We start from the raw sequence: 57,014 nt of genomic DNA, 5'->3' as shown, positions 1-57,014 counted from the left end.
CCCCAGCCACTACTCAGCAGGGCGGGCCGGGGGCGTGGGCGAGCCCACCTCGAACTCGCACCACACGCTCTTCCCACCGCCCCGCGCCTGCACGCCCCAGTCGGCCGCCAGACGGTCCACCAGCAGCAGTCCGCGCCCGGAGGTGCCCCAGTCATCGGCCTGCCGCCGGCGCGGCAGAGCACTGGAGCTGTCGTCCACCTCCACCCGGATCCGCCCCGCCGCGGTGAGCCGGGCCGTCAGCCGAGCCGCGCCCTCCGTGTGCACCAGAACGTTGCTCATCAACTCGTCCGCGGCCAACACGATCTCGTCCGCACTGCCACGGGCGCCCCACGCCGAGGCCGCCGCCCTCAACATGTGACGGGCGGCCACCGGCCCGGCCGGGTCTCCGGGGATCAGCCGCATCTGCAGAGGTCCCCCTCCCTTGATGGTGGAGGGCCCCCGTCGGCGCAGCAGGAGCAGTGCCATGTCATCGGCACCGCCCTGGTCACCGGGCAGGGAGCACAGGAGCTCGGCGAGCGGCTCCAGTTCGACGGGGGCCGCCTGCACCGTGTCCATCAGGCGCTGCAGGCCCACGTCGGGATCGTCCCCCGGGACCTCCACCAGGCCGTCCGTACACAACAGAAACGTGTCACCGGGGTGGAGTTCGATGGTGGTCACCGGATAGCCGGTGGCACCGGCACCGCCCGGCCCCGTATGCAGTCCGAGCGGGAGCCCGCCCGCCACCGGAATCCGGTGACACGAGCCGTCCCCCCGCCGCACCAGCGGGTCGAGGTGCCCCGCCCGCACCACCTGGAGCATGCCGGTGGTCGGATCGGCCTCGGCGTAGGTGCAGGTGGCGAAGCGTTCGGTGTCGAGGTCCCGCAGGAAGGCCGAAGCCCGGGCCATCGCCGTGCCCGGCGTGTGGCCTTCGGTGATGTAGGCGCGCAACACGATGCGCAGCTGCCCCATCACGGCCGCCGCGTTGGTGTCATGGCCCTGGACATCACCGATCATCACGCCGACCCGGCCGTCGGCGAGGGGGATCACGTCGTACCAGTCCCCGCCGATGTCCCGGCCGAGGCCGGCGGCCCGGTAGCGGACGGCGATCTGTACGCCCGGCACCTCCGGAACCGCGCGCGGCAGCATCGCGCGCTGGAGTCCTTCGGCGAGGTCGTGCTCCTGTTCGTAGAGCATCGCCCGCTTGAGGCTCTGTGCGATACCGCTGCCAAGGGCGAGCAGCAAGTTTCGCTCCTCCCGACTGAACTCCGCGTCCCTGGAGTAGAGCAGGCCGAGTGCGCCGATCGGACGCCCCTGAGCGATCAGCGGCAGGTACACGCCGCTGCACACGGAGAGCGGCTCGATGTAGGGCCACAGGCGCGGGTAGCGGTACTGGAAGTCGTCTCGGGTCCGCAGGAAGACCGGCTGCATGGTGCGCACGGCCTCGCTCATCGGGAACCCGTCTTCGATCCTCGTGTACTCGATCTCGGGCGCGTACGAGCCCAACCGCCCTTCCGCCACCAGGTGGATCCTCCCGCCCTCCACCACGCCCAGCATCACGCTGACCGCGCCCAGGTGCCCCAGTGCCTCGGGGTCCTTCAGCACGTCGGTGACGTCGGTGACCGTGCGGGCGTGCGCAAGGATCGCGGTGGTCCGTTCCACCACTCCGGTGAACCTGCGCCGGGCCTCGTGCTGGTTGTTCTGCGGGCCGTGCAGGTTCGGATCCACGCGGTCCAAGGAGGCGTCCCGGACGATCCCGATGATGCGGTACGGGCGGCCGGCAGCGTCGCGCAGGATGTGTCCCTGGATGTGTGTCCAGCGGGAGCTGCCGTCGCGGCGACGGATGCGGAAGTAGGCCCCGTACTGACTGCGGCCCGACTTGAGGGCTTGCGAGACCCGTCCGTCGAGTCGGGCGTCCTCCGTGGGGGAGATCCGCTGGCGCAGTCCGGCGGGGGTGCCGCCGTACTCCCGCTCGGTCAGCTCGAACACGTCCAGGGCAGCGGGGTCCAGGTGCATCTGTCCGCTGTCGAGGTCCCAGTCGAAGGTGCCCATCCGGTTGAGCGCAAGGCTACGGTCCGGCGAGGCGGGCCACTCGTCCGGCGGCGGGGCGGAGGCCGGCGGCGCTCCCTGGTCGGCCATGGAGCCACTCTCTCACCGATCCGGTGCGCTGCGCGCGCGAGGCGACCTGCCGAGGGCATCAGCCCCCGTGCCGGCCGGTGGACCGCGCGGGGGCACCAGGCCGGGCGCATTGGAATCGCCCGGTGACGCCCCTACGACGGTGTGTGCGCACCGGCCCGCGAGCGCGCTCGGGGTGGGCCGAACGGGCCGCCGAAGGAACGTCCACCGGGGACGGCGCGCAGTCGGCGCCGCCCCGCGAGGTCAGTTCGGGGATCGGGGTCCTTCCAACACCGAGCCGAAACGGCTGCCCCGGGCGCTCAACCGGACGGTGGCGCGCTCTGCGCGCTGACCGGTACCGAGGCAGTGGCCGGCTGGCCCTGGCTGGAAGCCGCTGAGCTGGACGCGTCAGCGGCCTGCGAGGACACGGGGGCGGATCCGGACGACGGCGGGGAGGCGGACTGGGTGGTCGGTGCGGAGCTCGATTCGGACGGCGGTGCGGACTCCGACCGGGAAGTGGGCGGCGGCGAGGTCGTGTCCGAATCTGAGCGTGAAGGAGACTGCGAAGCGGACGTAGTCCCGGTGGGTTGCGAGGGCGTCATGGAGGTCAGCCCCGGCTCGGGCTGCTCATGGCGCTTCGGCTCCGGCACCACGCGGTCCATGTGCCCGTCGTGGTCGCCGCTCTCGCGGGAGACCCACTGCCCGTCCTGACGGTCGTAGATGACGAAGTCCGTCACCGGCTGCGGAGCCGGTGCGATGACGACGGTCTGGGTGGGCCGGTAACCGGGCCAGGCCGTGCCCGCGGGTTTCGGCGTGCCCTGGACGGCCACCGGTTGGCCGAGCGGGTTCCCGCAGGCGCAGCGCACCCGCGGCACACCCCGGTCGTCGACCAGCACGGCCGTGCCGGCTTGGAGGACGGCCTGGTACGTGGTTGCTTTCCCGTCCTGGTAGCCGTGGTTGGTGACCCTGGTGTCCAGGCTCAGTAGCAGGGGGGTCAAGGAACGCAGGTAGCTCTGGACGCCGGCTGGTTGAATGCCGAGCACCGAGGCGAAGGCGCGGTTCTTGGACGGCTCCGCTAGCAGGGCCCTGATCTGCTTCTCCACATCGCAGGCCGCCACGTTCATGCTGCCGCCGTACACACCCGCCGTGGCACCGCTCACGCTGCGGGTCGTCTGGTTCCCGGTGGGCTGCGCCGGAGGGGGACTGCTGCCGGAAGCCGACGGCTGCTGCTCCTGCACCGCCGCGTCGTTCGCGGAGGAAGAGGTGTAGGGGTCCGGACCGGTCGCGGACACCGGCTCCAAGAAGATCTCGCCCGCGGCCTGGTTGGAGGACCCGCCTCCGTCGCCACTCGTTCGGCTCAGTACGAGCGCCAGCACCACGGCCACCACGACCACCGTGCCGGCCAGTGCGGCCAGACCGATCGGCGTGCGGTACCACTTCGGCCCGGGTCCACTGCCTGGCCCCTCCGGGCCCTGCGGCCCTCCGCCGCCCGGCCCTCCTGGAGGGCCTCCAGGAGGGCCCGAGGGGGGCTCGGAGGCCTGGGTGGGGGGCGGTTCGGACGACCCGGAGAGCGGGCCGGAAGGCGGCCCCTTGGGAGGAACGGACGGGGGTTCGGAGGGGCGGCCGGAAGACGGTTCGGTGGTCACGGGATCCTCTTCCGAAGGGCGCCCTGGGGCGCTGGTGTTCGGTTGCACCGGCCATTCGAGCCGGCTCGTTCGGCACCGACCATTGTGTGTGGCCTCACGGTTGCTTCCGCAACCGGGAACGCCATGGCCGTCAGCGCCTCGGCACTGCCCGGCAGGCGCCCAGGACGCGCGCTGCCTACGGTGGGAGGGTGAGCCGAATGGCAGCGAACGCTGAAGGACGCACACCGGAAACGACCGGCGGTGGCAGCTGGACAGGCTGGCGGGACGCGCTGGTGGCGGTGGTCTCCGCCTTTCTGGCGATGTTCGCGCTGGCCGCTGCGGGACTCGCAGCCGCCGGCGCGGGGCAGTTGCCCAGTGGCTCCTTCCCCAGCGTGCTGGCCGCGGTCGTGGTGATGGCGGTCGGCGGTTGTGTGGAAGTCTCCGGCAACGCCGGGTTTCTGGCCGATGCAGACGCACAGATCTCCTTCCTTCCGCTGTCGGTGACCTTGTGCGGTGCGCTGGTCCTCGCCTACTGCTTCCTTCGCCCCCTGCGGCACCACGCCACGGCCCCGGCCGGCATGCTCCTCATCCGGGCGGGCCAGTTGGCCCTGCTGTGGCTACTCGCGCTGGGCGGCATCGCAGCGGCGGCCCGCCACAGCTTCGCCATCGACACCGGTGACTCCCCGGTCGGGCAACTCGGTGAGATCTTCGGCCTCTCACCGACGGTGGGCTTTCGTACTGCCGTGCTGCCCACGCTCTTCTTCGGCCTGCTGTGGCTCCTCGGCGTACTGCTGGTGGCCCTGTTGGTCTCTCGTGGGGCACCTCTGCCGCCCCGGCTGGTGCGCTTCCAGCAGTCGGTGCGCCCGGCCGCCTTCGGCATGGTCTTCCTGTTGTTGTCCTACGTCGTGGTGGGACTCGTGGTGGGGCTGGTCGTTGCCGCAACCCAAGGCCACGGCGTCGAAACGCTCGCCGTGATCCTGCTGGGCCTGCCCAATCTCGCGTGGCCGGCACTCACCCTCGGACTGGGCGGCGCCTGGCAGGGACGGGTGGATGGCCCCTTCGGGCTGCCGATGCCGCCGGCTCTGGACGACGTGCTGCGCACTTCGGAGTTGTCGCAGTTGGACGTGGCAACCCTCGCGGACCACGACGGACGGGCGGTGTGGTTGATCGCCGTGGCGGTCGTGCTCCTCCTGGCCGCGGCGTTCCTCACCGCGGTCCGTTCCCCGGCCTCGATGCGGCCGTGGCAGCATGCTCTGCATGTCGCGGTGGCCCTCGTGCTCACCGTGCTGATGATCTGTCTGACCGGCAGGATCCACGCCCAGTTCGGCCTCTCCCTGCTGGGCATCGGTGACGTCGGTGGACTGGGTGGGGTCGTGGACCTACAGGCCCAACTGTGGCGCAACCTGGGCGTCGCCCTGCTGTGCGGCGCCGTGGCGGGGTTCCTCGGCGCCGTTGCCGCAACCAGGGTGCGGCGGCGGGGCGAGAGCACACGGTCCCGGCCGAACTGATCGCGCCAGGGCCAACCACTCACGGGCGGCCCGTGGGGCGAGCAGATCCGGTCGCGGCACAAGTGCTCGCTCAGCCCAGAACCGGAAGGGCCCAGGGGGGCGGCGGCGGTGGCCCGGTGTCCTTGGCTGCGGGCCGCTCGGCATCGCGCAGGGGTGCGGTGGCCAGTACGGTTGCGGGGTGCGGCGGCGTGCTGCGAACACTCAGCCGACGCAGCGCGGTCACGAACTCCTGGCAGGTGTCGTACCGCTGGGCGGGGCGCTTGGCCAACGCAGTGGACATCACCTCGTCTGCCTCCGGTGGGAGTTCGGGACACCCCTCGCTCAGGGCCGGTGCACTGTCGTACTGGTGCGCCCACAGGAGCGCCATGTCGGTGTCACGCTGGAAGGGCGGCCGGCCGGTCAGCATCTCGTACACCACGCAGCCCAGGCTGTAGACGTCGCAGCGCCCGTCGACGGGCGCCCCGGAGATCTGCTCCGGCGAGACGTAGTCGAGGGTGCCCACGAACTGCCCCACAGTGGTGAACCCGGTCAGGGACAGGGACTTCTTCGTCAGGCCGAAGTCAGTGAGGTACACGTGTTCGGGATGGTCGCTGTCGGTGCCCTCAGCCACCAGGATGTTCCCGGGCTTGACGTCCCGGTGGACGAGGTCATGGGCATGGGCGGCATCGAGCGCGGAGGCCACCTGCCCGGCGATGCGCACGGTGGTGGCGAACGGTAGGTGCCCGGCGCGCCGCAGCAGGGCGCACAGGTCCTGCCCGGGAACGTAGCGCATGGCGATGTAGAGCAGCCCGTCGCTCTCCCCCGCCGCGAAGATCGGCACGATGTGGGGGTGGTCGATGGCCGCGGCGACCTTGGACTCGTGGGTGAAACGACCCCGGAAGGAGTCGTTTCGGGCGAGCTCGGGGGCGAGGAGTTTCAGGGCAACGGTGCGGTCCAACCGCAGGTCGTGGGCACGGTAGACGATGGCCATGCCGCCGCGGCCGATTTCCTGTTCCACCTGATAGCCGGCGAACTCACGGCCGAGCAGATCGGCGGGTCGGGTGGGCGTTGGGTCCATCAGCGCTCATTTCGGCCAGGGCCGGCGGGGGGTGCGGGGGCATCGTCACCCGTCACGGTCAGCTCCGCGGCCCGAGCCCCGGCGCCCTGCCGTCCCGGGGGCTCACCGGATCCGTCCGCTCCCCGCGCCGCGTCAAGGTCGCCGGAGGACTCCGCGGCCCCAGCTGCTCCGGGGCCCGAGGTGACAGCGTAGGTGGCCATCCGACCGCCGTCGCTGTACATCCAGCGGCCGGCCGCTTCGTCGTAGAGCCAGATCGACTCGCCGTCGATGACCACGCCGACCCGCAGGCCGCGGGTGCCCTGGCGAAACCCTCCGGCGTCCAAGCTGCCCGAGGCCAGTTCATCACTGGCACGCCGGTAGCGGGCGAGTGCCTCGGTGGTCCGGGCGAGCAGGGGCGAGGGGTCTTCGCTGCGCGCGGCGGGCCCACTTGCTCGGGGCGGGGCCGCGGGCATGGACACCAGCAGTCGGCCGTCGACCCAGGCCGACCAGCCGTTGACACAGACGATCTGTGCCCAGGCGCCCTGCCGGGCGAGGAGCTGTACGGGCAGGTAGCGATCCAGCGGGGTGGTGGGGCGGGAGGTGTCAGGGGACTCCCAGGCGGACAGCCCGTCCTGGGGCACCACATGGGTGGGGCGGAAGTCCCAGCCCGCAGGCAGGGCCACCGACTGGTCGGTGCTCATGATCGACACCTCCGTTCCTCGCTGGGGTCATTTGCGCATGATGGCCGGTTCGTGGCCGCGCAGCAGCCGGGACACAAGGAACCAGAGAAGGGCGGAGAGGACGACGAGCATCCCCATGTTGAGCAACCAGATGCCGGTGGAATGGGCGAAGAGCGGATCGGAGGTGAGCTGGCCCGGGACGATGCGCCCCAGGTCGATGGTGCCGGCCATGGCCCCCAGGGCCCAGCGGGAGGGCACCAGCCAGGAGAACTGCTCCAGCACCGGAACACCGTCCAGTTGGAGGAGGGCGCCGCAGAAGACCACCTGGACGATGGCGAGGAGGACCAGCAGCGGCATCGTGACCTCCTCCTTGCGCACCAGGGCAGAAACGAGCAGGCCCAGCATCATCGCCGTGAAGGACAGCAGAGCCACCGCGAGGGTGATTTCAAGCAGCGGCGGCATCAGCACGCCCCGTCCGCCGGGAGCATTGAGATCGACGCCGAGGAGCCCGACCAGGGTCAGGACGATCGCCTGCGCGATCGTCACCGTGCCGAGCACCACCACCTTGGACATCAGGTAGGCCGATCTGGAAAGGCCGACCGCCCGCTCCCGTTGGTAGATCACGCGTTCCTTGACGAGTTCACGCACAGCGTTGGCCGCGCCGGTGAGCACGCCGCCGACACAGAGGATGAGGAGGGCGTTCAGAGCGGTCTCACGGGTCAGCGTGCCACCAGCGAGCGCTCGCGCCATGGCACCCATCACGAAGGGCAGGGCGATCATGATGGCGAGGAAGGTGCGGTCGGCAGCCAGGGCAGCTGCGTATCGGCGGACGAGGGTACCCAGTTGGGCGCCCCAGCTCTGGGCCTTGGGCGGGGGCGGGACGAACCCGGCCACCTCGGAGGGGCGAGAGGCCTCGCGGCGCGCGGCGGACCTGGCGACGTAGCGCTGGTGGAAGGCCGAGGCGCGGTACTCCGCCGCCCAGTCACGGCCCTGTTCGGTCTCGAAGGCTTCGAAGGCCTCGGGCCACTGCCCGTAGCCGAAGAAGCCGAGGGTCTCATCCGGCGGCCCGTAGTAGGCGATCCGACCACCGGGAGCGAGGACGAGCAACCGGTCGCACACGTCCAGGCTGAGCACGCTGTGGGTGACGACGATGACCGTGCGGCCGTCATCGGCCAGGCCTCTGAGCATATGCATGACCGAGCGGTCCATGCCGGGGTCCAGGCCCGAGGTGGGTTCGTCCAGGAAGAGCAGCGAGGGCTTGGTCAGGAGTTCCAGGGCGACCGAAACACGTTTGCGCTGCCCCCCGGAGAGGCTGTGGATGGGCTGGTCCGCGCGCTGCACGAGGCCGAGTTCGCCGATCACCTCGGTGACCCGGGCGGCGCGCTCCGCGGCGGCGGTGTCCTGGGGGAAGCGGAGCTCGGCCGCGTAGGTCAAGGCGCGGCGCACGGTGAGCTGAAGGTGCAGGATGTCGTCCTGCGGCACCAGGCCGATGCGCTGGCGTAGTTCGGCGTAGTCCCGGTAGAGGTCGCGCCCGTCGTAGAGGACGGTGCCCTGGTCGGCGGGCCGCAGTCCGGTGAGGGCTCCGAGCAGGGTGGACTTGCCCGCACCGCTGGGCCCGACGACCGCCAGCAGGCACTTCTGCCCCACCGGGAAGGAGACGTGGTCGAGGAGTACCTTGCCCTGACCGACGGTGACGGCGAGATCCTGGGCGTCCAAGGTGACCTCGCCGGTGTCGACGTACTCCTCCAGCCGGTCACCGACCAGGCAGAAGGCGGAGTGGCCGATGCCGATCACGTCCTCGGGTCCCACGGGGGCGGCGCCGTCGATGCGTGCTCCGTTGAGGAAGGTGCCGTTGTGGCTGCCGAGGTCGACGATCTCGAATCCGGCTTGTTGGACACGGAGTTCCGCATGTCGTCGGGAGACTGTCAGATCGTCCACGACGAGGTCGTTCTCGGGGGCACGCCCGATCCGGACCACCTGCGAGGGCAGCTCGAAGACCGCGGTGGGGCGGCGGAAGGTACCGGTCGTCTCCGGCCCGGCGAAGAGGAAGGTGTTCCCCCGGGCGGCGCCCGGCGGCGGTGCCGCGGCGGCGGGTGGCGGGGGCGGCGGTTCACGGCCGAGGAGTACCGCCCGGGGGCCGTCCTCGACGCTACCGAAGCGCATGACGCTTCCCGCGCCCACGTCCCGTACGTGTACGCGCTGCCCGTCGGCGAAGGTGCCGTTGGTGCTGTGCTCGTCCTCCAGCGTCCAGTGGTCGCCCTCGGGGCGCAGCACCGCGTGGTGCCAGGAGACCCGCGCGTCGTCGAGGAAGATCTCGCTCAGCGGATCCCGTCCTATGTGGTACGTCCGCCCCGGCTCCATCACGGTGGTGCCCCCGACGGTCTTGAAGACGAGTTCGGGCACCGGGGGCGTGCTGATCGGACGCGACACCATGAGCTTGATTTTAGCCGCGGCAGCGCCCGGGCGCCTGGCACCGCAGTTGCCGAGCTACTCCCGACGCCTTGATATCGCCGCAGGTCAGAGCGTTGTTATCGGAGATGACAACGGTGACCGATGCAGCCTTTGCCGTTCTTCGTCAGGTGCGCTTCACTGCACCCGTCGGGACCCCACGAGGGGCCCTGGTACGGCAGGGCGGCTCTGCGTAGCCGCAGACCGGAAGGGCGCGGGACACCATGAGCGAACACGACCACGACCACGCGGGAGCGCCCGGAACCGGCTCACACGCCGGGCACTCGCACGCCGTCGCCGAGAACGCCGACCGCCGCTGGCTGGGCATCGCTCTGACGCTCATCGCCTCCTTCATGGCGGTCGAGGTGGTCGTCGGTGTCCTGGCGCAGTCGCTGGCGTTGATCTCCGACGCCGCGCACATGCTCACCGACGCCGCGTCCATCGTGCTCGCACTGATCGCCATGCGCTTGGCGGCACGACCGGCGCGTGGCGGTTTCACGTACGGCCTCAAGCGGGCCGAGATACTCTCCGCCCAGGTCAACGGGCTGACCCTGCTACTCCTCGCGGCATGGCTGGCCTACGAGGCGGTGCGTCGCCTGATCGACCCGCCGGCCGTGGAGGGCGCTCTGGTGCTGGTCACCGCGCTCGCCGGCATCGTGGTGAACATCGCTGCGGCCTGGTGCATCTCCAAGGCCAACCGCACCTCCCTGAACGTCGAGGGCGCCTACCAGCACATCCTCAACGACCTGTTCGCGTTCATCGGAACGGCCGTGGCCGGACTGATCGTCCTGACCACCGGATTCGTCCGGGCGGACTCCATCGCCACGCTGGTGGTGGTCGCGCTGATGGTCAAGGCGGGTTACGGGCTGCTCCGGGAGTCCGGCCGGATCTTCATGGAGGCCGCACCGGCCCACCTCGACCCCGACGTGGTCGGCGACCGGCTCGTCTCGCAAGCTCCCGTGACCGAGGTCCACGACCTGCACATCTGGACGATCACCTCCGGTCAAGCGGCCCTGTCCGCACATGTGCTGGTCGCGCAGGACGGCGACTGCCACGCGGTGCGGCGGGAACTGGAGCAGCTCCTCGACAAGGAGTACGGCATCACGCACACCACTCTTCAGGTAGACCACGCACAGGAGAGCCTTTTGGCGGTGGGACGGGCCGGGGAAGCCTCCTGGGACGGCGGCCACTGCACCGACCCGCACGGGCCGGTACACCTGAACGGGCCGCACGGGCACTGATGTACGGGGAGCCTTGATGTCGAGGGCGGCGGCACTGTTGGGAAGCCTGTCCTTGCTTCCGTTCCGCTCCGGACGCGCCCACGCCTCCCTCCGGCCGCGAGCGTCACGTTGTCGCCCCTTCCCCCACACACCCAAAGGTGCACGACAGCTCCGCTGCCGGCGCGTCCGTCGGACTGCGGCGGTACTCGGACGCCCGATCCGAGCGAAAGGCGCCCACGCCTCACCAACCAGCCTGACAGCAGGTGAAGACGAAGAACCACCGGCCAAGAGCACTGCGGACCGTCCTGGGGGCGAATCGCAGCCCGTCGCCCCGCCAGGCGGGTGCTTCGTCTCCACCCCGGCCTCAAGGACGGGGTATCCACGAAGGAGAACACGATGAAACAGAAGCGCAGCGCCGGTCTGTTGCTATTCCGCCGCGAAGGCTCTGACGTGCACGGGCTGGAGGTGCTGATCGGCCACATGGGCGGACCGCTGTGGGGGCACCGCGACGCGGGTGCCTGGTCCATCCCCAAGGGCGAGTACGGGCCCGAGGAAGCCGCCGTCGACGCGGCGCGGCGGGAGTTCACCGAGGAAGTGGGTCTGCCGGCCCCACCGGGCCCCTACCTGGAGCTCGGGGAGGTCACACAGGCCAGCGGCAAGATCGTAACGGTCTGGGCCGTGGAGGCGGATCTGGACCCCGCGCTGATGGTGGCGGGCACCTTCCTCATGGAGTGGCCCCGCGGGTCGGGCGTGCGGCAGGAGTTCCCGGAGCTGGACCGGGTCGGCTGGTTCACCCCACAAGCTGCCCGCTCCCTGCTGATCACGTCACAGAGCGTGTTCTTGGACAGACTGGCCGAGCAATTGACCGGTCGTTGACTTGCCAGCGCGTCCTCGCAGGTCGACAGTGCAGTTCATGGCGATCGTGGCGTTGCTGGGGACCTTGGACACCAAGGGCATCGAATACGGCTGGTTACGGAAGCGGCTCCTGGCGGCAGGGGTGGAGGTGCTCCTCATCGATGCCGGCGTGATCGGGGAGCCGAGGGTACCGGCGGACGTACCGCGGGAAGCGGTGGCCGCCGCTGCCGGACTGGACCTGGCGCGCTTGCGCGCCGCCGGAGACCGAGGTGCAGCCGTGACGGCGATGGCGGAGGGCGCCGAGCGCACCGTCCTACGGCTGCACGCCGAGGGTCGACTGCACGCACTGCTGGCGATCGGCGGCAGCGGCGGAACCTCCATCGCGACCCGGGCGATGCGGGCCCTGCCGCTGGGCGTACCCAAGCTGATGGTGTCCTCGATGGCCTGTGGGGACGTCACTTCGTACATCGGGGCCAGCGACATCACCATGATGTACAGCGTCGTCGACATCGCCGGGATCAACCGCATCTCGGCTCCCGTGTTGGCCAATGCGGCGGACGCGGCTGCCGGGATGGCCCGCGGGTTCGCCCGGAACCCACCACCGGCCGTGTTCGGCACCGGCGGACGGCCGCTGGTGGCCGCCAGCATGGCCGGGGTGACGACCGCGGGGGTGGACGCGGCCCGTGAGCGGCTGACCGAACTCGGCTACGAGGTGCTGGTCTTCCACAGCAGCGGTTCGGGCGGGCGGACCCTGGAGTCACTCGCCGGCGAGGGGCACTTCGCGGGGGTGCTGGACCTGACGCTCAGCGAGGTGGCGGACCACCTGTGCGGCGGACTCCTGGGGTCCGGCGCGGGCCGGTTGACCGCGGCTGGGCGCCGGGGCGTACCACAGGTGGTGAGCCTGGGCGCCCTGGACATGGTGAAGTTCGGCCCACCGCACACCGTTCCCGAGCATCTGCGCGGGCCGGAGCGCCGGATGCGGGTGCACAACCCGTCGGTGACGGTCATCCGGACCACCCGGTCCGAGTGCAGGCGGCTGGGCAGGGAGGTGGCCGACAAGCTGCGGGCGGCCGTCGGCCCCACCGCGGTGTGCGTACCGCTGCGCGGGTTGTCCACCCTCGGCCGGCCGGGAGGCCCCTACCACGACCCCGACGCCGACCGAGCGCTGTTCGGCGCTCTGCGGGACGGACTGTCCGGTGGCCGTACCGAACTGATCGAGTTCGACACCCACATCAACGACCCCGCCTTCGGTCGGGCCGCCGCACAGCGACTGCACCACATGATCGCCACGGTTGCCCCCGCGGCGTAGTCGACCGAAGGCCGCGCGGCCCTCCCGCCAGCCGTCCAGTTCGACCGCGACCGGCGGGAACCGGCCGATGGCCGGGACGTGTCTGTCCTGTCAGCGGATGCGGACGGCTCACGGCACGGCGGGACAGCCCGCCCGGGGGACGCGATGAACACGTGGAAGGTCCCGGGATACACCGAAACCAGGGAGCTCGGCGCCGGCGCCGGCGGGCGCGTGGTGCTCGCCGTGCACGAGGCCACCGGTGTGGCGGTCGCCGTGAAGTACCTCGCGGAACACCTGCGCACCGACCAGAGGTTCACCGGCGGGTTCCGCACCGAGGCGGAGCTGCTCGGCGCGCTGGAGAGCCCGTACGTGGTGCGCCTGTACGAGTACGTGGAGTCCGCCCGGGGCGCCGCCATCGTCATGGAACTCGTCGACGGAGTGGCGCTGCGGGCCCTGCTCGTCCACGCGGGGAGAACGCAACCCGAACCCGCCCTGCTGGTACTGAAGGGCTCCCTGCTGGGCCTGGCCGCCGCGCACCGGGCGGGGGTGGTGCACCGCGACTACAAGCCGGAGAACGTGCTGGTGGCCGCGGACGGCTCCTCGAAGCTGGTGGACTTCGGGATCGCGGCAAGTGAGGGGAGCACGAAGGGGGTTGCGGGTACCCCCGCGTACATGGCTCCGGAGCAGTGGCGGGGCGCACCGGCCTCGGCGGCCACCGACGTGTACGCGGCGACGGCCGTGTTCTACGAGTGTCTGACCGGTCGCAAGCCTTACAGCGGGGGGAACTTCGCGGAGCTTGCCCTCCAGCACGTCAGCGCTCCGGTGCCGCTCGGCGCCGTACCACAAGCCCTTCAGCCCCTGGTGCGGCGCGGCTTGGCGAAGGACGCGGCCGAGCGGCCGGCGGACGCCGAGGCCTTCGTCGCCGAGCTGACGGCCATCGCGGGTGAAGCGTACGGGCCCCACTGGGAGGAGCGGGGACAGCGTCGACTGGCCGCGCTCGCTGCCCTGGTGCCCCTGTTGTTCCCCTCCGCGGCCGGGCCACCAGCTGGTGGGAGCAGCTCGCTGGCCGCCACCACGCTGAGGAACCCCGGACGGGGCGGTCTGCGCCCGGGGCGGCGCGGGCTGCTCGCCACCGGGGCGGCCCTGGTCACGGGCGGCCTGCTGCTGTTCGCGGCACAGGCGTCCGGCGGGGAACTCGGCGGGCGATCTACCTCCCGGTCCTTCGCCACCACCGTGGCTGGCACGGCGCGGCCCACGGACTCGCCCGCGGCAGACGTGAGCCCCCGGGACCGGCCCACGCCCTGGGGTCCGGTCGAGGAACCACCGGCTCCCACGAACTCGCCGGCCGGTGTCCCCACGGGCACCGCGCACCCCTCCGCCACACCGGGGGCAACTCCTTCGGCCCCGCCCGCGTGGTCGGTGCCCAGCCCGGCCGAGCCTGCCGCCAGTACGCCGAGCGCTTCCTCACCCACCGACACACCACCGTCGACCACCAGCGCCATCCCGTCGCCTTCGCCGCACGCCGAGCCGGCCACCCCCTCGCCCGGCGGGGGCAGTCCATCCCCGCCGGTACAGGTCCTGTCCAGCGAGGTGACCTCGCTGCGGCAGACCGGACCGAGCACTGCCGACGCCACCTTCACGGTCACCGCGAACGACACCCGCGCGGTGGTGGTCACCGTCCAGTGGTTCTCCGGGAACGCCCAGGGCGGACCCGGCGCACCGGACGGGCCTGCCACGACGTACCGCCGCAGCGGCGCCGTCCAGTACCGCCTGTCGTCGAAGCACACCTTCCGCGACGACCACTGCCACTGGGCCGTGCGGATCAGTACCGTGCCAGCGGCCGATCCGGACGCCTCCTGGGCACAGATCGCCACCAGGAGGTGTGAGCTACGTTGAACGATCCCGAGGGCTCCGCGCCTCGCACCCCGGACCCCGCTCAGGACACGGACTACAGCGCTACCGCACTGGCCAGCCACTGGATCGAACACGGCACCGCGGTGAGCTGCGCGCCGGTGCCGCCGGACGGGGCCGAGGGCCCCGTGCTGCGTTTCGGACCCGGTGTCACCGCCCACACGGCGCGCACCACCGGGCCCTACGCCACGTCCTCGGCCGGGCCCGCCTGGCCCGGCGCCACCACGGCCCCCCGGCGGCGCCCTCCGTTCGCCGCTCTGCGCCAGTACGCCCTGGCCGCCTCGGTGCTGCTCGCCGTCCTTGTCTACCTGGGCTGGAAGCACCTGGCGCCGGAGGTCGAGGTGGGCCAGATCAGCGTGAGCGCTCCGGGCGATCCGGTGGGGTGTGGTGCGACGGCCGGACTCACCGCGGTCCTGCGCACCAACGGCCGCCCCGGCACCCTGGTCTACCGGTGGGTACGCAACGACGGTTCCCGTTCGCCCTTGTTGAGCGAACGGGTGGCATCAGGCCAGCGCGAGGCCAGGTTGCGGTTGTTCTGGAGCTTCCGCGGCGAGGGCGTCTACCGTGCGCGGGCGGAGATCCAGCTGCTCTCCCCCGCCCGCCGAACGGCAACCGCCGCTTTCCGGTACCGGTGCGCCGACCCCACCGCGCCGCCCGAGGGGGGTGCCGCGGGAGCCGACGGGAGGGGATGACACGGGCCTTTCGGCCGATGCAGGCGAGGGCCGGGAGTGTTTTGCTGGTCGAGGACGGGGCGCAGGGGTGCCCCCGGCTCCGGTGAGCGGTCCTTGTCCTCGGGGACCGCGGCGCGTGCCGCCGCGCAGGGGAGCGGGTTCCACACGCGGGGCCCGCAGCGCTTTGGGGAGCGCCGCGGGCCACCGTGCGTGGCACGCCACGAGCTTCGGGTTCTTCGGCGCCACCGTCGGCGCCGACCAGCCCGATGAATTCACCGGATTCTCATCGAATCGGCGTCCTGGCGCGCTCCGGGTCGGCGAGGATGCGGCTCATGATCCGTTCGCTGAGGTCGCGTGCCTGCGGGCCCTGGCGCGCGCTGCCCACGTTGGCGGTCCTGCTCGCCCTGACCACCGCCGCCACGCCCGGACACTCGGTGGCCGGACCGGTCGGGGTCACGGTGCCGGTGCGCCAGACCGGCGTCGCCGACCGGGTAGGTGTTCTCGTCTCCACCCGCCCCGACGCGGATCACTTCTGCACCGCCTCGGTGGTGCACAGCTCGGGGCACGATCTGCTGGTGACCGCCGCGCACTGTCTCGGGGACGGCAGCGGTCTGGCCCATCTGACCTTCGTGCCGGGCTACCGCGACGGCCGGGCCCCCTTCGGAGCGTGGCGGCTGGAGCGGGCCTACCTCACACCGTCCTGGACTCTGAGCGAGGATCCGGACGCGGACCTGGCCTTCGTACAGGTCGAGGCCAGGGACGGACGGGACATCGAGGACCTGGTGGGTGGCTTCCGGGTGTCCGCGGACCCGCCGGACGGCTTCCAGGCCACGGTGATCGGCTATCCCCGCGTCCTGGAGACCCCCATCAGCTGTACCAACGACACGGAGCGGGTGAGCAGCACGCAGCGCAAGATCGACTGTCCTGGCTACAGCAGCGGGACCAGCGGCAGTCCTTGGCTCACCTCCAGCGGAACGCTCACGGGCGTGCTGGGCGGGCTGGAGGAGGGCGGGAGCACTGCGGAGGTGTCCTACAGCGCGGTCCTCGACGAGGAGGGCAGGCAGCTGTACGAGACGGCGTCCGGGAGCTGATCCCACGCTCGTCCCGGGGATGTCTCACAGGCCTGCCGGCTCGAACCAGGTCTCCTCCTGCGCCATGGCACGGCGAATCCGGTGGAGGGCGAACTCCGACAGCCCGGGCAGGGCCTTGGTGGCGAACCAGGCGACCTCCAAGGACTCCTCGTCATTCACCCGGGCCTCGCCTCCCACCGCGCGGCACCGGAAGGTGATGTCCATGTACTGGCACTCGTCACCGTTGGCGTAGCGCACCGGCCGCAGACCTTGGACGAGCACGACCCGCTCGGCCACGCATCGCACCGCGGTCTCTTCGAACACTTCCCGCACCGCGGCTTCGGCGGGCTGTTCACCCGGTTCTGGGATGCCGCCGATGACGGACCACTCACCGGTGTCGGCGCGTCGACCGAGCAGGACCCGACCGGCCGAGTCGAAGACGACGGCGGTCACACCGGGTAGCAGGAGCAGTTGGTGGCCCGCGCTGGCGCGGATGCGGCGGATGAAGTCGGGAGTGGGCATGCGTCCGAGCCTATGAGCTCCCGGGACTGTCCCGTCGCCCGCGGACCAGCGCGCCTGAGGAACAACACGAGCCCTCCGCACGCCCCGATGGCCCCGAGCGGGCCGTCCGGCGTTTCGCGCGCGCTCTTGGGAGGTATGCGCCTCGCACCTGGCGAAACCGCCCGGTTGTGGCCGCAGTGGTACGAGCGGTGCTAGAAAGGACAACGTGATCAGGCCCTTCGACCGGCCCCGGGGTGTGTCGGTGCGGCAGTTGATCCGCGGACGCCCCAAGAGCGTCGCCGGGCAGGTGTTCGTCCTCCAGGTGGCGATCGTCGGTCTGCTCGTGGTCGGTGCCATCGTGGCGTTGTTCCTGCAGACGCAGCACGACAGCGATCGGGAGGCACGCAACCGGTCCATCGCCGTCGCGGAAACGTTCGCCCACTCTCCCGGGCTCCAGGCCGCGCTGAAGCTCCCCGACCCTTCGAAGGTCATCCAGCCCCTGACCGAAGTGGCACGCCGCAAGGCCGGCGTGGACTTCATCGTGGTCATGGACACCTCCGGCATCCGCTACAGCCATCCGCAGCCGGAACGGATCAGGCAGAAGTTCGTCGGCACGATCGAACCCTCGCTGAACGGCAAAGTGATCACTGAGAGCGTCCAGGGACCATTGGGCGAGGAGTTCCAGGCGGTGGTCCCGGTCACCGCACCGGACGGCTCGGTGGTGGGCCTGGTCTCGGCCGGCCTGACCGTCGAGAACGCCACCGGCCCGGTGAACCAGCAGCTACCGGTCATCCTCGGCACCGGCGCGGCGGGCCTCGCGCTGGCAACGGCCGGCACCGCACTGACGGCCAGGTGGCTGCGGCGCCAGACGCACGGCTTGGGCCCCGCCGAGATGACCCGCATGTACGAGCACCACGACGCCGTTCTGCACTCGGTCCGCGAAGGTGTCGTCATCGTCGGCGGCGAGGGCCGCCTGCTCCTCGCCAACGACGAGGCGCGACGGCTGCTGGACCTCCATCAGGACGCCGAAGGACTCCTCGTGGCCGAGTTGCCCGGGCTGGACCCGGGGACGGCCGAGCTGCTCGCCTCCGGCCGGACGGCCACCGACGAGGTCCACCTGGCCGGGGACCGGCTCCTGGTGGTCAACCAGCGCCCCACGGACGGGCCCGGCGGCCCCATGGGCACCGTCGCGACGATCCGTGACTCGACCGAGCTCCAGGCACTCACCGGCCGCGCAGAGGTGGCCCGCACCCGGCTGAAACTGCTCTACGACGCGGGCATGGGCATCGGGACCACGCTCGACGTGCGGCGCACCGCGGAGGAACTGGCCGACGTGGCGGTCCCCCGTTTCGCCGACTTCGTCACCGTCGACCTCGCCGACCCCGTACTCAACGGGGAGGAGCCGAACGGCGCTGGTACGGAGACCGACATGCGGCGAACGGCGGTGAGCGGAATCCGGGACGATTCGCCGCTCTATCCGATCGGCAAACTGATCCAGTTCGTTCCCTCGACCCCGATGGCCGTCGGATTCGACACCGGACACGCCCAGGTCGTCCCGCTGCTCGCCGAGGCCCCGGGTTGGCAGGCCCAGGATCCGGAGCGGGCCCAAGCGATCGTCGACTACGGCATCCATTCGCTGATCGCTGTGCCCCTGCAGGCACGCGGGGTCATCCTTGGCGTGGCGAACTTCTGGAGGTCGGAGAAGCCCGGCCCCTTCGAGGAGGAGGACCTCTCGCTCGCGGAGGAGCTGGTGGCCCGCGCCGCGGTGTCGGTGGACAACGCACGCCGCTACACCCGCGAGCACGCCCTGGCGGTGACCTTGCAGCGCAGTCTGCTGCCGCGCACTCTTCCCGAGCTCAGCGCGGTCGAGGCGGCCCACCGGTACCTGCCCGCGCAGTCGGGGGTCGGCGGCGACTGGTTCGATGTGATCCCGCTGCCGGGCAGCCGGGTCGCGATGGTCGTGGGGGACGTCGTCGGTCATGGTCTGCACGCCGCCGCGACCATGGGGCGGCTGCGAACCGCCGTGCACAACTTCGCCACCCTCGACCAGCCGCCCGACGAGCTGCTGCGCCACCTCGACGATCTGGTCGGCCGGATCGACCAGGACGAATCAGGTGCCAACGGCGCCGCCGGCATGACGGGTGCCACCTGTCTCTTCGCCATCTACGACCCTGTCTCCCGAGTCTGCGCCATGGCCCGGGCCGGCCATCCGCTGCCGGCGTTGGTGCGGCCCGACGGCACGGTGGAGTTCCCCGAGCTACCGGCCGGGCCACCACTGGGCCTGGGCGGGATGGCCTTCGAGACGGCGGAGTTCGAGCTGGCCGAAGGCACCCAGTTGGTGTTCTTCACCGATGGGCTGATCGAGGACCGCAGCCGCGATATCGACGTGGGCATCGAACTGCTGCGTCAAGCCCTCTCCCACCCGGACCGCCCGCCGGAGGAGAGTTGCCGGGCGGTGCTCAAGGCCCTGCTGCCGGCCCGCCCCAAGGACGACGTGGCCCTGCTGATCGCTCGTACCCGGGTGCTGGACCCGGACCGGGTGGCCGAATGGGACGTCTCGGGCGATCCGAGCGAGGTGGCGGGCATGCGGGCGGAGGCCGAGCGCCAGCTGGACGCCTGGGGCCTTTCCGACCTGTCCTTCGGCACGGAACTGATCCTCAGCGAGCTGCTGACGAACGCCATTCGTTACGGTTCCGGGCCGATTCGCGTGCGGATGCTCTACGACCAGGTGCTGACCTGCGAGGTGGCTGACGGGAGCAGCACTTCCCCGCACCTGCGGGACGCGGCCACGACGGACGAGGGCGGGCGCGGCCTCTTCCTGGTGGCGCAGATGGCCGAGCGCTGGGGAACCCGCTACACCCCCGCAGGGAAGATCATCTGGGCTGAGCAGTCCGTCAACGGCCTCGAACAGTTCGCGGACCTGTCGCAGGCCCTGGGATCGGATGCGGACTTCGACGCCTTCGTGGTGCCGCCGGCGGTCAGCTGACCCTGCGCTCGGCCACACGACCGAACAGGGCCCAGCCGAGCCCACCGGCAGCCAGCACCAGGAGCGCGTACTCCGGGAGCGGGCCCAGTCGGGTGGCGGGGGTCAGTTCGGAGCGCAGCGGGATCCGCGCCACCAGGGCGTCCGCAGTGAACATGCGGGTCTGCTGAACGACCTCGCCGTCCGGGCGGATCACCGCGCTGACCCCGCTGGTCACCGGGACCAGGACCGCCCGGCTGTGCTCGACGGCACGAACCCGGGACATGGCCAGCTGCTGGTAGGTCATCTGGGTACGACCGAAGGTCGCGTTGTTACTGGGCACCGAGACCACCTGCGCGCCAGCCATCACCGTGTCGCGCACCGCGTCATCGAACGCCGCCTCGAAGCAGGTCACCAGACCCACCTGGGCGCCCCCCATGTCGAATACCCCGGGGGTGCTGCCACGCCCGAAGTCGCGCTGTACCCGGTCCACGTCCGAACTGAACACCCGCGCGAGGGAACGCATCGGGATGTACTCGCCGAAGGGCTGGATCTTGCGCTTGTCGTAGGTGGCTCCAGGTCCCTTCACGGGGTCCCAGAGGATCTGGGTGTTGCGCAGGGGGCCGGTGTCCGGAGCGAGGACCGCCCCGATGGAGACGGGCACCCCGATGGCCTTCACCGCTTCGTCGATGACTTCGTAGGCGTCCGGGTTGCGGTAGGGGTCGAGGTCGGAGGAGTTCTCCGGCCACACCACGAAGTCGGGCTGCTGAACCCGCCCGGCGCGTACGTCGGCCGCGAGTTGCAGGGTGCGCTTGACGTGGTTGTCGAGCACCGCACGACGCTGGTCGTTGAAGTCGAGACCGAGTCGCGGAACGTTGCCCTGGATCACGGCGGCCGTCACCGTGCCGTCCTCGGCGGCGTCACTCACCAGCGGTCGCGCCGCGAGGGCGGCGGTAACCGGCACCAGCACCGTGAGGGCGGCGACCGCGACGGCCTGCCGGACGGCGCCGGGTCCCGGCGCGCGCCGGTGAGCGAGCAGTCGACGGAGGGTCTCGTAGAGCCCGAAACCGGCGAGTACCACGGCGAAGCCGAGCACGGGGGTGCCGCCCAGGGCGGCGAGCGGCAGGAAGAGACCGTCGGCCTGCCCGAAGGCGACCTTCCCCCAGGGGAAGCCTCCGAAGGGCAGTCGGGCCCGTGCCGCTTCGGCGGCGGCCCATCCGGCAGCGCCCCACAGCGGCCACAGTGGCAGCCGGCTGACCAGCGCGATGACCACGCACCCGACGGCGATGAACAGTGCCTCCACCGTCGCCAGCGCGAGCCACGGCACCGGGCCGACCTCTTCACCGGTCCACACCAGCAGCGGCAGGAGGAAGCCCAGCCCGGTGAGCAGACCGAGGCCGAAGGCGGCCCGCGGACGGCGTCCGTGGAGGCAGCCGGCGAGCAGCGCAAGGGCGGGCGGGGCCAACCACCACAAGGGACGGGGCGGGAAGCTCAGGTAGAGCAGCACGCCGGCCGCAAGGGCGCCCGCGGCAGGACGTGGACGCCGCAGCCAGGACGCCCGCGGCGCGTCGGAGGGCGCTGTGGGCTGTGGTGGTGCGGTGCGGGTGGTGCTCATGTCGGCGGAGTCTACGGCTCCTGACGCCCACGCGTGGTTCGGGGTCGGGGGGTGCCGCACCCCCCGACCGCCCCTGGCCTCCTTCGGCGCACGGTGCCGGGTGCGGCCGGGAGCTGGCCGGCTGCTGCGGCGCCTCGCCGCGTTGCCAATCACCCGAATGCACCCGGCAGGAGGGACCCTCCGCCCCGCGACGCGCCGCATCCGACGCCGCAGGCCGATCCGCCGGGTACTGCGGGACGGCCCTCAGCCGCAGTTCAGCGGGGCGGCCCGGCCAGGCCCTCGGGAGTGGAACCGCCCAGTCGCTCGCGAATGATGCGCACGGCGGTCTCGGCGTCATCGACGGTCACTGTGAACAGCCGCCCGTCGCCCAGCCTGAGCACCACGGCCTCCCCGCGCCGCACGATCACCCCGGTGCCCTTGTCCGGGCGCCAGCGGTACCCCCAGCCGCCCCACTGTCGGGGCGTGACCCGGTCGATGAACTGGGCGTCGGCAATCTGATCCAGCAGGATCCTGCGGCGCGGCACCCCGATGTGGCCGCAGCGGACCTCCATCGCCTCGCCGTCGAGGGTGACGGCCACGTGGACGAAGGCGAGCGTCCCGTAGAGCATGAGCAGCCCGGCAGCCACGCAGCCCACCACTGACATCGCCAGCGGGGCGATTCCCGAAGTCCACGCCGAGTCCACAGCCAAGGTGATGCCCAACGCCATGCAGGCCGCGCCGGCGACCGCCAGCACCCACTGGGCCCGGTTGGTCGCCCGGCCGATCCACAAGGTCCCAGGACGCGGGCGGGAGCGATCCCTCATAAGTAACAGCGTACTCACGTTCCGCAGCGGCGGCACGGGCTACGACTGCGTCGGGCTCATCCCGAGGCCGCCGGGGCCCCCGCCAGCAGGAGTCCCTCGGGGTAGCCCAGGGACGGGGACGGCAGCTCGCCGTCCCGGCCACTGAGGAGTACCCGTAGCCCCCCGACCGCGGGCGCCTGGGGATCGGGTTCGGCCCCGATGCGGCGCAGCGCCTGCACGGCGACCGCCTCGGCCGATCCGTGCAGTTCGATCGCCGCTGCGCGGGTGCGGGCGAGGACGGCGATGCGGATCGGTTCGGCGACGAGCTCGTAGTGGGTACAGCCAAGGACGAGCGATCCGATGGTCGACGGGGTCAGTGCGGCAGCTGCCGCGACCGCCCTGGCGATGGCTGCCTCGTCGGCCTGCTGGACCGCGTCGGCCAGTCCGGGGCAGGGCACTTCGGTGACGTCGACGCCGTCGGCGAACTGGCGGATCAGTTGACGCTGGTACGGGCTGCCGGTGGTGCCCGGGGTGGCCCAGATCGCGACGGGGGCGCCGCCGGTCGCGGCCGGTTTGATGGCCGGTACCGTCCCGATGACCGGGATCGCCGGTTCCAGAGCCGCGCGCAGCGCCGGGAGGGCGTGCACGGACGCGGTGTTGCAGGCCACGATCAAGGCGTCGGGCTGGTGCGCGGCGGCTGCCCGGGCCACCGAGAGGGCTCGTTCGGTGAGGTCCTCGGCGGTCCGCGGGCCCCAGGGCATCCCGTCGGGGTCGGAGGAGAGCACCAGATCCGCGTCGGGGCGCAGGCGCCGCACCGCGGCGGCGGCCGGCAGGAGGCCGATTCCGGAGTCCATGAGCGCGATTTTCACCTGGTCACCTTAGACGACAGGGGTGGGTGGGCGGTGTGGGTCCGCCGACACGCCGATGGGTTCGGACGCCCGCGTGGAACACGCCCGAGGACACGGGCGCAGGGGCTTGCGGTGCGGCGCTGGTCCGGCAGACTTCGGCGGATGAGCGCCTTGAAGCGGATGGGGCCGGGCGGCCGGCCCGCGCGGGCGACCGGCCACGGCTGCGGTCACCCGGAAGCACGGGGCGGGCACCGCTCGACCCGCTCCCGTGTCCCCGGGCCCGCTCCGGACCGGGGGAAAGCCACCGCGGCACGGCGAACGCCGGGGGCGTGCAAGGGCCATGGGGCAGGGGGTGTCCGATGATCGAGGTCGGCGGGTGGTTCGGCTGGACGGCGGTGGCCGCGTTGGCGGCCTGGCTGTGGCTCCTGCTCGGCCAGGGGTTCTTCTGGCGGACGGACAACCGCTTACCGGTCCGCTCCGACCCGCCCTACTGGCCGTCGGTCGCCATCGTCGTACCGGCCCGCGACGAAGCGGAGGTGCTTCCCGAAAGCCTGCCCTCGCTGCTGGCCCAGGACTACCCAGGGGAGGCGGAGGTGATCCTGGTCGACGACGGCAGCACCGACGGCACCGGGGCCCTCGCCCGCAAGCTGTCGGCTCGTCACTGCGGGCTGGCGCTGACGGTGACTTCGCCCGGCGAACCGCCGTCGGGGTGGACGGGCAAACTGTGGGCACTGCGGCACGGGATCGCGTTGGCCCGCTCCGGTGGGCTCCGGGAGCCGGAGTTCCTGCTGCTCACGGACGCGGACATCGCCCACGAGCCGGACAGTCTGCGCGAGTTGGTGGCCGCCGCGGAGACCGGAGGGCTCGACCTGGTCTCCCAGATGGCCCGGTTGCGGGTGGCCAGCGGCTGGGAACGGCTGGTCGTTCCCGCCTTCGTCTACTTCTTCGCCCAGCTCTACCCCTTCCGGTGGGTCAACCGCCGGCGCGGCCGGGTGGCGGCGGCGGCCGGCGGGTGCGTGCTGCTGCGCACCGTGACCGCGGTGCGCGTCGGCGTGCCGGACGCCATCCGGGACTGCGTCATCGACGACGTCTCGCTTGCCAGGGTGGTGCGCCGCGCAGGGGGCCGGATCTGGCTGGGACTGGCTGAGCGGGTCGACAGCGTCCGCCCCTATCCCCGACTGGCCGACCTGTGGCGGATGGTCTCGCGCAGCGCCTACGCGCAGTTGCGCCACAACCCGCTGCTCCTGGCCGGCACCGCGGTCACCCTGACCGTGGTCTACCTGGTGCCGCCGCTCGCGCTCTGCGTGGGCGTGTCGACGGGTCGAGCTCCGCTGGCCTGGGCCGGCGGCCTGGCCTGGCTGGTGATGGCGGGCACCTACCTGCCGATATTGCGCTACTACCGGCAGTCTCCTTGGCTCGCGCCCACCTTGCCGGTGACCGCGCTGCTGTACCTGCTGATGACGCTCGATTCGGCCTTGCAGCACTACCGGGGCCGGGGTGCGGCCTGGAAGGGCCGGACGTACGCCCGGCCGGCCGGGACCTCCGAGGGTTGACCGACCGGCCGTGCCTGCTCCCGGGGCGATCCAGACGCCCGGGCGCGGTCGGGGGCGCTACTTGCGGCCTGGCGTCCACTGCATGCCCCACCCGTAGGCACGGTCCACGGTCACCTGGGGGCTCGCGCCCGGCTGCGGTACCAGGAAGCGGGCCTCGCGCTGGACGAGCAGGTCCGATCCCGTGTTGCTGAGCAGAGCGAGCGCGCACACCGGTGAGGGGAGGGTGCACTCCCCCAAGGAGAACTCGATGGGCGCGCCGTGTTGGGGCTTGAGGGTGACGGTGGCGTCGAGGTCGGCGAAGCTCCGCGCCCCCTCGTAGATGGTGACGAAGAAGAGCACGCGGCGGATCTCGTCACGGTGGTCGAGGTTGAGGGTGAGGTTCTCACCCGCGGCGGAGCCGCCGGTGCGGTCGTCCCCGTCGAGGTGGATGTACGGAGGCTGCCGCAGCGAGCCGTATGCGTTGCCGAGGGCCTGGACCACGCCCTTGCGGCCGTCGGTGAGCTCGTAGAGCGCGCACAGGTCGAGGTCCAGTGGTGCGGAGGGCCCGGTGAGCGACCGGCCCAGGGTGGCCGCCCAGCCGGAGCGGGGGGTGGGCGCGTCGCTGCCGGTGCGGGTCCGCCAACTGAGGTTGACGTGGAGCGTTCCGGAGGTGCCGCCCTGCTTCTCCAGCCGGACGCTGGGGGCCTCCTTGGTGAGGGTGACCTTGGTGAGGCGTACGGGTGCGGGCGGGGTCGGCTCCGGGCTCGGGCGGACCGGGGCGGGGGCCACGGGCGGTGCGGGGCGGACCGGGGCCGGGGGGTGCTGTGGTTCGTCGACGCGGATGCCGAAGTCGCCGGCGAGCCCGGCCAGCCCGGTGTCGTATCCCTGGCCGACCGCCCGGAACTTCCAGACGCCCTGACGCCGGTACAGCTCACCCAGCACGAAGGCGCTCTCCACGGTGGCGCCTTCGGGGGCGTAGTGGGCGATCTCCGCCCCGTCGGCCGCGTCGAGGACGCGTACGAAGAGGCCGGGGACCGCGGCGAAGGTACCGCCGTCGGCGGAGGCGGCCAGGACGACGCGGTCCACGGCCGGCTCGATGCGTGCGAGGTCGATCGCCAGGGCTTCGGTCACGGCTTCGCCCGCTGTGGTCCGGCCCTCGTGGCGGACCGCTCCGGAGGCGTGTGCGGGCTGGTTGTAGAAGACGAAGTCGCCGTCGGCGCGCACCTTGCCGGCGGACAGGAGCAGCGCCGAGCCGTCCACTTCGGGCACCGTGGCGCCGGTCCGCCAGCCGAGCTCGACCCGGAGGGAGGAGGCCGCAACCGCGAGGTTGCTTCCCTTGCGCATCGTCATATCTGTCACCCGTCCTGAAGTGTGCCGGAGCCGACCGCCGCCACGGGCAACCTATTACCCGGACTTCTCGGTAGCAGCCCGTGGGTAACCCATAAGCGCGACGTAAGGGTCACGTGAGGACCGGCGGCGGATCCGATGCCCCGAGGTGGAACGGAAAGACCTCGGAAAGACCTCGCCGGACCGCCGGTAACCCCAGCGCAACGTCGGCTTTCACCCCATCTTGAGGTCCCGTGACGACCGTTTTTCCCGTGTTCGCTCGCATTGGGGATCCACGACGGCTCAGGCGGCGATAAAGAACCCCCTATTCGGACTCCCCAACCGGCACATCGTGGGCTTAACTTATGTGCCATGACTCCCCCCCGCTCCACCTACGGCGGCGGTTACTCCTCCGCGCCGAGTTTTCCGGACACCCCGATCTACGACTCGCTCGTGGCCGAGCGGGGCACCCCACAGATCGCCCCGATCCGGGTCCCCGCCGCCTACGAGTCCCCGTTCGCCGTAGCGGCCCCGCAAGCGCCGTCCAACGGCTACCTGCCCGCCCGGCCGGCGGCGCTGCCGGCGCTACCGGCCGGGCCGTCCCAGCAGCCCGCCCCCGGGTACGGCTACCCGTACCCGCAGCAGGCTGCGCCACTCCAGCCGGCACCGGCACCGCAGTTCCCGCAACAGGGGTACCCGCCGCGCGGCGGGTATCCGGCGCCCCAGCAGCCGATGCCCGCGCCGGTGCCCGTGGCGACGGCCACCGCGACCGGGTACGAGGCGATGCGACCGGCTGCACCAAGGCCGATGCAGGCACCCACCCCGTCCGCGTACCAGGACCCCTACGGGAGGCCCTACCAGGGGCGCGGCTACTGAGCGAGGGCGCCCAGGTCGCAGGCACCGAACGCCGTGGTGACCAGGGGGTGGCCCCGGAGCCGGAGGGTGCTGGCAGGATGCACCCATGTCACGGATACAGCTTGCGGCGCTCCACGTCCATCCCGTCAAGTCGGTAGCGGGGATTGCTCCCGACGAGATGGCCGTGGAGCCCTGGGGGCCCGCCGGGGATCGGCGCTGGGCGGTGATCGACGCCGACCATGCGGTGGTCACCCAACGTCAGCAGCCGCGCCTCGCGCTCGCCACCGCACAACCGCTGGGGGGCGGCCGGATCAAGGTGACGGGGCCGGGTCTCGATCCGCTGGAGATCGCGGTTCCGGAGCCGACCGGCACCGTGCCGGTGGAGATCTTCGGGAAGAAGATCGAGGCGGTGGCGGCTGCCACGTCGGCACATGACTGGTTCAGCGAATACCTCGGAGCGCGGGTGCGTCTGGTCCACCTTGACGCACCCGAGCACCGGCGGCAGATCGACCCGAGGTTCTCCCTCCCCGGCGAGACCGTGTCGCTGGCCGACGGATTTCCGCTTCTCGTTGCCAGCATTTCCTCCCTGGACTCCCTCAACTCCCTGATTGCGCAGGGAGATCACGCCTTTGAAGGTCCACTCCCGATGAATCGTTTCCGGCCGAATGTCGTGGTGTCCGGAAGTGGCGCATGGGCCGAGGACGAATGGCGGCGCATCTCGATCGGCGAGATCACCTTCCGGGTGGCCCGCACGTGCGGCCGGTGCGTGGTGACCACCACCGACCAACACAGCGCACAGCGCGGCAAGGAGCCACTGCGCACCCTCGCGCGCCACCGCCGCATCGACGGTCGGCTGGTCTTCGGCCAGAACCTCATCCCCGAGCACACGGGTGTCCTCCGACTCGGCGACGAGGTGCGCGTCCTGCAATGACCGTCGGGTGAGACCAGGTGAAGCGGTCCGGCCGGAGCGCGGGGACCGCATCGGGCCGCGGCCCGGTGCCTCGGGGCGGGCCCAAGTCGGCTCCACGCAACGGTCGTAGGACAACTCATGCATCAGTGGTACGAGCGCCTGGACCCGCGGGAGGACTGGGTCCGCCGCGGCCAGGTTGACCGAACGCCGCCAGCTGAGCTGGCAACTCCCCGGCGCCGCGCGCGCTACGGTGGACGCGGCCAGATCGGTCGCGGCGGTACAAGGTGGGGGCACGACAGCACCATGGCTCAGGGCACGGTCCAGCTGACGCAGAGCGGCACTTCGCGGTGGCGACGCCGCACGGGCGAGTACCCCACCGTCACCGCCGCCCTGGAAGCGGCGAGCGACGGCGACATCCTGACCCTGCCCCCCGGCACCTACCGCGAGAACGTGGTGGTGACCCGGGCCGTGACCCTGCGGGGCCCGGATGGGTCGCCGGGGTCCGTCCGGATCGCCCCGGTGGACGGGGTGGCCCTCACCCTACGCGCCGCGGCCACCGTGGCGGACCTGCGCCTTGAGGGGCAGGACACCGCGGCCCCCGCGCTCCTGGTCGAGGACGGAGCGGCGGAGCTGACGGACCTTCGCGTGGTCACCCGCTCCGCTGCCGGCATCGAGGTGCGGGGCAGCGCCCGGCCCACGGTGCGGCGCTGCACCGTGGACAATCCGGCTGGGGTGGGGATCGCCGTGGTCGACGGCGGTGGCGGGGTGTTCGAGGAGTGCGAGGTGGTAGCGGCCGGGCAGTCCGGGCTTCTGGTCCGTGGCGGTGCGCGCCCCCGGCTGGAACGCTGCCGAATCCACCACAGCGGTAGCGCGGGACTGACCGTGACCGGGGACGGCTCCGGCATCGAAGCAGCTGGTTGCGAGGTGTACGAGGTCAAGGGCACCGGCGTGCACATCGCGAGCCGCGCCACCGCGGAACTGACCGACTGCCAGGTGCACCGTACTTCCGGCGACGGGGTCACCCTGGACACCGATGCCGTACTCACTCTGCGCGACTGCGACATCCACGACATCCCCGAGAACGCGGTGGACCTGCGCTCGCGGTCGGTGCTCAAGTTGAGCCAGAGCAAGATCCGGCGGTTCGGCCGCAACGGACTGTCCGTCTGGGACCCGGGCACCCGGGTGCACGCCGAGGCCTGCGAGTTCCACGACAGCACCGGCGACTACCCGGCCGTATGGGTCAGCGACGGCGCCTCGGTCTCACTGGACTCCTGCCGCGTCCATGACGTACCGGACGCGTTGTTCGTACTGGACCGCGGCTCCCGGGTCGAGGTCCTCGGCAGCGACCTTTCCCAGGTGCGCAACACGGCGGTCTCGGTGAGCGACGGAGCGACGGCCCAGTTGGACGACTGCCGCATCCGGGAAGCCACCACGGGTGCTTGGTTCCGCGACCACGGCAGCGGCGGTTCGCTGGCGGACTGCACGATCGACGCGGTGCAGACCGGCGTGATCGTCACCAAGGGTGCTGATCCGGAGGTCGACCGGGTGACGGTGACCTCCGCCGCCGAAGCGGGCTTCTACGTGTCCGCGGAAGGACGCGGCGCCTTTCGCGGTTGCCGGGTGACGGGCAGCGGAGGTTTCGGCTTCCACGTCCTCGACGGTTGCAGGACCGCACTGGCGCGCTGCCGTACCGAGCGGTGCACCCGCGGTGGCTACGAGTTCGCCGAAGAGGGCCCGCTGGTCGAGGACTGCACCAGTGACGAGAGCGGCGCCCGGGAGGCACCGCACGGAGTCCTCACCCAGACGGCGGTGCGTTCCACGGCCGTCTCGACGGCGGGACTGCTGTCCGCGGTACCGGACCAGCGCCCCACCACCTCGACGGAGCCGGACGCCCGCCCACCGGCCGGGCGGGACGACGTCGACCCCAAGGACCCGAAGGCGGTACTGGACGAACTCGACGCCCTGGTGGGCCTGGAGAGCGTCAAACGCGAGGTGCGCGCCCTCACCGACATGATCGAAGTGGGCCGCCGCAGGCAGCTGGCGGGCCTCAAGGCCGCGTCCGTACGACGGCACCTGGTCTTCACCGGGTCCCCCGGCACGGGCAAGACCACGGTGGCGCGTCTGTACGGGGAGATCCTGGCCTCGCTGGGTGTCCTGGAGCGCGGGCACCTGGTGGAGGTCTCCCGGGTAGACCTCGTCGGCGAGCACATCGGCTCGACCGCGATCCGCACCCAGGACGCCTTCGACCGGGCGCGCGGCGGGGTGCTGTTCATCGACGAGGCCTACGCCCTGTCCCCGGAGGACTCCGGGCGGGACTTCGGCCGGGAGGCCATCGACACCCTGGTCAAGCTGATGGAGGACCACCGTGAGGAGGTCGTGGTGATCGTCGCCGGCTACACGACGGAGATGGAGCGGTTCCTCACCGTCAACCCGGGCGTGGCCTCACGTTTCTCCCGCACCATCACCTTCGGTGACTACAGCCCGCGGGAACTGCTGCGGATCGTGGAGCAGCAGGCGACGGAGCACGAGTACCGACTCGGCGCCGGGGCGGCCGAGGCCCTGCTGACGTACTTCACGGTGCTGCCGAAGGGCCCGGCCTTCGGCAACGGGCGCACGGCCCGCCAGACGTTCGAGTCGATGGTGGAGCGCCACGCGAGTCGGGTGGCCCAGTTGCCGGACCCGGACACCGACGACCTGACCCTCCTCTACCGGGAGGACCTCCCCGCATTGGGGGCCAGCTCGATCTCCAAGTAGCGTCGGTTCTTCGGCCCCCGGTACAAGAGCGCTTCCCAGCCGAGCCGGGTCAGGACCGCGCGGCATTCGGCGAGTCGTTCGTCCTGTTCGTAGCCGGCCCCGGCACCGACCGGACCGAGCCAGTGGACCCGCACCACCCGGTCTTCTCCACGGGCCACCCGATAGCCGGTAGCGGTGCGCAGCCCCTCCACGCCGGTCGCGGAGGGCGGAATGCCCGCGGCTTCCAGGGAGAGGGCCACCGCGCGCTCGGCTTGGCGCAGCTCCCAAGGGGCGGGCACGGACGCCCCGCCCGGATGGTTGACCAAGCGCCGGATCTGGAGCAGCGACTCGAAGGCGCCGCGGACCTCGGCGTCGCGCGCAGGCCCCTTGGCGGGTGCCGGACCGTCTCCGGTCGCGATGTCGAAGCGGTCAGCGGCCATCCGCCCTCCCTCGTCTCGCCACGCACGGGATCCAACTGCGGAGCCTACCCAGGGCCGGCGCCCGAAGGCGTGCGGCCCCGGGCACCGGCTGGGCGCCACGGCGCCCGGAGGTGAGGATCAGGCGTTGACGCAGAGGTTGCCGGCGGCCGGGTTGAGGGCCCCGACGATGTTGACGCTGTTCCCGCAGATGTTGATCGGAATGTGGAACGGGATCTGGATGACGTTGCCCGAGAGCACGCCGGGCGAGCCGATGGCCACCGCGTGAGCATCGGAGTCGGCGCTGGCGGCGCCCGCGCCCGCGAGGACGGCAGCGGAGGCGAGAGCGAGGGCGGCGAAGGTCGTACGTACGCGCATGGAGTACTCCTTGTGCGGGGTCGTTGCGACGGTCCGTGGAAGTGTTGACCACCGGCGGGCTTCAGAAACCGGGGGCACGCGTTCGGGCGAGAGCGGCCGGAGCCCTTCGGAGTAGCGGCGCTCGGGCGGTGCGCCAGATCCCACAAGTGGAGCGTCAATCCGCGTCATCGGCGTCCTGAACTGCTGGGATGGCTGCAGGTCGGACCGCGGGTCGCGGTGAGCACGAGGCGGAGCGGCGGAGCTGCGGAGGTGGCACGGTGGGCCGAAGTGGTGAAACCCCGGAGGGTGAGCACCGGGCGGACGCGAGGGGGCACGCACAGCTCCACGCGTGGCAGACCCTCCTGGAGGAGGCGGTGGAGGCGATCGGCACCACGCTCGACGAACAGACCACGTGTCGGGAGCTGACTGCCTTCCTGTGTCCACGGTGGTGCGACGCGATCGCGGTGGAGCTCGTGGCCGGGAGACAGGGCGGCGACCCAGAGGGGGCGGAGCAGGGTCCGCCGTACCGAGCGGCGGCCAGGGGGCGTCTTGAACTGTTGGATCGCTGCTCCGCGACCGGACCGACGCAGGGGACGGACCCTGCTGCGGGTGCCCGGGCGACAGGCGAGGGGCACCGGCGGTGGGCATCGACCGGGATTGCCGGCGGTCTGCCGTGGGCGGCCCTGTCCGCACCTCTGACGGTACGGGGTCGTTCGTACGGAACGGTCGTGGCCGTGCGCGTGGGTGAGGAATTCGATGACGAGCATGCCGCCACCGTGCGGTTCGCCGCTCGGTTGGCCGCGGCGCACCTCGGGCACGCGCACCGTCATGCGGCGACGCACTCCACGGCGCTCAACCTCCAACAGGCGCTGCTGGCAGCACCGGGGCGTCCGCACCCGAACCTTGACCTCGCCACCCGCTACCTGCCTTCCGGCAGCGGGGTGTTGGTCGGCGGGGACTGGTTCGAAACGGTGCGCCTGCACTACGGCAGGACGCTGCTGGTGATGGGCGATGTGATGGGGCACGGGCTGGACGCGGCCGTGGACATGAACGCCTACCGCTCCATGCTCCGCTACGTGGCTGCCACGGACCTGCCCCCGCACCGGGTGCTTCGCCAGTTGGACACGGCAGTCTCACAGGAGGGTTCGCGTCGCCCGGCCACCTGCCTGCTGGCCCGTCTCGACCCGGCTCGCGGAAAGGCGGCCTTCGCCAGTGCGGGGCACCTTCCGCCCGTGGTGTTCGGCGCCGACGGCCAGGGCGAGTTGGTCGAGTTGCCGGTTGGGCCGCCGCTGGGAACCGGGATGGGTGGCTACCTCATGACCACCCGTGAACTCACCGCCGCACAGACGTTGTTGCTGTTCACCGACGGGCTCGTGGAGCGCCGGGGGAAGACATCGACGTGTCGCTGGCCCGACTTGCCGGGCAGCGGCTCCCCCCGGGCGTACGGGTGCAGGGCGCCTTGGATCACCTGCTGGCTGCCCTGGACGCCATGCACGCGGAGGACGACGTCGCCGTCCTCGCGGCCCGGATGCGGCCTCGGGTGGAACCCTCGGAGGCAGGGCTGCTCCCTCCGCACTGAGGCCGTCAGGCTCAGCCATCCGGGCCGCGGGGCACCGGCAGGTGCGGACCACCGGGTCTGAGGGAGGCCAACAGCGCGTCCCGTTCACGGGCGAAGGAGGGGTCGGCCTGGTAGTCGCCGTGGCCGAGGATGGGGGCGGGCAGCGGGTGCCGGGCGGTCCGGCCGTATACGAGGGGGTCGGTCAGCGGGCCCCGGTCCACACCCGACCCGGGGTCTGTCGGCAACACCGGACCGCCGATGGGGTCGGTGGCCCGCCACAGGTTCCGCCAGCAGTGGACCTCCTCGTGCAGTGCGGCCAACGGGCCAGGTCCGAAGTACGCCGGGAACCAACGGCCGTAGAGCCGGTGAAGCGGTGAGCCGTAGGTCAGCAGCGCCACCTGACTGCGCGCCGTCGGGGGCAGTTGCCAGACCGCCGCGGCAGCCAGCACGCTGCCCTGGGAATGTCCGGAGATCACCAGCCGACCACCGGTGCGCCGGGTCCAACTCGCCATCCGCCAGGTGAGGTCGGGTACGGCTCGCTCTGCATAACAGGGCGGCGCGAAGGGATGGGCGGCACGCGGCCAGAAGGTGCCGATGTCCCAGAGGATTCCTATCGTGCGCCGCGCGGAAGGGTCCTGATAGGCCCGCCGGCCCCAGGTGACGAAGAGGAGGAAGCCCAGACCGATCAGCCAGGACCCGAGCGCCTGCGCGGTCTGCGCGGCCCCTTCGACCAAGGGATTGCTTCCGCGCGCGGCCTCCCCGGGAACGGTCCCACTCAACCAGGCACCGAGTACGGAGGCCGCCCCGAGGAGCAGCGTGACCGAGGAGACCGCGGCGATGAACCAGGGCGTGGCGTCGGTGAGTCCGGCGGTGGCGCGGGCCCGGGCGATGGCTCTGCTGCGCGCGTGGTCGGTCGGCTCCTCGGGGTACTCGGCTTCGACGACCGTCCGCAGCCGGCGTCCGGTCAACGCGCCCCGGACGCCGAAGTGGACGGCGAGCAGGGCGAGGACCAGCAGCAGCGGGGGGAGTGTGGCCGCCTGCCAGGACAGCAGTACGGGCGGACCGGGTAAGGGCGCGTGCGCCATGCCGGGGGTGGCGCCGCCGTCCAGCCAGTCCGCGACGCGCTGGGCCACCCCGCCGGACATCACCGAGCCCAGCGCGCAGGCCAGCATGGCGACCGCCGGACCGCCCAGCCCTCGTAGCGCGGGCCGCTGGGTGAGGGGCCGCGGGGCACCGAAGTGCGCCCCGCGCCCCTTGGGTTGGGTGCGCGGCCGACTCCTGCGGTACAGGCCGGCGGCGATCAGGGCCAGCGCCACCACCAGGGCGCCTTGCCCAAGGGTGAGCGCACCGAAGGTGAGATCGCCCGGGAGACGCCCGGACGAGGTCCACTGGGGCCGCGACCAGCCCGCATAGCCAAGGCTGAGCAACAGCAGGGCCAGCGCTGAGCCGGGCATCAGGGAAATGACGGCGTGGTCGATGCGCGCGTCGAGGCGGGTCTCGGTGCGCCCGCGTCGACAGACCACCCAGACCACCGTGAGACCGGCGGCTGCCAGCAGGCCCTCGGTGAGCCTGCCGACGGCGTCCAGAGCGGGGCTGCCGCCGTCCTCGCGGTCGTATCGGGCGGCTGCCCCGGCCACCGCGGCGGCCACGGTGAGCAACCCCGCGGCGGTGTGCGCGGCGCGCAGCCGGGCCACGAGCCGTCGCCCGTACCAAAAGCCGGGGCGCCCCAGTGCGGGAACACCGCCGGTGCAGTCGTCCTCCGGCTCCGCCGGGTGCGGCTCCTCGCTCGGGAGCGGCTGTTGGGATTCGTAGGCGCTCCAGGTCCGGTTGGACAGGTACCACAGCAGTCCGGTGAGAGCAGCCGGGATCGGCGCGCACAGGGCGAGGCGTCGGCCGGGCTGCGACCACCAGCCGTGGTGCTCTGGGGCCAGGAAGCCGAGCCAGGAACGGTCCTTGGTGCAGCGTGCGGTGCCCGCGCACTGCCAGGCCAGCAGGTCGAGCGCCACCTCGCAGGCGGCGGCGACGAGCAGCACGGTCAGGCTCAGAGCGACGAGCCTGACCAGGACTCCGTAGGCACGCACCTGTCGGCCGGCCCCGGGGGGCGCGGCGGGACGGGACCAGTGGGCCAGGTTGACGACCATGAACGGCAGGAGGAGCAGCCAGAGCGCCCGGGCGCCGTTGCCCGAGGTGAGCCGTGACCAGCAGTACGCCTCGGGGATGGGACGCCCGGTGTGGCGGTGCGGGTCTTCCTCGGCGCGGGCGTCCGCGGTGCGACGGAAGACCGCGGCAGTGCCGTCTCCGGTGATCCGCAAGGTGCGTGGATCACCCAACATCTCCTCGGGGGTCGCGCCGCCGACACCGTGTACGAGGAGTTCCAGGGCGGGACCCTGGTCGGGGGCGCGATTCGTGATCGGATCGGGGTCGGGTGTCTGGTGCGGTGCGTCATACGGCACGGACCCAGCATCCCGCCCCAGGGACCCCAGGCCCAGCCCTCTCCCTCCATCAGGTGACCCCCGCTCCGCTCCCGGATGCGCGGTGCCCGGGCGTTGGCGGTCGCGGCGAGTGGGGTGGGATCAGCCGGCGTCCGGCCACACTCCGGTTTCCAGCAGCGAACTGATCGCGGTGGTGTAGGGCCCGATGTCCAGGCCCTGTTCTTCGAGCCAGCTGTCGGAGTAGTACTTGTCCAGGTACCGGTCTCCGGGGTCGCAGAGCAGCGTGACGACGCTGCCCCGGCGGCCCTCGGCCACCATTTCAGCGACGATCTTCAGGGCACTCCACAGGCCGGTACCGGTGGACCCGCCGGCCTTGCGACCGATGGCACGCTCCAGTGCCCGACAGGCGGCGACGCTGGCGGCGTCCGGAACCTTCATCATGCGTTCGATGGCGGCCGGTAGGAAGCTCGGCTCCATCCGCGGGCGCCCGATGCCTTCGATCCGCGACCCGCAGTCCCCGGTCACTGTGGGGTCCGAGGTCGTCCAGCCCTCGAAGAACACGGAGTTCTCCGGGTCGGGGACGCAGATGCGGGTGTCGTACTGCATGTAGTGCACGTAGCGGGCGATGGTCGCCGAGGTGCCGCCGGTGCCCGCGGTGGCGACGATCCAGGTAGGCTCCGGATAGCGCTCCAGCCGCATCTGCTGGTAAATCGATTCGGCGATGTTGTTGTTGCCCCGCCAGTCGGTGGCCCGTTCCGCGTAGGTGAACTGGTCCATGTAGTGCCCACCGGTCTCGGCGGCGAGGTTGGCGGATTCCTCGTACATCTTCATCGGGTCGTCGACGAAATGGCAGCGCCCCCCGTGGAACTCGATGAGCCGGCACTTCTCGGCGCTCGTGGTGCGGGGCATCACCGCGATGAACGGCACTCCGATGAGTTTCGCGAAGTAGGCCTCCGACACGGCCGTGGAGCCGCTGGACGCTTCGATGACGGGTCGCCCCGGACGGATCCATCCGTTGCAGAGCGCGTACAGGAACAGCGAGCGGGCGAGCCGGTGCTTGAGGGAGCCCGTCGGATGGGTGGACTCGTCCTTGAGGTAGAGGTCGATACCCCACTCTTCGGGGAGGGGGAAGCGCAGTAGGTGGGTGTCCGCGGATCGGTTGGCGTCCGCCTGTACCTTGCGGACCGCCTCTTTCAGCCAGGCCCGGTAGGTCGGATCGCTGCGGTCGGTGTCGACGGTCGCCAGGGAACCGCGGATGCCGTCGGTGCTGCCGGTGTCCGGCTGTCCTGTGGTGCTCATGTTGCCCGCTCCTGTGCTGGCCTGCCCGCTGGCCGGGCCCGGTGCTCCCCGGGCGGCCCTTCCTTCGGACTGTACCTCTCCGACCTGCACAAACCTTGACTTTGGGTATCCATCGGCATCGCTTGTGGCCACTCGGAACAGCCGCTGCGCGCCCTCTGGTGCCAGGGCCCGAGTGGGGGCAGACTGCCGTGAGGTCCGGGCGCGAGTTGCGTAGCGTCAGGCGCTGGGTGACGCTTGTGTGACCTCACTCAGGGTTTACCGGCGGTGACGCTGTGAACCAGCCCGCTCCGTCGGACCGAACACCGGACCCCAACAGCAGGCAGCCGCTGCTGGAACGGATCTTCGTCTTCTTCCGGACCCATTCGGGGAGTCGCAGCCGTGATCAGTAATCCGAGCAGGCACTGCACGGTGGAGCTCCAGGCCCTGCCGTCGCGGATAGGCCAGGTCCGCAGAATCGTTACTGCGCAACTGCGCTACTGGCATATGGACCCGTTGATAGACCGGGCGGCGCTCGGCGTGACCGAGCTCCTGAGCAACGTCCACCGGCACGCCCGGCCGGACAAGACGTGCACCGTGGAGATCGAGCTACTGCTCGACCGCCTCACCGTTTCGGTGCGCGACAACGATCCACGACTCCCGGTACGCAAAGACGCGGGAGGACTGGAGACCTGCGGGCGCGGGCTCGCGCTGATCGAAGCGGTGAGCGAAAGCTGGGGCGCCCGCCCCAGTGACGCCGGCGGCAGATCGGGCAAGGTCGTGTGGTTCACCCTCCCGGCCTGCACCCCGGACGCCGGCCTGGAACTCAGACCAGCAGTGGACGCCGTACCCCAGGGGCCGCCCGAACCTCTGGTGGCCCAACCACCGGCCGGGGCTCCCGAGCAACCTCCGCTCGCTCCGGCCGCCCAGCCCGCCTACGCGGGCTGAGCCGCCGGGAGCAGATCGCCCCGGGAGGGGGCCCGGGGCGCGCTTGGCACTCTAGCCAGCGGATCGGCACGTTCCATTGGAAAGTGCCGAACTGGTGAGTGAGGGACGGGTGTTCCTCACACTGGACCGCCGGACACCGGTTCACCGGAAGCAGGCGGGCACCGGTCCTCCGCACCCGCGGGCCGACCGACCGCCAGGCGTAGCCCGCCCGGCCCGTCAACTCAACGCACCCAGCGGATCGTCCAGGACGTGCTGCCAGGCCAGCTCGCCCGCACCGACCAGGCTGTTGTGGGCCAACGAGCAGGGAAGGATCGGCACTCCCCCACTGCGGCCCCACAGACTGCGGTCGGCCACCACCGCGCGCAGCCGCTCCGGATCGGCCTGAAGCAACTCGCCGTGCAGCCCCCCGAGAATGATCCGGTCCGGGTTCAGGATGTTGACCAGCCCGGCGAGGCCGAGCCCGAGGCGGTCGATGAGCTCGGCCACGGCCCGTCGCACACCGGGGTCCGCGGCCTGGGCACGAAGCAGTTCGCGCGCCTGCTGGAGCAAGGAGACCTCGGGGCCCGGATCTCGGCCCGCAGCCGTGAGGAAGGCCAACGGATCGGCCTCGACGTCCAGGCACCCGCGACTGCCGCAGTGACAGGCCCGCCCCTCCGGGTTCACCGTGAGGTGCCCCACCTCCAAGGCCAGGCCGGCGCTACCGGTGTGCAGCCGGCCATCGAGGACGAGCGCCCCACCGACCCCACGGTGGCCGGTCGCCACGCACAGCAGGTGCTGGGCACTGCGCCCGGCGCCGTGCCGGTGCTCGGCAAGGGCCGCGAGGTTGACGTCGTTGCCGGCGAGGACCGGTCCCTCGATGCCGGCCTCCCTTACCCGCTGCGCGAAGATGCCCTGCACTCGGGCACCGGCCGGCCAGGCCAGATGCAGGGGGTTGAGTGCGGTCCCCTCCGGCTCGGCCACCGCCGAGGGCACGGCGAGACCCGCCCCGATGCATCGCCGCCCACTACCGGCCAGCAGCTCCATCCCGGCGGCCACCACCTCCCCGAGCACCTGGGCCGGGTCGGCGGAGACGGTGACACAACCCGGGCTGGTAGCGACGATCTGGCCGCCCAACCCCACCAAGGCGGCCCGGAAGCCGTCGGGGTGGACCTGCGCGGCGAGCGCTACCGGGCCCGTGGCATCGACCGACAGGCGGTGGGAGGGGCGGCCCTGGGCCCCGCCGGCACCCCTTGGACTGGAGTCCACCCGGATCAAGCCCAGGGCCTCCAGCTCGGCGGCGACGGCACCGGCCGTCGCGCGGGTGACGCCCAGCTCGGCGGTCAGCACGGCCCGGGTCGGCGCGCGGCCCGTGTGGACGAGTTCCAGAGCGGGCCCGAGTGCACTGCGCCCGCGCTCCAACCTGCTCCGCGTGGACGCGTCCCCCACCTGCTGTCCAGTGGTCGCCTTGCCGTTCATGAAGGCGAGTCTCGCATGATCCCAGGATCGCCCCACACCGGCTTCCCCATCCCCACCACGGCGCTACCGTCGGAAGCGGGGGACCCAAGAGCGAACGGGCCGCAGCCGACACCGGCCGGAGGAGAACGATGGACACACTCTTCCCGCGACCGCGGGCGATCCTCGCGCCCGGGGCCGTTCACGTGCCGAAGTGGCTCTCGCCCACTCAGCAGCGCGAGCTGACCCGAGCCTGCCGCAGCTGGGCCCGCGGCCCCGTACCACTACGACACACCACACTGCCCGGCGGCGGGACCATGTCCGTCCAGACGTTGCGCCTCGGTTGGCATTGGCAGCCGTACCGGTACTCCCGCACGGCCGAGGACGTCAACGGGGCACGGGTCGCGCCATTGCCCCGGTGGCTGAGCGAGCTGGGCCGGGCAGCGGTCCAGGAGGTCTACGGCGAGCTGGCCTCGCAGTACGGCGGCGCGGACTACGCGCCCGACACGGCGCTGGTCAACTTCTACGCGCAGGGCGCTCGCATGGGCATGCACCAGGACAGGGAGGAGCGATCCGGTGCGCCGGTCGTCTCGCTCAGCCTCGGCGACCGTTGCCTGTTCCGATTCGGGAACCCACAGTCACGCGGTCGCCCCTACACCGATGTGGAACTGTCCTGCGGAGACCTCTTCGTCTTCGGCGGCCCCTCTCGCTTCGCCTACCACGGGGTACCGAGGGTGTTCCCCGGCACCGGCAGCACCGAGGAATGCGGACTGCGCTCCGGACGGCTCAACATCACGGTGCGGATGACCGGCCTCCACGATCCCGATGCGGCGCCCTCCGGCTGACCTCGCCGCGGCGGTAGGGCCCGCCCGGAGAGACCGTCGAACATCTGGTGGCACAATCCCTCCATGACCAAAGGGGAGTTGCAGCAACCATCGGCGCCCATCACCATCGACTCGTACCTCCGGTCCTTGGAGCGGGAGGGCCAAGCCCTCGCGGAGACCGCGGCCAAGGCGGGAACGGGAGCGTTCGTACCGACGTGTCCCGGCTGGCAGGTCTCACAGTTGCTCAGGCACACCGGGGTCGTCCACCAGTGGGCGGCCGGGATCCTTCGCAGCGGCGCTCCTGGGTACCAGCCGATGGGCCCTGAACCCACCACGGACGGTGAGGCGCTGGTCGAGTGGTACCGCACCGCTCACCGGCAGTTGCTGGACGCGTTGCGGGCGGCACCACAGGATCTGGAGTGTTGGACCTTCCTGCCCGCCGCGAGTCCTCTGGCCTTCTGGGCTCGCCGCCAGGCGCACGAGACGACGGTGCACCGGCTCGACGCCGAAGCGGCGCTCGGCATCGAGTACACCGACTGCGCAGCGGCGTTCGCGGAGGACGGACTGGACGAGCTGACCGCGGGTTTTCATGGCCTGGACCGCAGCAAGGTGCGCACCCCTGGACCAAGGGTGTTGCAGTTGCACGCCACCGACACCGGCAGCCGGTGGACCATGACCCTGTCCGAGGAGAAGCCCCCGCAGACGGTCCGCGGCGAAACGGCGCCGGCCGAATGCCAGTTGGCGGCACCCGCCGCGACGCTCTACGCCGCCCTGTGGAACCGGCGGCCGTTGACCGCCTTGACCATCACAGGAGACATCAGGCTGGCCGAGCTGTGGCGGGACACCTCCCCCATCGGATAGCGCTGCCACAGCCCACGCTCGCTCCCCCTCGGCGCGACAGGGCACGAGGTGGAGCGCGGCACGGATCGCCGTGGGCGGATATCGCCCACGGCGGCATCCACTCGGCCCCGCCCCTCGATCAGGCCGGGACCTGCGGCGAGTGTGGCCGCAACCCGCACCCTCGACACACCGCGACGGGCCAACCACAATCGCCGCGCGGGCCCGAGCGGTACGGCCGTGGGGGGCGGCGCCACCGACGACGCCCGCCTACGCTCAGCCGCCCCTACGCTTCTCACACTTCACCCAACAGTCCTACCGATACGCCTAGTTGGGCAGCGGCATAGGAAAAGAAGGCCTCCCGCTCCTCCACGACCCGGTGGAACTGGCCGAACACCTCGAAGGAAACCAGGCCGACCAACTGCGCCCAGGCGGCAACCAGCGCGGCCACCACCGCCGGGGGCAGGTCCGGCGCGAAGTCAGCCGCCATCCGCTGTGCCTCGGGGGCGAGTTGCTCGGGAAGCAGCGGCAGGGCCATCCCGCGGCTCACGTACGCCTCTCGGCATACGGCGATGAGCGTGAGCGCCGTACGGGAGGCCGGACCGACGGTGTCCTGCGGCGCGGAGTAGCCGGGCACCGGAGAGCCGTAGATCAACGCGTATTCGTGCGGATGATCCAACGCCCAGGTGCGTACGGCCGCCGAGACGCCCACCCAGCACGCGAGGCCGCTCCGGTGATCGGAGCGGGCGTGGGCGGCTTCTGCCGCGGCCCCGACGGCGTCGTAGGCATCGATGATCAGCGCCGTCAGCAGGTCGTCACGGCTGGGGAAGTAGCGGTAGAGGGCCGACGAGACCATGCCGAGCTCACGGGCGACGGCCCGCAGCGAGAGTCTGGCAGCCCCTTCCGCGGCCAGTTGACGGCGCGCCTCGTCCTTGATCGCGGCGGTGACTTCAGCGCGAGCGCGTTCACGGGCCCCTCGGACTGTACTCATGCGGATCAGTGTGCCAGAGATTCGGAGCACTGAACCAAAACGTAACCGGTGCTCTATTCCGTGAGCAGTGCTCTTGCGAGGGCGCGCGCATCCGTGCAGACTTAAAGAGAGAGCACCGCTCACAGATTGGAGCACCGCTCGGGTAGGTTGCACCCACGTACCTTGCCGAGCGGCTCGATACGCTGTCCTCAAAGACGCCCAGGAGGCGAAGATGTCCGCCTACTACTTCCAAGCAGGCCCGGTGGCAACACGCCTCAACAACGTCATCGGGCTCCTCGCCCGCCTCGGGGTGAGCCTCATGGGTACCGCTGAACTGTCCGTCCGTGGACGGAAGTCCGGCCAGATGCAACGCCTTCCCGTGAACCCCCACGTCCACGAGGGAGCCCAGTACCTGGTCTCCGCCCGGGGCCACTCCCAGTGGGTGCGCAATATGCGGGTGGCCGGCGGCGGCGAGCTGAGGGTCGGACGTCGAGTGCGCACCTTCACCGCGGTGGAGGTCCCGGACGAGGAGAAGCCCGCGGTGCTGCGCAGCTACCTCAAACGCTGGGGCTGGGAGGTGGACCGCTTCTTCCAAGGCGTGACCGCCGACTCCACCGACGAGGAACTAAGGTCAGCCGCCCCTGACCACCCCGTCTTTCGCATCACGGTGACCAAGGCCGCGCCGGGCAAGCGGTCCTGAGCTGTCGCCACCGGACGGAAGGGGCCGAGCGGTTACCCGGGAGCGCCCCCGCCCGGCACGCTCCCCCCCGCCCGGCAACCTCGGTCGACTCCCGCTCAGCCCGCGGGCTCAGCGCCCTCCTGCGCGGTGGCGCGGCCCGCCTGACGACGGTCCAGGGCGTGCAGGGCCCGCCGCGCCGCCGGCGAGCTGCGCACCATCTCCCCCAACGAGCTGGACCCTCGGGTGATCTTCACGAAAGCCCGCCAAGCGGGCCGGAATCCGGTGATCGCCGCGTGCAACAGGCCCGGGTGCCGCTCGAAGAGCGTGAGCATCCGCCGCCCCACGGCCATCTCCACCCCAAGGCCCGCCTTGACGGCGAAGGCGTAGTTCAGCGCCTGGCGCCGCGCGTCGACGCCATCCTGCGCCTCCGCGATCCGCACCGCCCATTCCCCTGCGAGGCGCCCCGAGCGCAGGGCGAAGGAAATGCCCTCCCTGGTCCACGGCTCCAAGAGGCCGGCCGCGTCGCCGCAGACCAGCACCCGGCCGCGGGAGAGCGGCGACTGCGCGCTACGGCAGCGGGTGAGGTGCCCCGAGGAGACTGCGGGTTCGAACCCGGCCAGGCCGAGCCGGGCGATGAAGTCCTCCAAGTACCGCTTGGTGGCCGCCCCCTGGCCGCGCGCCGAGATGACCCCGACGGTGAGCGTGTCCCCCTTGGGGAAGACCCAACCGTAGCTACCGGGCAGCGGGCCCCAGTCGAGCAGCACGCGTCCCTTCCAGTCCTCCGCGACCGAAGGCGGTACCGGGATCTCGACCTCCAGTCCGAGATCCACCTGCTCCAGCTCGACGCCCACATGGGCACCGATCCGACTCGCGCTACCGTCCGCGCCGACCACGCAGTGCCCGAACACGGTCTCGCCGTCGGACAGGACAACCGCGACGGTCCTACGGTCGGGGACGGCGGCGCCGTGCTGCTCGACCCGGACGACGGTGGCCCCGGTACGGAGTCGGGCTCCCGCCTTCTCTGCTTCCGCGACGAGGGCGGCGTCGAACTCCGGGCGGTTGATGAGGCCGAAGAGCGTGTGCCGGGAACGACGGGTGCGGGTGAACTTGCCCCCGAGCGTGAAGGTCACCGCGTTGACCCGGTCCTTGAGCGGAAGGAGGAAGCCCGGCGGCAAGGCGTCACGGGAGGGACCGATGATGCCGCCGCCGCAGGTCTTGTAGCGGGGCAGTTGGGCCTTCTCCAACAGAAGGACCCGCCGTCCGGCGCTCGCGGCGGCGTGGGCGGCCGTGGCCCCGGCCGGACCCCCGCCCACCACGATGACGTCCCACAGTTCCCGCTCCTCCTCCCCGGGAGGAATTCCGCCCTCCGTGGCCTCACGGCCGGCCAGGGGCGAGGGCTGATCCACCTCCACGGCCGCTGCTTGGGCGTGGGCCGCCTCCGGCACGGGTCGAGCGGCTTCGCCCTCTCCCGGCCCGCCGGGCGTGGCAGCCGGCTCCGCCGCGTCACCACGGTCCGCCCCGGCGCCCCCGGTCTGCGCGGCGCCCTCGACCTCGTGTACGTCCTCGCTGCTCACGTGTGCTTTCGCTCCTGATCCCACAGTGCTCCGGTGCCGAGCCGAATCCTACGGCGAGGCCCACCGCGGGCCCGCTGTGGGAGGATCGGATCAGCCTTGTGCCGTATCCCGCATACGCGTCACCCCGCGGACTCGGGCGGCGCACCGGCTTACACCTCTCCAACGTCGCACCCATGAGGAGCGTGCCCATGTCGCCGAATCCGGTTGCCGATTCCGTCGCCTCGCTGATGTCCCGAGCGAAGACGGAGCTGGCCGAGCTGGTGGCCTTCCCGTCGGTTGCGGATCCGGCTCAGTTCCCCAAGAGCGAGTGCGAGGCCGCGGCCCGTTGGGTGGTCGGCGCCCTGGAGTCCGAGGGTTTCCAGGACGTGGCCCTGCTCGACACCCCCGATGGCACCCAGTCCGTCTACGGATACCTGCCTGGTCCTGCGGGAGCACCGACCGTGCTGCTGTACGCGCACTACGACGTACAGCCACCGCTCGATGAGGCCGCATGGATCTCCCCGCCCTTCGAGCTGACGGAGCGGGACGGTCGCTGGTACGGCCGTGGCGCCGCCGACTGCAAGGGCGGCTTCATCATGCACCTGACGGCGCTTCGCGCCCTCCGGGCGAACGGCGGCGTTCCGGTCGGGGTCAAGGTGATCGTGGAGGGAAGCGAGGAGCAGGGGACCGGCGGCCTCCAGCAGTACGCCGAGGCGCACCCCGAGCTGTTGGCGGCGGATGCCATCGTGATCGGTGACGCGGGGAACTTCCGGGTGGGGCTGCCGACTGTGACTGCGACCCTGCGGGGCATGACGCTGGTACGGGTACAGGTGGACACACTCGGCGGCAACCTGCATTCGGGGATGTTCGGTGGCGCGGCTCCCGATGCGTTGGCCGCGTTGATCCGCGTCCTGGACTCGATGCGCGCCGAGGACGGTTCGACCGTCGTGGACGGCTTGGCCACGGACGCTTCTTGGGATGGTCTGCAGTACCCGGAGCAAGACTTCCGGGCGGACGCCCGGGTGCTCGACGGTGTGGGGCTGATCGGCTCGGGCACCGTGGCGGACCGACTGTGGGCGCGTCCGGCGGTGACGGTGCTGGGCATCGACTGCCCGCCGGTGGTCGGAGCCACTCCTTCGGTACACGCGAGCGCCCGGGCACTGGTGAGTCTGCGGGTGCCGCCGGGCGTGGACACCACTGAGGCGAACAAGGCTCTCGTGTCCCACCTTGAGGCGCACACGCCCTGGGGCGCCCGGGTGACGGTCGAACAGGTGGGCCAGGGCCAGCCGTTCCAGGCGGACACCTCCAGCCCCGCCTACGCCTCGATGGCGCGTGCGATGGAGGTCGCCTATCCGGGGCAGGAGATGCAGGTGGCCGGGATGGGCGGATCGATTCCGCTGTGCAACACGCTGACGGAGCTGTACCCGGGTACCGAGATGTTGCTGATCGGCCTGAGCGAGCCCGAAGCCCAGATCCACGCGGTGAACGAGAGTGTCTCACCACAGGAGTTGGAACGGCTTTCGGTCGCGGAAGCCCTGTTCCTGGTCAACTACGCCGAATCGAAGAAGGTCTGAGGCCGGTGGCCGCCGGTCGTTCGCGTCGGGCTTAGCTCCTGGTGCAGGGCGTTCCGGAGCTCCGGGGACGTCGGCGGCCTACGCTCGCTGCATGGACCTCGTCGAACTACTGCCCAGGCTCCACCTGTTGCGGTTCCCCATCGGGCAGGCCTACCTCTGGCGCGATGAGCGGGAGGACCTCACGCTCGTGGACAGCGGCCCGGTGGGCGCCGGTACCCAGATCGCGGCGGCGATCCGGAGCCTGGGCCTTCGCCCGGAGAACCTGCGTCGGATCGTCCTGACCCACTGCCACCGTGATCACGTCGGCTCCGCCGCTGAACTCTCGGCACGCTACGGGGCGGAGGTCCTCGCCCATGCGCTGGACACGCCCGTCATCCGGGGTGAACTGCCGGTGCCCGAGCCCGTCCTGCTGGACTGGGAGGTCCCGCTGTACGCGCACGGCCTCGCTCTTCCGGCGGCGCCACCGACACCGGTGCACCGCGAGGTGCAGGACGGCGACGACCTCGGTTTCGCCGGTGGCGCCCACGTGGTGCACGCCCCGGGGCACACGGACGGTTCCATCGGGGTCCACCTGCCGCGTCACAGAGTCCTGTTCACAGGGGACAGTGTGGCGGGTGTGGGCGGCGTGATGCTGGGCGTGTTCAACACCGACCGGGAACGCGCGCGGGAGTCCTTCCGGAGACTGGCCGCGCTGGCACCGAGCACTGTGTGTTTCGGACATGGAGACCCGGTGACGGAGGGTGCAGCAGCGGTACTGGCCGCTGCCGCGGCGAGCCCCGAGCAGGGCCAGCCCTGAGGCCGAGCTCCTGGGCGCCAAAAGTTCCTCTGTGCGCCCAGGAGTAACACTCGGCGGCGTCGAGGTCGTGCGCGGCCTTTGCGCTTCAAGGGTGTTCAGCGGCTTCGATGGGCCCGGCCGTCACGCCCGGTGGATCAGCGCGTGACGGTGGCGATGGGCTCAGCCGACGGGTACACCGTCCTCAAGGTTGAGGACCGAGCCGCGTTCACGGGCCCGCAGCGCCCACCGCAGCCTCGCATAGCGCGCCGGTGGGAGCAGGTCAGCAGCCTCTGCCTCGGTGACGAATCGCCAGGCGCGCAACTCCGGCCCCGGTAGCCGCAGCCGCCCCGCTCGGGCCGGCTCCAGCCTGCCGCCGTCGAAGAGCATCCGCAGTCCGCCGAAGGCCGGCGGCGCGGGCGGCTCCCAGTCGACGACCAACAGGCTGGGTACGCGGGCAAGTTCGAGCCCGGTCTCTTCACGTACCTCGCGCACTCCGGCCCGGGCGGGGGCTTCGCCGGGTTCGACCACTCCGCCGGGGAACTCCCAACCGGGCTTATACGTGGGGTCCACGAGCAGCACCCGATCCTGGTCGTCGAAGAGGAGGACTCCCGCGGCCAGGGTTTCCTTGGTCGGCTCGGCGGTCTGGACGATATCGCAGACGGTCGCGGAGCCGGCTCGTACCGCGGCGGCCACGCGTTCGGCGGCCTGGTGGGGTGTCAGCGTGCCGTTGTCGATGGCGAAGGCGTCTTTGGCAAGCCACCGGTGCTGCGCCTGGTGGTAGGCCTCGATGCGGTCGTGGGCCCATCGCCGCACGCGTTCGGCGTTCTCGGACTCACTCAGTCCGGGCTCCCGGCGTTGGTCGATCCGTGTGCGCAGGATCGTTTCATCTGCGGTGAGAAGGACATGCCGCACCGGAATGCGACGGGCCGCGAGCCCACCGAAGATCTCGTCCCGGTACTCCTGGCGCAACAACGTCATCGGCACCACCAGCACGCCGCCCAACTCCGCCAGCATGGCGGCGGCCCCCTCGATTACCAGCCGGCGCCAGATGGGGAGGTCCTGATAGTCACTCACCTCCGCAAGCCTCTTCGACGGCAACAGATGACGCAGAGTGCCTCCGATCACCTCGGGGTCGAAGCAGTTGCTGCCGGGGATCAGGCCGATCAGTTCGCGTGCCGTGCTGGTCTTCCCGACACCGAAAGCGCCGTTGATCCACACAATCACTCGTACTCCAGGATGGGAAGGCCGCTGAACAGCGGCGGAGCCGGATTCGCGGGACTGTCTGGGAGAGGTATGGGAAAAGTCGGCGTCCACAGCGCAGCCCCCACCACTTCCTTCTCCCACACTCTCTGGAGGTACCCAGCTATCCGCTCCTCCATCGCGAGTGTTACCTCACTGTAGGTTCCCTCCACTCCCGGCAGCTCATGGCCCATCCGCTCCTCGACCGCCACACGCGGAATGTTGCCCGGCTCGTCCAGCTTCGCCTTGTGCCAGTGCCGCAGCCGATAGATGTCCTCTCCAGCCATCTCCTCGACGGCCGGCAGCGCTGGCCGAGCCCACCGCTCGTACCGAGGCCCGGACGCGCGCCGACGGCGATGACGGCCGATCGCAGCAAGGCCGGCGCGCTGCTGCAGGCCATGGGACTCGCGGAAAGGAACGCTCACGCAACCGCCTGCCGGATCCCCGCGGCCCACCTGAGAATCCAGTTGCGCGAGATCCGGCGGACCAATGCCGAACAGCTCCGGGAGATCGTCGACGTCCACGGTTGGCCCACCCCCGGGCTGGTCGGCACCCAGGCGGCCACCAACGCCGTACGCATCCTGCTGGCCTGCGACGACCCGGGCTTCCAGATCCACTGCCGCAACCTGATGAAGCTGGCCCTCGACAGCGGGGAACTCCCGGAGATTCTGTACGCGTACGTCGCCGACACCTGCGATGTGGCGCTGTCGATTCCGCAGACCTACGGCTCACCGACCCGATCCCCGAGGCCACGGGACTGCGCCTGGTACAGGGCTCCCCCGCAACCGGCGACCTGAACATCGCCCAGGTCGACGCCTTCGGCTTCGGAGGGATCAACGCCGTCGCGATCGTGGAGGCCGCCTGATGAGTACGACGAGCACGGCACGGATGATTAGCCCGAGCGTCCGGGAGGTCGTCGTCACGGGCATCGGGCTGGCGCTCCCCGGTGTCGCGACCTACGGCGACCTCCTCGGACCGCTGCCCGGCGAGGGCGGCTTCGACCCGGCCACCGGACTCAGCGGACGCGAGCTGCGCCACAAGGACCGCGCGTCCCGGCTCGCCCTGCGGGCCGCCGAGTTCGCCCTCCACAACGCGGGTCTGACCGATGCCGACGCCACGCTCACGGGTGTGGCTGATGCGACCGCCGTCGTGGTCAGCACCAACCTCGGCAATGCGGACAGCATCTGCGAAGCAACCGACACCATCGCCCGGGAAGGCGTCAGGGGCCTCAGCCCCTTGGGCCTGCCCCAGACCTCAAGCAACGTCATCGCCGGCTGGGTGGCTATCCGCTACGGGCTGCGCGGCCCCAACCTCACCGTCTGCAACGGCACCACGAGCGGTCTGGACGCCCTCGCCTGGGCCCGCAACCTCATCGTGGCCAGGCGCGCCGAAGCAGCCGTCGTCGTCGGAGTCGAATCGGCCAACGAGGTGGCGATGAGGCTGCTCGGCGAGCAGTCCACCGACGCGGCGGTCGCGATCGTCCTCGAGTCAGCGGACGCAGCCGCTTCCCGTGGCGCGCGGCCTCGCGCCACGATCGCCGGGTACGCACGGGCCCGGGACCTCGCTGCGGCGCTGACCGCCGCCGATGTGACGGTGGAGAAGTCCGTCGGACTGTGGCTCGTCGACGAGGCGGCTGCCGGCGCGTACCAGCTGCTCGCAGCCACTCGCCGGATCGACCTGGAGGCTCAGCTGGCCCGCTCGGCAAACGCCTGCGGCACAACGCTGACAAGCTCCGCACCACCGCCGACACCCACGACGCCACCGCCCGACCTGCCGAGGCTGCCGCGTGAACCAGCAGAACGAACGCACCCGCGTCCGCGAGGCCATAGACCGGCTCCTGAACGGGCAGCCCATCACCTCCAACGGGAGTCTCACCATCGTCGCGCTCGCCGTCGAGGCTGACGTCCACCGCATGGCTCTCATGAAACGGCATGCCGATCTCAAGAACGAGTTCTACGAGCGCGTCCGCACCGAGACAAAGCAGATGCCGGAAAACGAAAAACGACTCCGCGAAACCGTCTCGAAACTGAAGAAAACTCTGGCCAATAAGGAAGCAGAGCTCCAGGAGCTTCGTCAGCAGGTGACCCTTCTGACCCTCGCCAGCGCAGTCCTCACCCAAAAGAAGGGACCCGAGAGCGAGCCTTCACCCGTCGCTGACAACGTCGTCCCCTTCCGGCCACCGAACCGCTGATGGCACTCATTGAAATCGGCCACCAGCTGCTCGGGGGTGGTCCCAGACCTGCTCAATGAATCTCCCCACTTATGCGGCCCTGACCTGCGGACGGGCGCCAGAAGGACCGGTTCTCTCATAGCTACGACAGACGGTCACGTAGCGTGGAGTGACGGCTGGCCTGGGCCTGTCGCGGTAATGACGTCACCTCACCTGCGAAAAACGCGGTCGCCCTGCTGAGGGGCCCGCCCTCGCGGTAGATGAGAACAGGGTGCCGCCTTGTCAGTGCCGGGTGACACCATCCGGCCATGAGTAGCGAATCTTTCAACTGGCACGAGTTCCTGGGACGGTGGCAGGAGGAGTGGGTTCCGCGCCCGGACGCAGACGAGGACGAGAACGGCGGGCAGACCCTCGTCCGCCCGGGCCTGCCCGGGGCGGACGAGGCGGCGATCGTCGCGGCCGAGGAGCGGCTGGGGCGGCGGCTGCCGCCCTCGTACCGGGGGTTCCTGGCCGCGAGCGACGGATGGCACGTCGACCAGACGGCCGCGATCTACCAACTCGGGGGCGCTGCGGACATCGACTGGTTCCAGGATCCGTACGACATGGCATCGCTGTACGAGCCGGATCCGGGCGACGACCCGCGCGGGGAGGACGTCCTGCTGGCCGGAATGTGGCGGCGGGCGCTTCGCCTAGAGACGGACTCCGACATGTCGCACGCCCTTCTCGACCCGGGAGACAGCGACCAGGACGGCGAGTGGGCACTCTACGTCTACAAGGGCTGGAGCGGTGAAGTACCCGACCGCTACCCCTCGTTCCGCGCATACCTGGAGGCCATGTACCGCGGCTTCCACGCCGACCGAGCGGCGCAACCCGACTTCGTGAACGCGACCACACTCACTCAGGACGCCCACGTGGACGAGGCGCACCTGCTGGCCCTGCGCGGACGGCACGAGGAGGCCATGCCCCTGCTGGAGGAGGCGTTCTCCTTCGGGAGGCCGCGCAGCGCCGTCCTGCTGAACCAGCTCAGGCAGTTGCTCGCTCCGAGCGGCTCCCAGGACTACGGCGACTTGGTGGCGGACCCGCTGTACCAGCCGGAGGTCCTGCCCCTGGAGGCCATGGAACAGGCGAACGGCCGGGGGCCGTCGGGCGGGGACGAGCAGTGGCTGCGGATGATGGTCGCCCGGGGGGCCGCCCCGGAGATCGCCGAGGCCGTGCTGGGCGCCGTGCGGGACGGCATACACCAGTACGCGCCTCCCGGTCCGTGGGGGCGGGCCGTCGCCGAGGCCCGGGAGGCGGCCCGCTGGGGCGCGACCGACGCCGCGTGGCACGTGCTGCGGGACGCGCTGCCGCTGTGGGAGGCGCTGGGGCCGCTGATGGTCGTCCCGCTCGGCCTGCTCGCCGATCCGGTCCTGGGGCCGCTGATCACTCCGGAGCGCGGGCGGGAGATCCTCGCGACACCGCGGGCCGGTGAGACGGGCCCCGCTCCCGAGCCGGTGCCCGATCTCGATCCGCCGGGCCTCACCTGGCTGACGGGGCCGTTCAGGTACGGGCAGCCGCTCGACGGCTACCGCTGCGTCTGGGTCAAGGGGGCGGATCCCGCCGACCTGCCTGCCCTGATCGGTGAGGAGGGCGCCGAACTGAGCCCGCCCGTCGATCTGTCGAGGTCTTTCCGGCGGGCGCCCCAGCCCCACGAGCGGGAGGGCGTGGAACTCTGGGAGGACCGGGCCGTCGTCGCCGTCGGCCGCACGGCTGAAGAGTGGGCCTTCGCCTTCGACGGGCCCTCCCACCGCCACCTGCACGGCCTGTTCCTGTCCCCGGCCGCGGCCGCCTCCTCGTCCGGCCGCGCGGTGGTGGTGTGGTCCGACCCGAGGCGCTCGTCCCCGGACGATCCGTCGGCCTTCCACCTATCGGTGGCCGAACACGGCCAGGAGCTCTACGCCTTCACCGTGCGGGGCATGGAGATCCAGCGCTCCGGCGCGATACCCGAGACCCTGGACCCCGCACGGCTGTTGCGGCCGGAGGATACCGAGCGGGACAACGAACGGCGGGTGCTGGAGGCCCTGCACACCGAACTGGGACTCTCGCTCCCCCGCTTCGCGCTGACCCAAGGCAGGCTCCACACCTGCACCACCCGGTCCTGGACCCGGGCGCCACGCGCAGGTGAGAGCTTCGCCTACATCAGCTTCACGCGGCACCGGTCCTGACCGCAGGCGGGCCCGCTGGCAACGACCGACCCCGGTTTCAACTCAGGTTGATCGCGCGGGCGCTGGTCGCGCCGGTCTCCTGGGCGACCTCCGTAGCCATCCGCCCTGCCCGGCGGCCCGGGCCGCCGACGCGGCAAATTGAGGGGAAGCCAGCGCGAAGCGCCGCCGAAGGCGCCCTTGAGGGCTCGGCGCGGCCCGCACCCTGCATGATCGGGCGGCCCAGGCCGACAACGCGCGACGCTCGCTGAAACTCCCCACTCCGTTGAATGCCGGAACGAGTGAGGCGACGAGCGTCCCTGGCCGAATTCAGAGATTCCCATCACCGCTGACCACTCCGCCTACAGAGCCGCCCCGGCCACCGTCACACCGGGGCGGCTCCACCGCGCCTCGGGCCCTCAGAGCACTCCACGGAATCTGAACAGATGAACTTGACAGGGAACGTAGCGGCTCAGGGCGTCAGGACCAGCAAGGTGGAAGACGCCGGCCGCGTCGGGAGCGGGCGATCTCCCACAGGGCTGAGGCCAGGTCCTCCACGTGGACGGGGCAGCGGATTTCTGGAGACAGTCCAGCCGTGTTGCAGAGACCCTACTTCCTCTTCCCACCACACACCTGTTGTTCCTCACAGAACGACAGAAGGCCTGCACCCTCTCCAGATGCAGACCTCAGCCCTTACCTCTCTCCATACCAGTCAGCCACCTACAGCAGCCGACTCCTTCTCCTCGCCCCTCCCCCACATCCGCTCGCCCAGGAGGTACATGCAGACCATGCCCGCGAGGCAGCAGGTCGCCCAGCCCAGGGTCAGCAAGATGATGTTGCCCTCGCTGCCTCGGCTTCGGCTGCCGGCGCAGGTTACATCCGCGGATGGCCGGACTCTTCCGGTCCTCAACAAGAGGTTTTGCGGATTCGGGCGCATAGCGGCTCGCCGGCCCTTACGCTGCATCGCGACGCGGACATGGCAAGTCCCAGAGGTATCGAATCTCGGGGGTACGGGTGCTGGACACATCGGGGCCAGGGGCTACGCAGTGGGAGTGGGGGCACCCTGGGGATCCTCGAATCTATGAACTCGCCGTCCGCGCCTGCCTGGCAAACCGTGACATCAGCGCGAACTTCAATTTGCGTGAGCATGTGACGACTACAGCTGTCCGGGAGGCGGCGTTCGAGGGCGACTTCATCGCTCAAGCATTTGCCTCCACCCGCACTCTGTATATCAATTATCGCCGCGCCGACCGCGAAACAATGCAAGTTACCGAAGAATACGAATTAGGGCGCGCCCAGTTATCCCTCGATTGGCCATTGAAGATATTCGCCACCGCCATATCAGCCACCCTGCTATGGGGATTCTCGGATGTCGTCTTCTTCGGCGGGTGGCTGAGCAACTGGGCAACCCTCTTCTTTATCGCCGTCGCGTTCCTTTCCGGCTTACGGATCTCCACCGATGAACCGTCGAAGCAGCGCGCCCTGCGTGCCACTTGGGTACTTTGGCTCCGCCTGCAGCTGGCCCAGCACCGAAAGGGACGCGACGATCTGCGGTCCGCTTGGGCTACTGCTCTGGAAACGGACGGCATCTTGCCGCAGATGCGGGTCGCGGTGAGCCGCCTGATCGGTGAGGATCAAGACTCATTACTGGTCTTGGAAGACCACGACGGGCTCAAGGATACGCAGAATCCCCGCTATGTGGTCGCCACCCGGGCTGTGCGTCAGCTTCGCCAGAAGATGGCCCAGATCGACGGTGGCACGATCGCAGTGTGCGGCCCACGTGGAGCCGGGAAGTCAACGCTGCTGCGATCGTGCACAGATCCACAGAGCACTCGAAGCTTGGATCTGTCGGTTTTCGTTCAGGCTCCCGCCGAATACGCGCCTCAAGAGTTCCTGCTGACCTTATTCGGTGAAGTCTGCGAAAAGTATCTGAATCAATTCAGCCTCGACCCGGCAGAGACCGGGGTTTTCGTCTCCGTCCGCAAACGGCGGGTCATGCGCGCGCTCAGAAAGACCCTGAAATGGCTGTTCGCGCTGGTGCTCGCACTGACAATTCTGGCTGTTGGCCTGGGGCGCGGCGCGCAGTGGCTCTACGAGAACTACGCGACACCCGAGGCGGTGGATCAGGCCAGGTTGTGGTGGGAGCAGGCACGGGACACTGTCGTCGGGTGGTGGCGCGACCATCCGTGGATCTCCGGCATCGCGTTGACCGCCATCGGCCTGCGCCTGCTGCCGCGGTTTCGCCGTCTGAAGCCGGGAACGCCGTCGTTGGCCCAGGAGTGCCAGCGCTACCTCTATCGGCTGCGGACAGTGCAGAACTCCACCACAGCCGTGAACCTCGGGTTGCCGGCAGTGCAGGGCGTCAGTCTCGGCACCTCCCGTACGACGTCTGTGTCGTCAGTCCCCTTTACGTTCCCCGAGTTGGTCACCGACTTCCGTGAGCTGCTGGAGAAGATCGCCAGCCAGGTGGAGACCATCTTCGATGGACGTGTCGTCGTGGCCATCGATGAGCTCGACCGGCTCGGGGACGCCGACACGGCACGCAAGTTCTTGGCCCAGATCAAGGCAATCTTCGGGATCAAGGGCGTCTACTACCTCGTCTCCGTGGCCGAGGACGTCGGAGCGGCGTTCGTCCGCCGGGGCCTGCCCCACCGGGATGTAACGGACAGCTCGCTGGACGATCTCCTGTATCTGCAGCCGCGCACGGTCGAGGAATCGAAGGACCTCCTGGCCGTACGCGCACCGAGTCTGACGCCCACCTACTGCCTGCTGCTGCACGCGCTGTCGGGAGGCATCCCGAGGGACCTCATCCGCTACGCCCGGCGCCTGGTCGAAGTCCACCACTGGACCGATCAGAAGGAACTCAAGGACCTGGCACCGAAGATGATCCTGGAGGAGCTCGCCGACACGCTGGAGGGTTTCCGCACGTTGCTGGCGATGCAGGAGTGGACCGCGGAGGGAGCGCCGCTGCTGAACCGCCTGTACATCCTGGTCCGACTGCTGCGCTCGCCGAGGGAGCAGGCCGGCATCGAGGCCCGGACCCGGATCCAGTTCCTCGCGGACAACCCGCTGCCCGAGCTCCCCACGGTCAACGCCGCGCCGGATGCCGCCTCGAATGCTGTGCCGTTCGGCACGGAGACGCTCGCGCTGTGGCAGGAGGCGTCGGCCTGCGCCTACTTCTCACTGACGCTGCTGCAGATCTTTGGTGCGCCGGACTTCGACAATCGGTACGAGGCAGCACGGAACGACAGATCCAACGCGATGAGCGGCGACCCTCAGAGGCTGGCCGAGGCGCGCCAGGAGTTGGCCGTGTCCCCTTTCAGCGCTCGCATCCTGCTCGACGACATCCGCGCCGCGTGGGATCTGGCGCCGTCGAACCCATGGCTCGACCCCCGCTGACCTCCCCCGGTCTATAGCCCGTGGCCGCCCCCAAGCCTCGCACCCGTACCCACGAGGCACCATTCCCAACTCCCTTGCTGACAGCCATGATTGCCCCTCATGAAGGAACTGGTGATCGCCTTGGGTGCGGCGGTGTTCGGTCTGGTGGGCACCGTCGTGGGCGCCGTCCTCGCCTCACGATCGGCGAAAGCAGGAGCAGACAAGAACGCTGAGACCGTGCAGCGACAGGTGCAGGACCAAGCCGCCGCCGAACAAGCGCACTGGCTGCGGCAGCAGCGTCTCAGCGCCTACGAGGGGTTTCTCGAAGCCTGGGACGAGTGCCTGCGCATCACCCGGGCGTCCCACCATCCCAGCAGCTCGGAGGCCGACGACCTGGAGCCACTCCGAGAAGCCTCAGCCCGCGTGGAAGAGCGAGCCAGACGCATCGCGTTACTCGGGCCGCAGGAGGTGACGCAAGCAGCCGAGAGCTTGGCCCGGACCATGCGTCAGAATGTCGATGTCGCCGATCGGTTCATCCAGGCGGCAGCGGGCGGAATATCCGGTTTGGATCAGGGCTCGGACGCCTACCTTGCCGCGCAAACCGCCGTACAGTCGGCCCTTGAGGACTATCAGGAACACGTTAGGCAACTTCAGGCGCTCATGGCGGATGCCCGCGAGCGTGGCGAGGACCTCAACACTCTCGATGGCCACCCGCTCCTCGCCGAGGTGCTGGCGAGCGGCAACCGTCTGCGGGAACTCCGACGTGAGGCGCTGGACGCCATTCAAGGCGACTTCGATGTGCTAGCCGGTCTGACGGCGCACGCACAAGGGATGGTCGGTCTCTTCCAGCGCAACGAGGCCGCCAGCGAGGTCAGCCGCGAGCAGTTCACCACTGCCGTCAGGCGCGCTCTCGACCCGACGCCGTCTACCCGCTCGTCTCCTGCTTCCCCTCGTTGAGCATCTGCTCCAGCGAGGCCAGCACTCGTTCTTCTTCGGCACGTTCCGCATCACTGAGGTCCGCAGTGGCCAGCTTCAACCGCAGCTTGTCCACGGCGGACTGGATCACCGGCGTTGCGTCCGGAGCTTCCGGTTGTACCGGATCGGCTCCATGGGCGCGGTGGCGATTCGCGAACTGCTCGCGCGTGATGTAGCCGTCGCGGAAGGCCTGCTCCCAGCCAGCCTCAGCGTGGTCTTCGTTCGGATCCTGCTCGCGGAAGTCGCTTTCCCAGGCGTCGGGATCGTCGACGGGAGCGGGTTCGGCACAAGGGTCCGGGTCGTAGGAGAGTCCGTAGTCCGGGCTGTCGGGTCCGTACGCGGCTCGGTCTTCAGTCATGGGCCCTCCCTGCTGCTCACCAGACGTGCCTCGAGCCTATCCGGCGTGCCCTCACACAAGGACGTGGGCGTCGGATTCGCCCGTTGGAGCTGCGGCCTGCCGTCCTTGGCCCTGGCGCTCCGGGCCGGAGGCTGCGACAGGAGCGACGAACTGTTCCGTGTCAGGAGGCCGTGGTGGCCGCGCATGGCGTGGTCGGCGTGACCGTTCGGGCATGGTGACCGCTATCGGGTAAATGTCGCGGCTCTGGTGAACCCGAAGCGGGTAGGCCGGCGTCGTACCGGCCATGTCACTTCGCTATGCAGTCTCGGACGATCACCTCGGTCTGGGCACTCTGACCAAGCAAGGTTTCGCCCGGATCGAAATCGTCGCGGGAGACGAGGACACCGTGCAGCAGGTCGCCGGCGCCATCCGCACCCTCGGAATCTCGCCGAGCGGCAGCTGCCGTGTGTGGCAAGTGCCAGGCAAGGTGGGCGTACGGACTCGGACCTGGATCGACATCGCCCCAGAGGGCACGGCCGGGGAGTGAGCTTGCTCCGCTTTGACGGACACCCTCGTTGTGGTGGTCAGACCGCGAGTGTGGTCTCGTAGTCGGCGGGGCTGCGGTAGCCCAGGCTGCTG

Annotated in this window: 45 protein-coding genes and 2 pseudogenes; 26 read left to right on the top strand and 21 right to left on the bottom strand. The window is 70.7% G+C overall.

The features are described from left to right. Nucleotides 1–9 precede the first annotated feature (9 nt). Entirely contained in the window at nt 10–2,115 is a 2,106-nt protein-coding gene (locus ACFYMC_RS22940) for a SpoIIE family protein phosphatase (protein ID WP_388528328.1), read from the bottom strand. A 296-nt stretch (nt 2,116–2,411) separates the two neighbouring features. Then, nucleotides 2,412–3,476, bottom strand: coding sequence for a DUF6777 domain-containing protein (locus tag ACFYMC_RS22935; RefSeq protein WP_388528326.1), 1,065 nt, complete (start codon nt 3,474–3,476; stop codon nt 2,412–2,414). Between the two features lie 458 nt (nt 3,477–3,934). Here ACFYMC_RS22935 and ACFYMC_RS22930 point away from each other — a divergent pair, with 458 nt between their 5' ends. Then, nucleotides 3,935–5,224, top strand: a complete 1,290-nt coding sequence (locus ACFYMC_RS22930) for a streptophobe family protein (protein ID WP_388528324.1) — start codon at nt 3,935–3,937, stop codon at nt 5,222–5,224. Between the two features lie 70 nt (nt 5,225–5,294). Here the strand turns inward: ACFYMC_RS22930 and ACFYMC_RS22925 are convergent, their stop codons facing one another. From ACFYMC_RS22925 to ACFYMC_RS22915, 3 genes are read right to left on the bottom strand one after another with little or no spacing between them, the layout of a single operon-like run. Then, nucleotides 5,295–6,281 (bottom strand): serine/threonine-protein kinase, encoded by a 987-nt coding sequence (locus ACFYMC_RS22925; protein ID WP_388528322.1) that lies wholly within the window; start codon nt 6,279–6,281, stop codon nt 5,295–5,297. Further along, entirely contained in the window at nt 6,281–6,961 is a 681-nt protein-coding gene (locus ACFYMC_RS22920) for a hypothetical protein (RefSeq protein ID WP_388528321.1), read from the bottom strand. The genes ACFYMC_RS22925 and ACFYMC_RS22920 overlap by 1 nt, the downstream gene beginning before the upstream one ends. Nucleotides 6,962–6,988: 27 nt before the next feature. Further along, nucleotides 6,989–9,373 carry an FHA domain-containing protein gene (locus tag ACFYMC_RS22915; protein ID WP_388528319.1) on the bottom strand — a complete coding sequence of 795 codons (2,385 nt, stop codon included), beginning with the start codon at nt 9,371–9,373 and terminating at the stop codon, nt 6,989–6,991. Between the two features lie 239 nt (nt 9,374–9,612). Here ACFYMC_RS22915 and ACFYMC_RS22910 point away from each other — a divergent pair, with 239 nt between their 5' ends. The 6 genes and pseudogenes from ACFYMC_RS22910 to ACFYMC_RS22885 all read left to right on the top strand — a co-directional run bounded on the left by ACFYMC_RS22910 (nt 9,613) and on the right by ACFYMC_RS22885 (nt 16,424). Beyond that, nucleotides 9,613–10,629 (top strand): cation diffusion facilitator family transporter, encoded by a 1,017-nt coding sequence (locus ACFYMC_RS22910; protein WP_388528317.1) that lies wholly within the window; start codon nt 9,613–9,615, stop codon nt 10,627–10,629. A gap of 375 nt (nt 10,630–11,004) precedes the next feature. Next, nucleotides 11,005–11,484 (top strand): NUDIX domain-containing protein, encoded by a 480-nt coding sequence (locus ACFYMC_RS22905; RefSeq protein ID WP_388528315.1) that lies wholly within the window; start codon nt 11,005–11,007, stop codon nt 11,482–11,484. Nucleotides 11,485–11,521: 37 nt separating this feature from the next. Next, nucleotides 11,522–12,772 carry a Tm-1-like ATP-binding domain-containing protein gene (locus ACFYMC_RS22900; protein WP_388528313.1) on the top strand — a complete coding sequence of 417 codons (1,251 nt, stop codon included), beginning with the start codon at nt 11,522–11,524 and terminating at the stop codon, nt 12,770–12,772. Between the two features lie 144 nt (nt 12,773–12,916). Continuing rightward, the gene (locus ACFYMC_RS22895; RefSeq protein WP_388528311.1) at nt 12,917–14,647 is read left to right on the top strand and encodes a protein kinase; all 1,731 of its coding nucleotides are present in this window, start codon (nt 12,917–12,919) and stop codon (nt 14,645–14,647) included. Then, nucleotides 14,644–15,354 (top strand): annotated as a pseudogene (locus ACFYMC_RS22890) (hypothetical protein); the annotation flags it as partial. The gene ACFYMC_RS22895 and the pseudogene ACFYMC_RS22890, both read left to right, overlap by 4 nt. 311 nt (nt 15,355–15,665) lie before the next feature. Continuing rightward, on the top strand, nt 15,666–16,424 hold the full coding sequence (locus ACFYMC_RS22885) for a trypsin-like serine peptidase (protein ID WP_388528309.1): 759 nt from the start codon (nt 15,666–15,668) through the stop codon (nt 16,422–16,424). A 24-nt stretch (nt 16,425–16,448) separates the two neighbouring features. On the opposite strand, the gene ACFYMC_RS22880 is transcribed toward ACFYMC_RS22885, so the two are convergent. After that, complete coding sequence (locus tag ACFYMC_RS22880) at nt 16,449–16,925, bottom strand: NUDIX domain-containing protein (RefSeq protein ID WP_388528307.1); 477 nt, start codon at nt 16,923–16,925, stop codon at nt 16,449–16,451. A gap of 235 nt (nt 16,926–17,160) precedes the next feature. Here ACFYMC_RS22880 and ACFYMC_RS22875 point away from each other — a divergent pair, with 235 nt between their 5' ends. Next, nucleotides 17,161–19,890 carry a SpoIIE family protein phosphatase gene (locus ACFYMC_RS22875; RefSeq protein ID WP_388528348.1) on the top strand — a complete coding sequence of 910 codons (2,730 nt, stop codon included), beginning with the start codon at nt 17,161–17,163 and terminating at the stop codon, nt 19,888–19,890. Here the strand turns inward: ACFYMC_RS22875 and lnt are convergent. From lnt to ACFYMC_RS22860, 3 genes are all read right to left on the bottom strand, one after another. Further along, nucleotides 19,883–21,481, bottom strand: a complete 1,599-nt coding sequence (gene lnt, locus ACFYMC_RS22870; RefSeq protein WP_388528305.1) for an apolipoprotein N-acyltransferase — start codon at nt 21,479–21,481, stop codon at nt 19,883–19,885. The two genes, ACFYMC_RS22875 and lnt, sit on opposite strands and share 8 nt — an antisense overlap. Before the next feature lie 254 nt (nt 21,482–21,735). Beyond that, nucleotides 21,736–22,284 (bottom strand): hypothetical protein, encoded by a 549-nt coding sequence (locus ACFYMC_RS22865; RefSeq protein ID WP_388528303.1) that lies wholly within the window; start codon nt 22,282–22,284, stop codon nt 21,736–21,738. Nucleotides 22,285–22,340: 56 nt separating this feature from the next. Beyond that, entirely contained in the window at nt 22,341–23,132 is a 792-nt protein-coding gene (locus ACFYMC_RS22860) for a glutamate racemase (protein WP_388528301.1), read from the bottom strand. Between the two features lie 338 nt (nt 23,133–23,470). On the opposite strand from ACFYMC_RS22860, the gene ACFYMC_RS22855 reads away from it, so the two are divergent. Further along, nucleotides 23,471–24,664 carry a glycosyltransferase gene (locus ACFYMC_RS22855; RefSeq protein WP_388528299.1) on the top strand — a complete coding sequence of 398 codons (1,194 nt, stop codon included), beginning with the start codon at nt 23,471–23,473 and terminating at the stop codon, nt 24,662–24,664. 57 nt (nt 24,665–24,721) lie between these two features. Here ACFYMC_RS22855 and ACFYMC_RS22850 read toward each other — a convergent pair whose 3' ends face one another. Then, complete coding sequence (locus ACFYMC_RS22850) at nt 24,722–25,993, bottom strand: TerD family protein (protein ID WP_388528298.1); 1,272 nt, start codon at nt 25,991–25,993, stop codon at nt 24,722–24,724. Nucleotides 25,994–26,341: 348 nt separating this feature from the next. On the opposite strand from ACFYMC_RS22850, the gene ACFYMC_RS22845 reads away from it, so the two are divergent. From ACFYMC_RS22845 to ACFYMC_RS22835, 3 genes are all read left to right on the top strand, one after another. Then, nucleotides 26,342–26,845: a DUF6643 family protein gene (locus tag ACFYMC_RS22845; protein WP_388528296.1), complete on the top strand. Its 504-nt coding sequence runs from the start codon at nt 26,342–26,344 to the stop codon at nt 26,843–26,845. Between the two features lie 85 nt (nt 26,846–26,930). Next, nucleotides 26,931–27,755 (top strand): MOSC domain-containing protein, encoded by an 825-nt coding sequence (locus ACFYMC_RS22840; RefSeq protein WP_388528294.1) that lies wholly within the window; start codon nt 26,931–26,933, stop codon nt 27,753–27,755. A gap of 282 nt (nt 27,756–28,037) precedes the next feature. Then, nucleotides 28,038–30,488, top strand: coding sequence for a right-handed parallel beta-helix repeat-containing protein (locus ACFYMC_RS22835; protein WP_388528292.1), 2,451 nt, complete (start codon nt 28,038–28,040; stop codon nt 30,486–30,488). Here ACFYMC_RS22835 and ACFYMC_RS22830 read toward each other — a convergent pair. Both ACFYMC_RS22830 and ACFYMC_RS22825 read right to left on the bottom strand, forming a co-directional pair. Continuing rightward, complete coding sequence (locus ACFYMC_RS22830; RefSeq protein WP_388528290.1) at nt 30,440–30,907, bottom strand: hypothetical protein; 468 nt, start codon at nt 30,905–30,907, stop codon at nt 30,440–30,442. The two genes, ACFYMC_RS22835 and ACFYMC_RS22830, sit on opposite strands and share 49 nt — an antisense overlap. Before the next feature lie 117 nt (nt 30,908–31,024). Further along, nucleotides 31,025–31,261: a chaplin gene (locus tag ACFYMC_RS22825; RefSeq protein WP_388528288.1), complete on the bottom strand. Its 237-nt coding sequence runs from the start codon at nt 31,259–31,261 to the stop codon at nt 31,025–31,027. A gap of 257 nt (nt 31,262–31,518) precedes the next feature. Between ACFYMC_RS22825 and ACFYMC_RS22820 the strand changes: the two genes are divergently transcribed. Beyond that, nucleotides 31,519–32,880, top strand: a complete 1,362-nt coding sequence (locus ACFYMC_RS22820) for a PP2C family protein-serine/threonine phosphatase (protein WP_388528286.1) — start codon at nt 31,519–31,521, stop codon at nt 32,878–32,880. On the opposite strand, the gene ACFYMC_RS22815 is transcribed toward ACFYMC_RS22820, so the two are convergent. Then, nucleotides 32,831–35,251: a hypothetical protein gene (locus ACFYMC_RS22815; protein ID WP_388528284.1), complete on the bottom strand. Its 2,421-nt coding sequence runs from the start codon at nt 35,249–35,251 to the stop codon at nt 32,831–32,833. The two genes, ACFYMC_RS22820 and ACFYMC_RS22815, sit on opposite strands and share 50 nt — an antisense overlap. A 120-nt stretch (nt 35,252–35,371) precedes the next feature. Next, a complete protein-coding gene (locus ACFYMC_RS22810; RefSeq protein WP_388528282.1) occupies nt 35,372–36,529 on the bottom strand; it encodes a PLP-dependent cysteine synthase family protein in 1,158 nt (385 codons plus the stop codon). A 378-nt stretch (nt 36,530–36,907) separates the two neighbouring features. On the opposite strand from ACFYMC_RS22810, the gene ACFYMC_RS22805 reads away from it, so the two are divergent. Next, nucleotides 36,908–37,453 (top strand): ATP-binding protein, encoded by a 546-nt coding sequence (locus ACFYMC_RS22805; protein WP_388528280.1) that lies wholly within the window; start codon nt 36,908–36,910, stop codon nt 37,451–37,453. Between the two features lie 216 nt (nt 37,454–37,669). Here the strand turns inward: ACFYMC_RS22805 and ACFYMC_RS22800 are convergent, their stop codons facing one another. Continuing rightward, nucleotides 37,670–38,908, bottom strand: a complete 1,239-nt coding sequence (locus ACFYMC_RS22800) for an ROK family protein (protein ID WP_388528278.1) — start codon at nt 38,906–38,908, stop codon at nt 37,670–37,672. Between the two features lie 128 nt (nt 38,909–39,036). Here ACFYMC_RS22800 and ACFYMC_RS22795 point away from each other — a divergent pair, with 128 nt between their 5' ends. Together ACFYMC_RS22795 and ACFYMC_RS22790 are read left to right on the top strand one after the other, a co-directional pair. Continuing rightward, nucleotides 39,037–39,729: an alpha-ketoglutarate-dependent dioxygenase AlkB family protein gene (locus ACFYMC_RS22795; RefSeq protein ID WP_388528276.1), complete on the top strand. Its 693-nt coding sequence runs from the start codon at nt 39,037–39,039 to the stop codon at nt 39,727–39,729. A 63-nt stretch (nt 39,730–39,792) separates the two neighbouring features. Next, nucleotides 39,793–40,569 (top strand): maleylpyruvate isomerase family mycothiol-dependent enzyme, encoded by a 777-nt coding sequence (locus ACFYMC_RS22790; RefSeq protein ID WP_388528274.1) that lies wholly within the window; start codon nt 39,793–39,795, stop codon nt 40,567–40,569. Nucleotides 40,570–40,840: 271 nt separating this feature from the next. Here ACFYMC_RS22790 and ACFYMC_RS22785 read toward each other — a convergent pair whose 3' ends face one another. Then, nucleotides 40,841–41,536: a TetR/AcrR family transcriptional regulator gene (locus tag ACFYMC_RS22785; protein ID WP_388528272.1), complete on the bottom strand. Its 696-nt coding sequence runs from the start codon at nt 41,534–41,536 to the stop codon at nt 40,841–40,843. 211 nt (nt 41,537–41,747) lie between these two features. Here ACFYMC_RS22785 and ACFYMC_RS22780 point away from each other — a divergent pair, with 211 nt between their 5' ends. Next, nucleotides 41,748–42,215: a nitroreductase family deazaflavin-dependent oxidoreductase gene (locus ACFYMC_RS22780; protein ID WP_388528270.1), complete on the top strand. Its 468-nt coding sequence runs from the start codon at nt 41,748–41,750 to the stop codon at nt 42,213–42,215. A gap of 95 nt (nt 42,216–42,310) precedes the next feature. On the opposite strand, the gene ACFYMC_RS22775 is transcribed toward ACFYMC_RS22780, so the two are convergent. Further along, entirely contained in the window at nt 42,311–43,552 is a 1,242-nt protein-coding gene (locus tag ACFYMC_RS22775; protein ID WP_388528346.1) for a geranylgeranyl reductase family protein, read from the bottom strand. Nucleotides 43,553–43,956: 404 nt separating this feature from the next. Here ACFYMC_RS22775 and ACFYMC_RS22770 point away from each other — a divergent pair, with 404 nt between their 5' ends. Both ACFYMC_RS22770 and ACFYMC_RS22765 read left to right on the top strand, forming a co-directional pair. Continuing rightward, nucleotides 43,957–45,321: a dipeptidase gene (locus ACFYMC_RS22770; RefSeq protein ID WP_388528268.1), complete on the top strand. Its 1,365-nt coding sequence runs from the start codon at nt 43,957–43,959 to the stop codon at nt 45,319–45,321. A 91-nt stretch (nt 45,322–45,412) separates the two neighbouring features. Then, nucleotides 45,413–46,117, top strand: a complete 705-nt coding sequence (locus tag ACFYMC_RS22765) for an MBL fold metallo-hydrolase (RefSeq protein ID WP_388528266.1) — start codon at nt 45,413–45,415, stop codon at nt 46,115–46,117. A gap of 159 nt (nt 46,118–46,276) precedes the next feature. Here the strand turns inward: ACFYMC_RS22765 and ACFYMC_RS22760 are convergent, their stop codons facing one another. Together ACFYMC_RS22760 and ACFYMC_RS22755 are read right to left on the bottom strand one after the other, a co-directional pair. Then, nucleotides 46,277–47,320 (bottom strand): NUDIX domain-containing protein, encoded by a 1,044-nt coding sequence (locus tag ACFYMC_RS22760; protein ID WP_388528264.1) that lies wholly within the window; start codon nt 47,318–47,320, stop codon nt 46,277–46,279. After that, nucleotides 47,317–47,622, bottom strand: coding sequence for a hypothetical protein (locus tag ACFYMC_RS22755; protein ID WP_388528262.1), 306 nt, complete (start codon nt 47,620–47,622; stop codon nt 47,317–47,319). The genes ACFYMC_RS22760 and ACFYMC_RS22755 overlap by 4 nt, the downstream gene beginning before the upstream one ends. A gap of 69 nt (nt 47,623–47,691) precedes the next feature. On the opposite strand from ACFYMC_RS22755, the gene ACFYMC_RS22750 reads away from it, so the two are divergent. From ACFYMC_RS22750 to ACFYMC_RS22735, 4 genes are all read left to right on the top strand, one after another. Next, nucleotides 47,692–48,132, top strand: a complete 441-nt coding sequence (locus tag ACFYMC_RS22750) for a DUF6624 domain-containing protein (RefSeq protein ID WP_388528260.1) — start codon at nt 47,692–47,694, stop codon at nt 48,130–48,132. A 67-nt stretch (nt 48,133–48,199) separates the two neighbouring features. Continuing rightward, the gene (locus tag ACFYMC_RS22745; RefSeq protein ID WP_388528258.1) at nt 48,200–49,237 is read left to right on the top strand and encodes a beta-ketoacyl synthase N-terminal-like domain-containing protein; all 1,038 of its coding nucleotides are present in this window, start codon (nt 48,200–48,202) and stop codon (nt 49,235–49,237) included. Beyond that, the gene (locus tag ACFYMC_RS22740) at nt 49,122–49,526 is read left to right on the top strand and encodes a hypothetical protein (RefSeq protein WP_388528256.1); all 405 of its coding nucleotides are present in this window, start codon (nt 49,122–49,124) and stop codon (nt 49,524–49,526) included. The genes ACFYMC_RS22745 and ACFYMC_RS22740 overlap by 116 nt, the downstream gene beginning before the upstream one ends. Before the next feature lie 287 nt (nt 49,527–49,813). Then, on the top strand, nt 49,814–51,709 hold the full coding sequence (locus ACFYMC_RS22735; protein WP_388528254.1) for an SMI1/KNR4 family protein: 1,896 nt from the start codon (nt 49,814–49,816) through the stop codon (nt 51,707–51,709). A 440-nt stretch (nt 51,710–52,149) separates the two neighbouring features. Here ACFYMC_RS22735 and ACFYMC_RS22730 read toward each other — a convergent pair. Next, nucleotides 52,150–52,264, bottom strand: a pseudogene (locus ACFYMC_RS22730) (dTDP-4-dehydrorhamnose reductase); the annotation flags it as partial. A 570-nt stretch (nt 52,265–52,834) separates the two neighbouring features. Between ACFYMC_RS22730 and ACFYMC_RS22725 the strand changes: the two are divergent. After that, nucleotides 52,835–55,084: a P-loop NTPase fold protein gene (locus tag ACFYMC_RS22725; protein WP_388528252.1), complete on the top strand. Its 2,250-nt coding sequence runs from the start codon at nt 52,835–52,837 to the stop codon at nt 55,082–55,084. Nucleotides 55,085–55,183: 99 nt separating this feature from the next. After that, nucleotides 55,184–56,020: a hypothetical protein gene (locus tag ACFYMC_RS22720; protein ID WP_388528251.1), complete on the top strand. Its 837-nt coding sequence runs from the start codon at nt 55,184–55,186 to the stop codon at nt 56,018–56,020. Here the strand turns inward: ACFYMC_RS22720 and ACFYMC_RS22715 are convergent. Then, nucleotides 55,989–56,396 (bottom strand): hypothetical protein, encoded by a 408-nt coding sequence (locus tag ACFYMC_RS22715; RefSeq protein WP_388528249.1) that lies wholly within the window; start codon nt 56,394–56,396, stop codon nt 55,989–55,991. The genes ACFYMC_RS22720 and ACFYMC_RS22715 overlap by 32 nt on opposite strands. 283 nt (nt 56,397–56,679) lie before the next feature. On the opposite strand from ACFYMC_RS22715, the gene ACFYMC_RS22710 reads away from it, so the two are divergent. Beyond that, nucleotides 56,680–56,922, top strand: a complete 243-nt coding sequence (locus tag ACFYMC_RS22710) for a DUF6207 family protein (protein ID WP_388528248.1) — start codon at nt 56,680–56,682, stop codon at nt 56,920–56,922. The last annotated feature ends 92 nt before the right edge of the window (nt 56,923–57,014 follow it).

It is taken from the genome of Streptomyces sp. NPDC006879 (assembly GCF_042869595.1).
In the GTDB taxonomy this organism is placed as follows: domain Bacteria; phylum Actinomycetota; class Actinomycetes; order Streptomycetales; family Streptomycetaceae; genus Streptomyces.
Note: the sequence above shows the minus strand (reverse complement) of the source record. Positions and strands in the feature narration are given on the sequence as shown.

Excerpts from the sequence above, each read along its gene's own strand:
- ACFYMC_RS22940 (WP_388528328.1), bottom strand. The coding sequence starts at position 2,115 with ATGGCCGACCAGGGAGCGCCGCCGGCCTCCGCCCCGCCGCCGGACGAG.
- ACFYMC_RS22930 (WP_388528324.1), top strand. The coding sequence starts at position 3,935 with ATGGCAGCGAACGCTGAAGGACGCACACCGGAAACGACCGGCGGTGGC.
- ACFYMC_RS22925 (WP_388528322.1), bottom strand. The coding sequence starts at position 6,281 with ATGGACCCAACGCCCACCCGACCCGCCGATCTGCTCGGCCGTGAGTTC.
- ACFYMC_RS22920 (WP_388528321.1), bottom strand. The coding sequence starts at position 6,961 with ATGAGCACCGACCAGTCGGTGGCCCTGCCTGCGGGCTGGGACTTCCGC.
- ACFYMC_RS22915 (WP_388528319.1), bottom strand. The coding sequence starts at position 9,373 with ATGGTGTCGCGTCCGATCAGCACGCCCCCGGTGCCCGAACTCGTCTTC.
- ACFYMC_RS22910 (WP_388528317.1), top strand. The coding sequence starts at position 9,613 with ATGAGCGAACACGACCACGACCACGCGGGAGCGCCCGGAACCGGCTCA.
- ACFYMC_RS22905 (WP_388528315.1), top strand. The coding sequence starts at position 11,005 with ATGAAACAGAAGCGCAGCGCCGGTCTGTTGCTATTCCGCCGCGAAGGC.
- ACFYMC_RS22900 (WP_388528313.1), top strand. The coding sequence starts at position 11,522 with ATGGCGATCGTGGCGTTGCTGGGGACCTTGGACACCAAGGGCATCGAA.
- ACFYMC_RS22895 (WP_388528311.1), top strand. The coding sequence starts at position 12,917 with ATGAACACGTGGAAGGTCCCGGGATACACCGAAACCAGGGAGCTCGGC.
- ACFYMC_RS22885 (WP_388528309.1), top strand. The coding sequence starts at position 15,666 with ATGATCCGTTCGCTGAGGTCGCGTGCCTGCGGGCCCTGGCGCGCGCTG.
- ACFYMC_RS22880 (WP_388528307.1), bottom strand. The coding sequence starts at position 16,925 with ATGCCCACTCCCGACTTCATCCGCCGCATCCGCGCCAGCGCGGGCCAC.
- lnt (WP_388528305.1), bottom strand. The coding sequence starts at position 21,481 with ATGAGCACCACCCGCACCGCACCACCACAGCCCACAGCGCCCTCCGAC.
- ACFYMC_RS22865 (WP_388528303.1), bottom strand. The coding sequence starts at position 22,284 with ATGAGGGATCGCTCCCGCCCGCGTCCTGGGACCTTGTGGATCGGCCGG.
- ACFYMC_RS22855 (WP_388528299.1), top strand. The coding sequence starts at position 23,471 with ATGATCGAGGTCGGCGGGTGGTTCGGCTGGACGGCGGTGGCCGCGTTG.
- ACFYMC_RS22850 (WP_388528298.1), bottom strand. The coding sequence starts at position 25,993 with ATGACGATGCGCAAGGGAAGCAACCTCGCGGTTGCGGCCTCCTCCCTC.
- ACFYMC_RS22845 (WP_388528296.1), top strand. The coding sequence starts at position 26,342 with ATGACTCCCCCCCGCTCCACCTACGGCGGCGGTTACTCCTCCGCGCCG.
- ACFYMC_RS22840 (WP_388528294.1), top strand. The coding sequence starts at position 26,931 with ATGTCACGGATACAGCTTGCGGCGCTCCACGTCCATCCCGTCAAGTCG.
- ACFYMC_RS22835 (WP_388528292.1), top strand. The coding sequence starts at position 28,038 with ATGGCTCAGGGCACGGTCCAGCTGACGCAGAGCGGCACTTCGCGGTGG.
- ACFYMC_RS22830 (WP_388528290.1), bottom strand. The coding sequence starts at position 30,907 with ATGGCCGCTGACCGCTTCGACATCGCGACCGGAGACGGTCCGGCACCC.
- ACFYMC_RS22825 (WP_388528288.1), bottom strand. The coding sequence starts at position 31,261 with ATGCGCGTACGTACGACCTTCGCCGCCCTCGCTCTCGCCTCCGCTGCC.
- ACFYMC_RS22810 (WP_388528282.1), bottom strand. The coding sequence starts at position 36,529 with ATGAGCACCACAGGACAGCCGGACACCGGCAGCACCGACGGCATCCGC.
- ACFYMC_RS22800 (WP_388528278.1), bottom strand. The coding sequence starts at position 38,908 with ATGAACGGCAAGGCGACCACTGGACAGCAGGTGGGGGACGCGTCCACG.
- ACFYMC_RS22795 (WP_388528276.1), top strand. The coding sequence starts at position 39,037 with ATGGACACACTCTTCCCGCGACCGCGGGCGATCCTCGCGCCCGGGGCC.
- ACFYMC_RS22790 (WP_388528274.1), top strand. The coding sequence starts at position 39,793 with ATGACCAAAGGGGAGTTGCAGCAACCATCGGCGCCCATCACCATCGAC.
- ACFYMC_RS22785 (WP_388528272.1), bottom strand. The coding sequence starts at position 41,536 with ATGAGTACAGTCCGAGGGGCCCGTGAACGCGCTCGCGCTGAAGTCACC.
- ACFYMC_RS22780 (WP_388528270.1), top strand. The coding sequence starts at position 41,748 with ATGTCCGCCTACTACTTCCAAGCAGGCCCGGTGGCAACACGCCTCAAC.
- ACFYMC_RS22770 (WP_388528268.1), top strand. The coding sequence starts at position 43,957 with ATGTCGCCGAATCCGGTTGCCGATTCCGTCGCCTCGCTGATGTCCCGA.
- ACFYMC_RS22765 (WP_388528266.1), top strand. The coding sequence starts at position 45,413 with ATGGACCTCGTCGAACTACTGCCCAGGCTCCACCTGTTGCGGTTCCCC.
- ACFYMC_RS22755 (WP_388528262.1), bottom strand. The coding sequence starts at position 47,622 with ATGGCTGGAGAGGACATCTATCGGCTGCGGCACTGGCACAAGGCGAAG.
- ACFYMC_RS22750 (WP_388528260.1), top strand. The coding sequence starts at position 47,692 with ATGACGGCCGATCGCAGCAAGGCCGGCGCGCTGCTGCAGGCCATGGGA.
- ACFYMC_RS22745 (WP_388528258.1), top strand. The coding sequence starts at position 48,200 with ATGAGTACGACGAGCACGGCACGGATGATTAGCCCGAGCGTCCGGGAG.
- ACFYMC_RS22735 (WP_388528254.1), top strand. The coding sequence starts at position 49,814 with ATGAGTAGCGAATCTTTCAACTGGCACGAGTTCCTGGGACGGTGGCAG.
- ACFYMC_RS22720 (WP_388528251.1), top strand. The coding sequence starts at position 55,184 with ATGAAGGAACTGGTGATCGCCTTGGGTGCGGCGGTGTTCGGTCTGGTG.
- ACFYMC_RS22715 (WP_388528249.1), bottom strand. The coding sequence starts at position 56,396 with ATGACTGAAGACCGAGCCGCGTACGGACCCGACAGCCCGGACTACGGA.
- ACFYMC_RS22710 (WP_388528248.1), top strand. The coding sequence starts at position 56,680 with ATGTCACTTCGCTATGCAGTCTCGGACGATCACCTCGGTCTGGGCACT.